54 protein-coding genes are annotated in these 56,992 nt (G+C 38.9%); 38 read left to right on the forward strand and 16 right to left on the reverse strand.

The window, feature by feature from the left end; all coding sequences use genetic code 11:
- Nucleotides 1-1,546: 1,546 nt before the first annotated feature.
- On the forward strand, nucleotides 1,547-1,687 hold the full coding sequence (locus N782_RS21510) for a hypothetical protein (protein WP_161783095.1): 141 nt from the start codon (nucleotides 1,547-1,549) through the stop codon (nucleotides 1,685-1,687).
- Nucleotides 1,688-1,767: 80 nt separating this feature from the next.
- On the opposite strand, the gene N782_RS09805 is transcribed toward N782_RS21510, so the two are convergent.
- Entirely contained in the window at nucleotides 1,768-2,286 is a 519-nt protein-coding gene (locus tag N782_RS09805) for a ribonuclease H-like YkuK family protein (RefSeq protein WP_036819051.1), read from the reverse strand.
- Between the two features lie 222 nt (nucleotides 2,287-2,508).
- On the opposite strand from N782_RS09805, the gene N782_RS09810 reads away from it, so the two are divergent.
- The 13 genes from N782_RS09810 (at nucleotide 2,509) to N782_RS09875 (ending at nucleotide 16,109) form a co-directional block, all read left to right on the forward strand.
- On the forward strand, nucleotides 2,509-3,198 hold the full coding sequence (locus N782_RS09810; RefSeq protein ID WP_036819053.1) for a DsbA family protein: 690 nt from the start codon (nucleotides 2,509-2,511) through the stop codon (nucleotides 3,196-3,198).
- Nucleotides 3,199-3,467: 269 nt separating this feature from the next.
- Nucleotides 3,468-4,001, forward strand: coding sequence for a GNAT family N-acetyltransferase (locus N782_RS20705; protein WP_161783096.1), 534 nt, complete (start codon nucleotides 3,468-3,470; stop codon nucleotides 3,999-4,001).
- A gap of 14 nt (nucleotides 4,002-4,015) precedes the next feature.
- A complete protein-coding gene (locus N782_RS09820; RefSeq protein WP_036819055.1) occupies nucleotides 4,016-4,693 on the forward strand; it encodes a response regulator transcription factor in 678 nt (225 codons plus the stop codon).
- The gene (locus N782_RS09825; RefSeq protein ID WP_036819057.1) at nucleotides 4,690-6,048 is read left to right on the forward strand and encodes a sensor histidine kinase; all 1,359 of its coding nucleotides are present in this window, start codon (nucleotides 4,690-4,692) and stop codon (nucleotides 6,046-6,048) included. The genes N782_RS09820 and N782_RS09825 overlap by 4 nt, the downstream gene beginning before the upstream one ends.
- A 320-nt stretch (nucleotides 6,049-6,368) precedes the next feature.
- Nucleotides 6,369-9,527, forward strand: coding sequence for an efflux RND transporter permease subunit (locus N782_RS09830; RefSeq protein WP_036819061.1), 3,159 nt, complete (start codon nucleotides 6,369-6,371; stop codon nucleotides 9,525-9,527).
- A gap of 828 nt (nucleotides 9,528-10,355) precedes the next feature.
- Nucleotides 10,356-11,249, forward strand: a complete 894-nt coding sequence (locus N782_RS09840; RefSeq protein ID WP_036819064.1) for a cupin domain-containing protein — start codon at nucleotides 10,356-10,358, stop codon at nucleotides 11,247-11,249.
- A gap of 149 nt (nucleotides 11,250-11,398) precedes the next feature.
- Nucleotides 11,399-12,748, forward strand: a complete 1,350-nt coding sequence (locus N782_RS09845; RefSeq protein ID WP_036819067.1) for a hypothetical protein — start codon at nucleotides 11,399-11,401, stop codon at nucleotides 12,746-12,748.
- 77 nt (nucleotides 12,749-12,825) lie between these two features.
- Nucleotides 12,826-13,803, forward strand: a complete 978-nt coding sequence (locus N782_RS09850; RefSeq protein WP_052111276.1) for a class F sortase — start codon at nucleotides 12,826-12,828, stop codon at nucleotides 13,801-13,803.
- A 239-nt stretch (nucleotides 13,804-14,042) separates the two neighbouring features.
- Complete coding sequence (locus tag N782_RS09855) at nucleotides 14,043-14,582, forward strand: hypothetical protein (RefSeq protein ID WP_052111277.1); 540 nt, start codon at nucleotides 14,043-14,045, stop codon at nucleotides 14,580-14,582.
- 71 nt (nucleotides 14,583-14,653) lie between these two features.
- Entirely contained in the window at nucleotides 14,654-15,082 is a 429-nt protein-coding gene (locus N782_RS09860; RefSeq protein WP_036819069.1) for a VOC family protein, read from the forward strand.
- Between the two features lie 17 nt (nucleotides 15,083-15,099).
- The gene (locus N782_RS09865) at nucleotides 15,100-15,573 is read left to right on the forward strand and encodes a tetratricopeptide repeat protein (protein ID WP_036819071.1); all 474 of its coding nucleotides are present in this window, start codon (nucleotides 15,100-15,102) and stop codon (nucleotides 15,571-15,573) included.
- 15 nt (nucleotides 15,574-15,588) lie between these two features.
- Entirely contained in the window at nucleotides 15,589-15,768 is a 180-nt protein-coding gene (locus N782_RS09870; protein WP_237582638.1) for a hypothetical protein, read from the forward strand.
- Between the two features lie 77 nt (nucleotides 15,769-15,845).
- Nucleotides 15,846-16,109: a DUF1292 domain-containing protein gene (locus tag N782_RS09875; RefSeq protein ID WP_036819075.1), complete on the forward strand. Its 264-nt coding sequence runs from the start codon at nucleotides 15,846-15,848 to the stop codon at nucleotides 16,107-16,109.
- 286 nt (nucleotides 16,110-16,395) lie between these two features.
- Here N782_RS09875 and ilvA read toward each other — a convergent pair whose 3' ends face one another.
- The 9 genes from ilvA to ilvE all read right to left on the reverse strand — a co-directional run bounded on the left by ilvA (nucleotide 16,396) and on the right by ilvE (nucleotide 26,857).
- Nucleotides 16,396-17,349 carry a threonine ammonia-lyase gene (ilvA, locus tag N782_RS09880; RefSeq protein ID WP_036819076.1) on the reverse strand — a complete coding sequence of 318 codons (954 nt, stop codon included), beginning with the start codon at nucleotides 17,347-17,349 and terminating at the stop codon, nucleotides 16,396-16,398.
- Nucleotides 17,350-17,392: 43 nt separating this feature from the next.
- The gene (leuD, locus tag N782_RS09885) at nucleotides 17,393-17,983 is read right to left on the reverse strand and encodes a 3-isopropylmalate dehydratase small subunit (protein WP_036819078.1); all 591 of its coding nucleotides are present in this window, start codon (nucleotides 17,981-17,983) and stop codon (nucleotides 17,393-17,395) included.
- A gap of 23 nt (nucleotides 17,984-18,006) precedes the next feature.
- Complete coding sequence (gene leuC / locus N782_RS09890; RefSeq protein WP_036819081.1) at nucleotides 18,007-19,422, reverse strand: 3-isopropylmalate dehydratase large subunit; 1,416 nt, start codon at nucleotides 19,420-19,422, stop codon at nucleotides 18,007-18,009.
- 28 nt (nucleotides 19,423-19,450) lie between these two features.
- Nucleotides 19,451-20,557: a 3-isopropylmalate dehydrogenase gene (gene leuB / locus N782_RS09895; protein ID WP_036819084.1), complete on the reverse strand. Its 1,107-nt coding sequence runs from the start codon at nucleotides 20,555-20,557 to the stop codon at nucleotides 19,451-19,453.
- 16 nt (nucleotides 20,558-20,573) lie between these two features.
- Nucleotides 20,574-22,118, reverse strand: coding sequence for a 2-isopropylmalate synthase (locus tag N782_RS09900; protein ID WP_036819086.1), 1,545 nt, complete (start codon nucleotides 22,116-22,118; stop codon nucleotides 20,574-20,576).
- Entirely contained in the window at nucleotides 22,105-23,142 is a 1,038-nt protein-coding gene (gene ilvC / locus N782_RS09905; protein ID WP_036819087.1) for a ketol-acid reductoisomerase, read from the reverse strand. The genes N782_RS09900 and ilvC overlap by 14 nt, the downstream gene beginning before the upstream one ends.
- Nucleotides 23,143-23,212: 70 nt before the next feature.
- Nucleotides 23,213-23,737, reverse strand: a complete 525-nt coding sequence (ilvN, locus tag N782_RS09910) for an acetolactate synthase small subunit (protein WP_036819089.1) — start codon at nucleotides 23,735-23,737, stop codon at nucleotides 23,213-23,215.
- Nucleotides 23,734-25,446: an acetolactate synthase large subunit gene (gene ilvB / locus N782_RS09915; protein ID WP_052111284.1), complete on the reverse strand. Its 1,713-nt coding sequence runs from the start codon at nucleotides 25,444-25,446 to the stop codon at nucleotides 23,734-23,736. The genes ilvN and ilvB overlap by 4 nt, the downstream gene beginning before the upstream one ends.
- 502 nt (nucleotides 25,447-25,948) lie before the next feature.
- Nucleotides 25,949-26,857 (reverse strand): branched-chain-amino-acid transaminase, encoded by a 909-nt coding sequence (gene ilvE, locus N782_RS09920; RefSeq protein WP_036819094.1) that lies wholly within the window; start codon nucleotides 26,855-26,857, stop codon nucleotides 25,949-25,951.
- Nucleotides 26,858-27,401: 544 nt separating this feature from the next.
- Between ilvE and N782_RS09925 the strand changes: the two genes are divergently transcribed.
- Together N782_RS09925 and N782_RS09930 are read left to right on the forward strand one after the other, a co-directional pair.
- On the forward strand, nucleotides 27,402-27,833 hold the full coding sequence (locus tag N782_RS09925; RefSeq protein ID WP_036819098.1) for an Hsp20/alpha crystallin family protein: 432 nt from the start codon (nucleotides 27,402-27,404) through the stop codon (nucleotides 27,831-27,833).
- A 762-nt stretch (nucleotides 27,834-28,595) separates the two neighbouring features.
- The gene (locus N782_RS09930; RefSeq protein WP_036819101.1) at nucleotides 28,596-28,919 is read left to right on the forward strand and encodes a hypothetical protein; all 324 of its coding nucleotides are present in this window, start codon (nucleotides 28,596-28,598) and stop codon (nucleotides 28,917-28,919) included.
- Between the two features lie 57 nt (nucleotides 28,920-28,976).
- Here the strand turns inward: N782_RS09930 and N782_RS09935 are convergent, their stop codons facing one another.
- Nucleotides 28,977-31,178 carry an FUSC family protein gene (locus N782_RS09935; RefSeq protein WP_036819103.1) on the reverse strand — a complete coding sequence of 734 codons (2,202 nt, stop codon included), beginning with the start codon at nucleotides 31,176-31,178 and terminating at the stop codon, nucleotides 28,977-28,979.
- A 333-nt stretch (nucleotides 31,179-31,511) separates the two neighbouring features.
- Between N782_RS09935 and N782_RS09940 the strand changes: the two genes are divergently transcribed.
- The 11 genes from N782_RS09940 (at nucleotide 31,512) to N782_RS09990 (ending at nucleotide 42,791) form a co-directional block, all read left to right on the forward strand.
- Nucleotides 31,512-32,084, forward strand: a complete 573-nt coding sequence (locus tag N782_RS09940; protein ID WP_036819105.1) for a biotin transporter BioY — start codon at nucleotides 31,512-31,514, stop codon at nucleotides 32,082-32,084.
- A 96-nt stretch (nucleotides 32,085-32,180) separates the two neighbouring features.
- Nucleotides 32,181-33,656 carry an AMP-binding protein gene (locus N782_RS09945; RefSeq protein WP_036819107.1) on the forward strand — a complete coding sequence of 492 codons (1,476 nt, stop codon included), beginning with the start codon at nucleotides 32,181-32,183 and terminating at the stop codon, nucleotides 33,654-33,656.
- Between the two features lie 4 nt (nucleotides 33,657-33,660).
- A complete protein-coding gene (locus N782_RS09950) occupies nucleotides 33,661-34,812 on the forward strand; it encodes a thiolase family protein (protein WP_036819109.1) in 1,152 nt (383 codons plus the stop codon).
- A 2-nt stretch (nucleotides 34,813-34,814) separates the two neighbouring features.
- Nucleotides 34,815-35,243, forward strand: a complete 429-nt coding sequence (locus N782_RS20710) for an FAS1-like dehydratase domain-containing protein (RefSeq protein ID WP_052111279.1) — start codon at nucleotides 34,815-34,817, stop codon at nucleotides 35,241-35,243.
- Nucleotide 35,244: 1 nt separating this feature from the next.
- A complete protein-coding gene (locus tag N782_RS20715) occupies nucleotides 35,245-35,637 on the forward strand; it encodes a MaoC family dehydratase (RefSeq protein ID WP_052111280.1) in 393 nt (130 codons plus the stop codon).
- A complete protein-coding gene (locus tag N782_RS09965; RefSeq protein ID WP_052111281.1) occupies nucleotides 35,638-36,414 on the forward strand; it encodes an SDR family NAD(P)-dependent oxidoreductase in 777 nt (258 codons plus the stop codon).
- Nucleotides 36,415-36,998: 584 nt separating this feature from the next.
- Nucleotides 36,999-38,723, forward strand: coding sequence for a peptide ABC transporter substrate-binding protein (locus N782_RS09970; protein ID WP_036819111.1), 1,725 nt, complete (start codon nucleotides 36,999-37,001; stop codon nucleotides 38,721-38,723).
- 177 nt (nucleotides 38,724-38,900) lie between these two features.
- Nucleotides 38,901-39,830 (forward strand): ABC transporter permease, encoded by a 930-nt coding sequence (locus N782_RS09975; protein WP_036819113.1) that lies wholly within the window; start codon nucleotides 38,901-38,903, stop codon nucleotides 39,828-39,830.
- The gene (locus tag N782_RS09980) at nucleotides 39,830-40,759 is read left to right on the forward strand and encodes an ABC transporter permease (protein WP_152600754.1); all 930 of its coding nucleotides are present in this window, start codon (nucleotides 39,830-39,832) and stop codon (nucleotides 40,757-40,759) included. Before N782_RS09975 ends, N782_RS09980 begins: the two co-directional genes overlap by 1 nt.
- A gap of 22 nt (nucleotides 40,760-40,781) precedes the next feature.
- Nucleotides 40,782-41,771: an ABC transporter ATP-binding protein gene (locus N782_RS09985; protein ID WP_036819117.1), complete on the forward strand. Its 990-nt coding sequence runs from the start codon at nucleotides 40,782-40,784 to the stop codon at nucleotides 41,769-41,771.
- A gap of 24 nt (nucleotides 41,772-41,795) precedes the next feature.
- Complete coding sequence (locus N782_RS09990) at nucleotides 41,796-42,791, forward strand: ABC transporter ATP-binding protein (protein ID WP_052111282.1); 996 nt, start codon at nucleotides 41,796-41,798, stop codon at nucleotides 42,789-42,791.
- A gap of 154 nt (nucleotides 42,792-42,945) precedes the next feature.
- Here N782_RS09990 and N782_RS09995 read toward each other — a convergent pair whose 3' ends face one another.
- From N782_RS09995 to ytzI, 3 genes are all read right to left on the reverse strand, one after another.
- Entirely contained in the window at nucleotides 42,946-43,500 is a 555-nt protein-coding gene (locus N782_RS09995) for a CBO0543 family protein (RefSeq protein ID WP_036819118.1), read from the reverse strand.
- Nucleotides 43,501-43,658: 158 nt separating this feature from the next.
- Entirely contained in the window at nucleotides 43,659-44,354 is a 696-nt protein-coding gene (rpiA, locus tag N782_RS10000) for a ribose 5-phosphate isomerase A (protein ID WP_084103045.1), read from the reverse strand.
- Nucleotides 44,355-44,577: 223 nt separating this feature from the next.
- Nucleotides 44,578-44,739: a YtzI protein gene (gene ytzI, locus N782_RS21030; RefSeq protein ID WP_152600753.1), complete on the reverse strand. Its 162-nt coding sequence runs from the start codon at nucleotides 44,737-44,739 to the stop codon at nucleotides 44,578-44,580.
- A gap of 218 nt (nucleotides 44,740-44,957) precedes the next feature.
- Between ytzI and N782_RS10005 the strand changes: the two genes are divergently transcribed.
- Nucleotides 44,958-46,457, forward strand: coding sequence for a plasmid pRiA4b ORF-3 family protein (locus N782_RS10005; protein ID WP_036819122.1), 1,500 nt, complete (start codon nucleotides 44,958-44,960; stop codon nucleotides 46,455-46,457).
- Between the two features lie 157 nt (nucleotides 46,458-46,614).
- Here N782_RS10005 and N782_RS10010 read toward each other — a convergent pair whose 3' ends face one another.
- Entirely contained in the window at nucleotides 46,615-47,388 is a 774-nt protein-coding gene (locus N782_RS10010) for a TerC family protein (protein WP_036819124.1), read from the reverse strand.
- A 363-nt stretch (nucleotides 47,389-47,751) separates the two neighbouring features.
- Between N782_RS10010 and N782_RS10015 the strand changes: the two genes are divergently transcribed.
- The 7 genes from N782_RS10015 to N782_RS10050 all read left to right on the forward strand — a co-directional run bounded on the left by N782_RS10015 (nucleotide 47,752) and on the right by N782_RS10050 (nucleotide 54,000).
- Nucleotides 47,752-48,045 (forward strand): Dabb family protein, encoded by a 294-nt coding sequence (locus N782_RS10015; RefSeq protein WP_036819126.1) that lies wholly within the window; start codon nucleotides 47,752-47,754, stop codon nucleotides 48,043-48,045.
- A gap of 242 nt (nucleotides 48,046-48,287) precedes the next feature.
- Nucleotides 48,288-49,259: an oxygen-dependent tRNA uridine(34) hydroxylase TrhO gene (gene trhO, locus N782_RS10020; RefSeq protein WP_036819127.1), complete on the forward strand. Its 972-nt coding sequence runs from the start codon at nucleotides 48,288-48,290 to the stop codon at nucleotides 49,257-49,259.
- Nucleotides 49,260-49,423: 164 nt separating this feature from the next.
- Nucleotides 49,424-50,404, forward strand: a complete 981-nt coding sequence (gene dapF / locus N782_RS10025) for a diaminopimelate epimerase (protein WP_036819130.1) — start codon at nucleotides 49,424-49,426, stop codon at nucleotides 50,402-50,404.
- Nucleotides 50,405-51,015: 611 nt separating this feature from the next.
- Nucleotides 51,016-51,570 carry a hypothetical protein gene (locus N782_RS10035; protein ID WP_036819134.1) on the forward strand — a complete coding sequence of 185 codons (555 nt, stop codon included), beginning with the start codon at nucleotides 51,016-51,018 and terminating at the stop codon, nucleotides 51,568-51,570.
- 275 nt (nucleotides 51,571-51,845) lie between these two features.
- Nucleotides 51,846-52,439 (forward strand): CBO0543 family protein, encoded by a 594-nt coding sequence (locus tag N782_RS10040; RefSeq protein ID WP_036819137.1) that lies wholly within the window; start codon nucleotides 51,846-51,848, stop codon nucleotides 52,437-52,439.
- A gap of 468 nt (nucleotides 52,440-52,907) precedes the next feature.
- Nucleotides 52,908-53,510: a hypothetical protein gene (locus N782_RS10045; RefSeq protein ID WP_036819139.1), complete on the forward strand. Its 603-nt coding sequence runs from the start codon at nucleotides 52,908-52,910 to the stop codon at nucleotides 53,508-53,510.
- Between the two features lie 61 nt (nucleotides 53,511-53,571).
- Nucleotides 53,572-54,000 (forward strand): hypothetical protein, encoded by a 429-nt coding sequence (locus N782_RS10050; RefSeq protein WP_036819142.1) that lies wholly within the window; start codon nucleotides 53,572-53,574, stop codon nucleotides 53,998-54,000.
- Nucleotides 54,001-54,045: 45 nt separating this feature from the next.
- On the opposite strand, the gene N782_RS10055 is transcribed toward N782_RS10050, so the two are convergent.
- Nucleotides 54,046-54,330 carry a hypothetical protein gene (locus N782_RS10055; protein WP_036819145.1) on the reverse strand — a complete coding sequence of 95 codons (285 nt, stop codon included), beginning with the start codon at nucleotides 54,328-54,330 and terminating at the stop codon, nucleotides 54,046-54,048.
- Nucleotides 54,331-54,461: 131 nt separating this feature from the next.
- Between N782_RS10055 and N782_RS10060 the strand changes: the two genes are divergently transcribed.
- From N782_RS10060 to N782_RS21820, 3 genes are all read left to right on the forward strand, one after another.
- A complete protein-coding gene (locus N782_RS10060; protein ID WP_036819148.1) occupies nucleotides 54,462-55,445 on the forward strand; it encodes a Gfo/Idh/MocA family protein in 984 nt (327 codons plus the stop codon).
- A gap of 66 nt (nucleotides 55,446-55,511) precedes the next feature.
- Nucleotides 55,512-55,952 (forward strand): ferritin-like domain-containing protein, encoded by a 441-nt coding sequence (locus N782_RS10065; RefSeq protein WP_036819151.1) that lies wholly within the window; start codon nucleotides 55,512-55,514, stop codon nucleotides 55,950-55,952.
- A gap of 65 nt (nucleotides 55,953-56,017) precedes the next feature.
- Nucleotides 56,018-56,182, forward strand: a complete 165-nt coding sequence (locus N782_RS21820; protein WP_202595686.1) for a hypothetical protein — start codon at nucleotides 56,018-56,020, stop codon at nucleotides 56,180-56,182.
- The last annotated feature ends 810 nt before the right edge of the window (nucleotides 56,183-56,992 follow it).

A 56,992-nucleotide genomic window follows, 5' to 3' on the forward strand; every position in this document is an offset into this window, starting at 1 on the left:
TGTGGGCCGCAGCATATACGTCGCTAGCAGGGCGCTTGCGCTTTTGTTCCTAAAGCTTATAAAAAAGCCCTCTTTCCTGAGGAGAAAGAGGGGAGTGGCAAACAACTTAGGTAGCCCAACCATTTAGAATCATCCTGAACAGCGATTCTAAAAGTGACATCTAACGGACGACTCTTTGGGGAATTCGTTCCCTAATTACTGATCGTTCATTGGTTAAGTCATATTTTGGGTCCTTGTTATGGGCGAAACAACATGGGACAATTCGCTTTGTAATAGGTTCCTAACCACCTTCGTGAATGTTATAAACCATTTTCTAATTAGCAAAGACATAAGATGTGTTTATAGAGATGTCTAGCTTCCAGCTACAAATGTGCTTTTCTAAACTCTGGACGATAAGGTGATATCGAATGAAACATGGTTTTCCTGTTTCCTTTATCTCGCCATTTCTGGTGGAGTTTAAAGATGATTAAGGTTCGATTACATCCTTCTCGCGTCGGTAGCAACATCGTACTGGAGACCATTTTTACCAACGTCTATAAACATGAACTTTAGCTAATCGTTACAACAGAGCATGTTAGTCAGGTTAAAGCTTCTTGGTTGATAGTACGTTAACAACTCTTTCTCAATCCAGAAAGCGTAGTACTGATGTTACATGGTTGTTGAAGCTGTCTTAGAATGTGTCCATCTTGATTCTTAATCTTGAGCCTACGAGTATCGTGTCATATACCCTTTCACTATTTCTAGTGTAGGTGTGGTGGGTACTGACTTTTCATCATGAATCTTTGTACAGGGAGCAATGAACTTGATTTATTCCTAATCCGAAGTAAGTCGCATTCTCGAATTGGAGGGGAGATCGAATGCTTGAGCATATTCATTTCTTGCCCCTGCTTGTTGAATGGAAGCTTAACATTCAACAGACTAGATGTTTTAGTGTTCGTTTGGGTCTGTTTTGGTAATCTTCAACCTTTTCCTCTACGGTCGCTGATATGGGCTACAAGTAAATCTTCCTCTACACAGGAGGTGTTCCCTATCCTTGACCATCATCGGGGTTCGTTTTTTTAGGAACGAACTCGAATGGTTGAGCCACCTAAGTTGTTTGGTGCTTTTTTCTTTTTTTGTTATCTTCTTTACATCTTTAGTATAGCACGTTTTTGGCGGAATCAACGGTAAAATTGTGACGCTTTTGTGAACGCTTTCACAATTGTTGTTTTGCTATCCATAGGGTTGTTCCAATCTACAAGATGCACCATAATATGGATATACATTTTTCGTTTAGGAATTTATAAATTTTAACGCTTGTGTATAACTAATAAAAGTGATGCGGCCACGTCCAGCTCCAGCGCCCAGCGACTAGCAAACTTCCTGCACCTCCTTACGATAAGTCAACATCGAATCGCTTGCGCTCTTCGTGTTTCCTTTCGGCCCACACGACGTGGGTTGGTTCGATGTTGCTGCGTGAGGCAGCGGTCTTAATCGAACTTCCTTACGACAGTTTGTACGTCGCTAAACGGGCGCTTGCGCTTTTGTTCTTAAAGGAGACTTGGTTTTGACAGGAATTTTAACAGGAATCATTTTGTTTTTAGTATTTCTTGGTTTTGGTGCTTTTTTGGAGGTGCGTGCAAAATTATCTAGATTGGAAGAGAGGATAGAAAAGTTGGAAGGTAACGAGACAACGACCTCTGAATAGAGTTAAGATAGGAAATTTTGCTGAGCGAACTAAAAAATGGAGTTCTACTGGAGAAGCCCATTTTTTATAGCACAAACCACTTACTTTGTATATCGATTCGCATAACTGGACGCAGCATATGCATCTGGCTTTATTTTTACGTCAATTCCCATTTGATCAATGCGCTGGGTCATATCGGAAATGAGATGTCTTGTTAACCCTTTGTGTCCTATGTCGAGATGGATTTCAAACGAGAAGGAAGCGCCTTTTTGTTCATAGGGTAGAAGAATTTCGGCTATTTCCTCTAAGTATTCGGGGGTGAAGTAAAAGGCAATGTCTTGACTAAGCCAGGTTTCGGTGGAGATTTTTTCTTTAAGGCTAGTAATTGGTCTGCGTACAGTATGATTCCGTAAGCAGCCCCACGCACCTTTTCCTATTCTGTGGATATGAATGGCTGTAATAAATCGAGTATAATCGCGATGTACATGTGAATCGGAGCCTAGTGATAGGCGATAAGAGGCAGACGGGTCATGTTCCACAAACTTTTTTATCCGTTCTTGTACATCCTCAATAGACATGTTTTGATTCGTTTGATTATAAAAATACGGGTTTTCAAACATGTTTTCACCTCAATATACAATATGCGATGCTATTTCTATTTTATTCATAGAGTCGAAAACTGTGTGTTAAGTTCGTGTAAAAATTCTATCTAAAGGAAGATTTCTTACAAGCGCACTCTTCTTGACTGAAGGAAAGAACTATATCTATAATAGGTACATCTTAAGGCTAGGCAAAACATACATAGTGTAATGAACTAGCACTTTATTATAAAGGGTGGTTTCATGGCGGCAACGAAGCAAAAAGGGAGCAACGCATGGATTTATTGGATGATAGGCATCATATTAGCAGGAGCAGTGTTAATTGTTGTACTAGATCGTCAATTAGGTGGAGATGAAGGTGGTTCAAGTAGTGGTGAAACAGACTTGAGCTATGAAAATCAACCGTACATGGGAGAAGAATCAGCTCCTGTTGAGATTATTGAATTTGGTGATTATTTATGTCCTCATTGTAAGACATTTGAACAAAGTTTAGTTCCAAAAATAAAAGAAGCTTTCGTTGATACAGGAAAAGCGAAGTTCTACTTTATGAATTATCCTGTTATTGGACAAGGATCTGAGCGAGCAGCTCAATTTGCTGAAGCTGTGTATCAGGAACTTGGTAAAGATACATTCTGGGACTTTCATAAGCATTTATTTGAAATTCAGCCAGAGGATGCTTCATTAGTAGATTACAACAAAGACTTCTTTAAGCAGGCATTACAAGATGTAGTTGACGATGAAGCAAGTATTGATAAAGTTGTAACTGCTTATGATGACGGAATGAAAGACGCAGTGCAAACAGACAAAAACATGGCACAAAGCCTAGGTGTGCAATCAACACCTACAACAATTGTGAATGGAAAAGTGTTTGAAGGAGAGTCATTTGCTGACCTTGAACAACGTGTTGAAGAAGCTATGAATGAAAGTGAATGATAGAGAAGGGGTGGTATCAGTATGAAACTGGTACCACTTTTTTGTTTTATTGTCCTAAGATACAACGCTTGTGTATAACTAAAAAGGAGGTTTTATTTACTTTCTAAAAAAAATGATTGCTAATTCTAATTCTTTTAAAGTCCAGTCGTAATAAATTACAATTTTTAGGTGGAGTGCTCGTTTCATATCATTAGTGTCCTTTGTGTTAAGATAAAACAGGTTAGAATTTAAAGGAAGAGGGACTGTTTAACGTGTTCAATATTCGAAACTTGAATCGAAATGATATAACCTCAACCATGCTTGATAATTTTAATCGAAAACAAGAAACACATCGTGTACTTGTTCAATGTGATGGAATGTTACGTGAAAGAGATGATGATTTTGAAGATGAATGGACACTAGACCAGAAGCGGAGTATTGTAGATCACTTTGTTCGAACAATAAACTATAGTGGATCAGTTATTGTTGCCTTTGATTATAATCGGGTTGTAGGATTTGCTGTACTGGAACCCTATATCTTTGGAGCAACCAGTCGATATTGTGAGCTTTCTTATTTGCATGTAACACGAGAAGCAAGAGGACATGGGATTGGAGAGGCACTATTTCATGAAGTTAGGGAAGTTGCTAAACGAAAAGGTGCTCAAAAATTATACATAGGAGCTCATCCATCTATTGAAACGCAGTCGTTTTACCATAGAATGAATTGTATATTAACTAAAGAGGTTTATCTTCCGATATATGAGCGGGAGAAGAGAGACATACAATTAGAGTGTCCTATAGGAGATGAATCGAAATTTAAGTAAAGGAGAACATGTGCATGATTCGAATTTTGATAGCTGACGATGATCCAAATATTGTGCGGCTTGTCGCATTGTACATAAAAAATGAAGGATATGAAGTGGTTCAAGCTTCCGATGGAGAGAAAGCTATGCAAGCGCTTGAGCAAGAACAGGTTGATTTAGCTATTATAGATATTATGATGCCTAAGGTAGATGGGTACGAATTGTGCCGAGAGATAAGGCAATATTATGAAATTCCTGTTCTTATGTTAACAGCGAAGGGGGAAACCCACGATAAGATAAAAGGCTTTGAATTAGGGACAGATGATTATGTTGTAAAACCTTTTGAACCAATGGAATTGATGATGAGAGTGAAGGCACTTCTTAGGCGCTACAAGGTCCAATCTTCAAATGAAGTTGCATTGGGGAATATAACCATGTTCTCCCTGAATAAAGAAGCTCTAGTAAATGGCCAGAAAATGAATTTAGCATTAAAGGAATTTGAACTTCTATTCACGTTTGCCAGCTACCCCGAGCAAATTTTCACAAGAAATCAATTGATTGAAAAAATATGGGGATTGGATTATGAAGGTGATGATCGTACAGTAGATGTTCATGTAAAACGTGTTCGTGAAAAATTAAAAAGGGCACATGCAACAGTTGAGGTGAAGACGATTAGAGGCCTAGGTTATCGGCTTGAGGTAGGAAATTTATGAAAAGTTTATACGTGCAAATTGTTGTTACCTTTTTAGGAGCAGTCCTTATTAGTCTATTTATATCCTTTTTAATCTCTGGGAAGATTTATGAATATCAAGTGTCAGAACGGATACAAAACCGAATGGAACAGGTTGGGAAGGATTTCATACAACTTTATAAAAGTAGTCCTAATATGGAAGTTGATACATATCTAGATGCGATGTCCTCATTCAGTTTTGATGTGCTTGTTTATCGAGAAAATAATAAATCGCTTATATATGAAAATAAACCGTCAAGTTGGAATCTTTCACAAGAAACCATTAATAAAGTTATAAATGGCGGAGTGTATAAACATAAGAGCATTCCACCAAGAAGCGTTGTTGGTTTGCCATTTGAAATGCAAGGAAGTTCCTATGCTATGTTTATTCGCCCTGATTTCACGTTTTTCTTTAAGGATTTTCGAAAAGTAATGCTCATATTGTTCTCTACTATACTAGTGCTTGGGAGCATTATTTTTATTATTACAACAAGGTGGACCATTCGACCAATTAAGAAGCTTACTTATTCAACCAAACAAGTCGCCAAGGGAAATTTTGATGTTGCCATTGAAACGAAGAGGAAAGATGAACTAGGAGATTTAACAAGGAGTTTTAATCATATGGTTCATGGGTTGGATGAGCTAGATGATATGAGACAGCAATTTGTTTCAAACGTATCCCATGAAATTCAGTCTCCATTGACGTCGATTCAAGGGTTTGCAAAGGCTTTAAAGGATGATGTCATTCAAGACGAACAAGAAAGAAAAGAGTATTTGTCTATTATCGAGCATGAGAGTAAAAGGCTGTCCTCATTGAGTCAAAATTTATTAAAGCTTGCAACCCTAGATACAGATCACCCTCCATTTCATCCAATTGATTATGCGCTAGATGAACAACTTAGACGAGTGGTTGCTTCTCTAGAACCTCAATGGTCAGCTAAGGAGCAAGATGTTCATATCGATATTGAAGACACAACGTTTAAGGGCGATCAGGATCAACTTGAACAAGTTTGGATAAACTTATTAACCAATGCTATTCGATACACTCCATTTAAAGGAGAGATTTACATTTCTACAAAATCTTTTGATGAAAAGATTGTCGTATCTATAACGGATAGTGGGATTGGTATTTCAGAGGAAGAGCAATTCCGTGTATTTGAACGCTTTTATAAAGTAGATAAGTCAAGGTCTAGAAATAAAGGTGGTAATGGGTTGGGATTGTCAATTGCTCAGAAGATTGTGCTTCTTCATCACGGTTGGATTTCCATTGAAAGCGAACCTGGAGAAGGTGCCACATTCCATGTGCATCTTCCAAAGACCATTGAGTGGAAAGATTGAGTATTGAGTCAAAGCTAAGTCTTTTTCTGCTTTCAGTCGTAGTGTTGAATATACTTTCATGGTTCCTTCGCCTCCTAAGATAAGTAAAGATCCCATCGTACTTCGTGCTGCCTTTATCTTCTAAGGGGGGCAGGGGAGTTCTGGGTAGAAGGAGGTTCGATTAAACTCGCTGCATCATGCAGCAACATCGAACCAACCCACATCGTGTGGGCCGCAGCATATACGTCGCTAGTAGGGCGCTTGCGCTTTTGTTCATATTCAGTTCATAAAACATAGATATAGTTATGCTAGATACATTTTGAAGGGAGTCAATTTACACAATGAATTGGATTACTAAATTCAGCTTAAAGAATACCATTGCAATTATCATTTTAACTTTATTAGTCGTAGTTAGTGGTGTGATTGCTACGAATAAAATTAAAGTGGAAACATTTCCGGATGTAACGTTCCCTGTTATGACGGTTCAAACCGTTTATCCGAATGCTTCAACAGAGGATGTGGAGGAAAATGTGACTACACCAATGGAGGAGGCGCTTCTCAATTTAGAGGGGTATGATTCCATTTCGAGTACATCAAAAGAAAATGTTTCTATTATTACCATTACCTATCCATTCGGTGAGGATATTGAAGAAGCGCAGTCTGATGTAGAGTCTGCTGTAAACAAAGTTACTTTACCTGATGATGTAGACCCAAACGTACAGGCTTTATCCATAAATTCAACCCCTATTTATCAGGCAGCGTTATCTGCAGAAGATTTGTCGAAACTTCAAGATGATATGGAGACGAACATTGTCCCTAAGCTGGAGAGCATCGAAGGGGTGTCAAGTGTAGAATTAACTGGTAAACAGGACACGAATATTACTATCGAAGTTAATGAAGACGAAGCTTCCTCATATGGGCTTTCCCTTTCTACTATTAAAGATGCTATTCAGCAATCTGAATATAAGTTACCAACAGGTACACTTAGTCAAGAAGGAACCTCTATTCCTGTTGAGATAAAAGGTAACATAGATGATTTAGATGCTATAAGACAAATTGAAATCCCAATTACACAAGGAGCAGCTGGGGCAAGTCAAAGTGGTCCATCTCAACAAGCCCAGAGTCAAGGTCCTCCTCAACAAGGTGGAGCACAACAACAGGCTCCATCAGGTGAAAGCCAATCTCCTGGGGCTCAAGCAGGGCCACAAGCTATTGTGTTATCTGACATTGCAGAAGTGAAAAAAGATACTACTCGTACGGAAATCTCCAGATTTAATGGAGAAGATAGTATTCTGTTGGAAGTGATTAAATCACAAGAAGCTAACACAGCTGCGGTGGCAGATGAAGTAAAAACATATCTAAACGAAACTGTAGAAGAAAACGAGTATGAGCTTTATACCGTATTAGACCAAGGTAAAGAAGTAAATAAATCGATATCTGCCTTACTTAAAGAAGGTGGATTTGGAGCGTTATTCACTGTCGTTGTAATTTTGTTATTCTTACGTAACATTCGTGCAACGTTCATCGCAATTCTTTCCTTGCCGATTTCCATTTTTGGAACGATTGCATTACTGGAGCAATTCGGTTACACCTTAAACATTATGACTTTAGGTGGGTTAGCAGTAGCGGTAGGTCGAATAGTCGATGACAGTATCGTTGTTATTGAAAACATTTATAGGTGGAAGCAACAATACCCAGAAATGAAGCAACGAGAACTTGTTTTCAAGGCGACAAAAGAAGTAATGGGTGCCATCGCTTCATCTACCATTGCAACCATCATTGTATTCTTACCACTCATGTTTGTCAGTGGTATCCTAGGCGAGTTCTTTAGACCATTTAGTTTAGCTGTAGTATTTTCTGTTTCGATTTCCCTTATTGTAGCTGTTATGCTCATTCCTGTATTAGGTAAATTCTTCTTTACAAACGTGACGCATAAATCAGGTAAAGTGAGAGGGAATTCTTGGTATGAGCGCTTCTTGAGAGGGTCCTTAAAGCGTAAATGGATCGTATTCGTATCATCCATTGTGTTGTTATTTGGTTCCTTCTCCCTTGTTCCCGCATTAGGAGTATCCTTTTTACCTACAGAAGGAAGTGAGACGTTTGAAGTTGAAATGACGCTTCCTAAAGATGTGACCTTACAAGACACGAGTGAAGTAGCGGAGAAAATAGAAGAAGAACTCTCAGATGAAGAGGACATTAACTACAATCAAGTCTCGATTGGTTTCGCTAGCCAACAACAAATGCCTGGTACTGTAGCGAATACGAATGAGAATGTAGCGCGCTTCTTTATTGAACTAAAAGAAGATATATCCATTGATGATGCCATGCCAACGTATGAACAACAAATAGAAGAGATGGCACAAGACGAATATGACGAAGCAACAGTCAAAGCGACAGAGATTCAACAAGATGGGCCTCCATCTGGGAATAGTATTGATATCAATCTGTACAGTGATAATTTAGATAATCTCGATCAAGCTTCTACCCAAATTGAGAACCTTTTACAAGAAGACAATCGAGTTAAAAACATTACAAATGATATGGAAGATACAAAAACGAAATATCAAATTGTTATGAACGATGAGGGCGAAGAATTAAATGTAAGCCCATTCCAGTTAATGCAACCGATTCAAGAACGTCTGCACAGTGTGGATGGTGGAACCGTTACGCTTGAAGATAAAGAATGGGAAATGGAATTAACGTTTGATGAGCAATTTAATTCCAAAGAAGACCTGCAAGACTTCACAGTAAAAACTGTTGAAGGGGAAAAACGTCTAGAGGAAATTGCTACGATTAATGAAGTGCAAGTTCCTGCAGCTATCAAACACCAAGACGGGGAAACAGCGAGCACGGTATCTGCAACTATAAAAGGGGAAGATACGGCGAAAATTTCTAGCGAGATCCAAGAGGACTTAGATGCATTATCTCTACCAAATGATGTAGAAGTAGATCTATCTGGTGGTCTTGAAATGATTACAGAAGGTTTCTCTGATCTAGGCTTAGCAATGGGAGCGGCAGTAGGTCTAGTATTCTTAGTATTAAGTATTACGTTCGGTGGTATTATTACACCAATCGTCATTCTCTCCTCGCTCATCTTCGTGCCAATTGGCTCCTTAGCTGGATTGCTTATCGGAGGACAAACGTTATCAATGAGTGCGATGATCGGGATGCTTATGTTGATTGGAATAGTTGTAACAAACGCCGTTGTTTTATTAGACCGAGTGGAGGCAAATCGTAAGGAAGGTATCGAATTAACCGAAGCGATTGTGGAAGCATCAACAACACGCTTACGTCCTATTCTGATGACAGCACTTGCAACAATATTTGCTTTAACACCACTAGCATTATCGAACTCTGCATCTGGCCTTATTTCCAAAGGTCTTGCAATCACCGTAATTGGTGGACTAACAACATCAACACTGTTAACACTTATTTTCGTGCCAGTATTTTATAAAGCACTTGGTAAGTATCGCAAAATTGATACAGATCATAGTATTTAAATGATAAAACGGAACCGAATGGGGGATGAAAGCCTTCATTCGGTTTTTTATATATAACCCTCTGTTAAAATTTAGTGGAGATTTTGGAATCAAATAATCAAATAGTTTTATTCAAGATAAGAAGCATAATCTGGAAGACTTAGATTCGAGATAATTTGGGATGGAGGGATTTTTCCGTTGCTTTAGATGGAATAAAGCTGGCCTGGGAACAACTCGCGTCCTGCCGGCGAGCTGGCAAGCTACCTTCGGGAAGAAAGCCCTCAGGGGATCTTGCCTACCTCTTTCTCCGGCGGGAGTCTCGTCGTTCCCAGGCCACCTTTGCTATTGTTGGGAAGAACGGAAATATGGATTCATTAACGAGCAGGAATACATAATGCATTATGACATAGCTTTGCTTGGATTTATGACCTATCTTTTCAAGCCTGGTAACGAGCTTCTAGCTGTTTGGCTTTCAACATATGGCGATGTTTCCGTTATACCACACGAACGCAAAGATGGGCCGGGAAATGGCGAGACTCCCGTGGAAAAACGGATGTGTCAAGACCCCGCAGGGCGATTTTTGCCCGAGGAGGCTTGACCGTTCGTCCACAGGAAAGCGAGCTATTTCCCGGCCCATCTTTTCTCTAAATAAACACAACGGAAACATTTCTCTAATCCATAATATCTCGAATTTAAGTCTTCAACATAATGGTGCTTATATGGAAGAACATAAAACTATTTCATTATTATATAAACAACAAGCTTAAACAAAGCCATATATAAAAAAGTTCCGATTATCGCCCATCATGCATAAGATGGTTTTATCTATGTATGAAGGGAATGAAGTGAATGTATTATGTTCCAACTTTTCATCCTTACCCATTAAATGCTCCATTGTACAATGCTGAAATGATGTCACGGAGTAATCAGGAAAATGGAGACCAATTAGTAGAAGTATTACTAGCAGGAATTAAAGGTAAAGCTACTACGATGGATTTTTACAATCGTTTAGCAGGGTTGGCACCAAATCAAGAAGCGTACAACGAAATAATTGCTACTCAAAATGAGGAAAGAGTGTTTTTAAGACAATTTACTGACATGTACACCGCGCTTACTGGAATGCAGCCTGTTTACCAAATCGATCAAGCTCGTTTTGCCTCTTATGAAGAAGGTCTGCAAAAGGTGTATGAGCAACAAGTTAGAAATTATGAAGAATGCCATAAAGGTTACTTACTTACTCAACATTTACCACTACGTGATTTATTTTTAGGTGCATGTAATAAAGAGGCAGAGCATGCGGAACGATTTTTTTCTTTTGATGGAAGAATTGAATTAAAAGATTATGGTTCAGAACCATTTGTTCTGGACATTGAAGAAGCAACTACAGAAAATGATACGTTTCGTACTGCCTTGTGGACGGGGGAACATTTCCAGGTTACCTTAATGAGTATTGATGTTGGGGATGATATTGGTTTAGAAATTCATCCGAATGTAGATCAATTTTTACGTATTGAACAGGGGCAGGGGTTAGTGCAAATGGGCGATACAAAGAATCAAGTGAATTTTGAAGAAGAAGTTTTTGATGATTATGCCATTATGGTTCCAGCTGGAAAATGGCACAATGTTATGAATACTGGTAATCTACCACTTAAGCTTTATGCAATTTATGCACCACCTGAACATCCATTTGGTACTGTTCATAAAACGAAAGCAGATGCACTGGAAGCAGAAGGGAACTCATAACTAATAATTTGATAAAAAATAGATTGGTATGCAAGTATGACGTAGTCCACAATTCGTGGATTGCGTTTTTTTATTTAATAGTGATCCATATGAAGCTACTATTCGATTACTTAATAAGAGAATAAAAAATAAAGGAGATGGCAATGAGGATGAAACAACTGAAACGTATTTGTGTAACGATAATTGCAGTGACACTATTGTTACCTTCATTAGCTTTTGCAGATGGAAAGACAGCTGATATGGATTCTGCTGCCAACACATCAGCTGCAGACTTCAGATCTCAGTTAGATCAATTACTGTCAGAGCATTTTGTACTGGCTGTTACGTATATGATGAAAGCTTATGAAGACGCACCTGATGCTGACGAAGTTTATGAAAAACTTGACCAAAACGCTCAAGATATGACACCTGCTATTGCTTCGGTATATGGGGAGGAAGCAGCATCGACATTTGAAGAAATTTTCCGAGGACATAACGATTACTCAGATAACTTCGTCAAAGCTGCGAAGAATGGTGACCAAGAAGCACGGAAGATGGCAGAACAAGAAGTGAAAGAATTTGTTAATGAGTTTGGTGGCTTTCTTGCTAAAGCAACAGATGGAAACCTTTCTGAGAAGACAGCAAAAAACGTGTTACAGGCTCATGAACAAGATGTTGTGAACACATTTGATCATTATGTGAATGAGGAATACCAAAAAGCATATGAATCATTCCGTACAGGATTTCACCGAATGTTTGATATTAGCAAAGCCTTGTCTACAGCCATTACAAAGCAAATGCCACAAGAATTCAATCAGACAATGGCCAACGCTCCATCAGCTGATTTGCGTTCCTCTTTAAATGCATTAGCTTCCGAGCATTTTGCTTTAGCTACTCTCGAGATGCAAAAAGGCTATAACCAAGCTCAAGATTATGATTTTGTAACATGGGCGGAGAATCAACACACAGATGAATTTAAATCAGCAATCAAAAATTTATATGGAGAAGAAGCGGCTTCCATGTTCGAAAAGGTGTGGCAACAAGACCACATTAATGCTCAAACGAACATCGTGACCGCGACACTTGAAGAGGATCAGGAAGCCCGAAAGAAAGCGGAAGAAAGCTTGAAGATGTTCGCTAATAACTTTGGTGCCTTTCTAGCAAAAGCAACGGATGGCAATATGCCTGAAAATGCTGCTACCGAAGCAATATGGATGCACGAGGAAGATATACTAGAAACATATGATCATTATGTATCAGGAGATTATGAAAAAACGTATAATTCCTTTAGAGAAGGATATGGATTTATGTTTGGAATTGGTGAAAATCTAGGAAGTGCTATTGTTACCCAAATGCCAGACAAATTTGAAGCAGAAGCAATGCCAAACAAAATGCCTGACACAGGTATGGGAGGAGCAAGTGCACAGCCCCATTCTATGTCAACATTACTATGGATTACATTTTGGTTGTTAGCTCTTGGTTCTGCAAGTTTCCTGTATCGAAGAAAATCACTGCAATAAATAGAATGACAGGGTAGTAGAGTTTACACTACTACCCTGTCATTCTAGACCTTTTTCATAGAAGAGGTGATGATAGAGTGGATAGAGACTGGAAAATATACTTTACAGTAGTAGGTTTAGTTCTCGTTGTGATGATTGGATTTGAAACGAACGTATGGGCGAAAATCACAAATTCTACCACCGAACAAGCAGGAATTGAATTAAACTCTAATCAGTATTTAAGTGATTCAGAGGATACATCAACTGCTTCCTCCAATAATGTAAAAGAGTTCACCGTTTTAAATAAGAAGAAGTCTATGGATGAAGTAGATTTTGAGATTGAGAAAGAAAAAGAAGACAATGGTATTGTCCCAAAGCATATCAAGATTCCAGCTATCGACGTTGATACAGAGATTTTAAATGTTGGAATTTTGGATAATGGTCAAATGGGTGTTCCAGACGATACAGTAAATGTCGGGTGGTTTGAGCCAGGAACGAAACCAGGCAATACAGGTAATGCTGTTATGGCTGGTCACGTTGATAGCTATCAGGGAGCTGCTGTGTTTTTCTATTTGAAAGATTTGAAGAAAGGCGATGAAGTCACCGTTACGAATAAAGATGGAGAAAAGCGCACGTTTGTGGTACAAAAACTTGAAAGCTATCCAACTGAAGAAGCTCCTATTGAACAAATTTTCGGTAAAACAGACGATCAAAACTTGAATTTAATCACCTGTACCGGAACCTATAACCATGATACACAAGACCATGAGAAACGACTTGTCGTGTACACAGAGTTGAAGAAAGATAAAGAGGACACTCATGTTCCAAAACCAACAAATGTGGAAGTAAACGGTACATTTGTTACATGGCACGCTGTAAGGAAGGAAGAAGTTGTTGGGTACCGCGTGTATGAGAGTACAGATGGTGAATCGTTTAACAAAGTAGCCAGTATTGATGCTCATGAACGAAAAGCCTATTCCGAGCCTAACGCATCAGAATACTCCTATTATGTAACCAGTGTAGACGAAAATGGAAATGAGTCAGATCCATCGGAAAAAGTAAATGGAAGTGATTAGACCCAGGTGGAGAGCCTGGGTTTATTTTTTTAGGGAGATAGTGAGGGGTGTTGGTTGGAAGAATCGAATGTGAAGGAGATGAGCGAGCATGTTCAGATTCGAAGAGAGCAAAAGAGGGGGAGAAACAGCAAAAGCACTAAACATAACAAACCATACAATACAGAAAAACTGTAACCATTCGTACTGTTTTATCGTCATTAATAGTAAACAATGTTCCAAATCTTTAAGGAGGTTGGTTCATGAAAAAGCTCAGTATAATTATGTTAATGGTTGTGCTTATGAGTTCTTTTATCTTTTCGTTGACTCCAACAACGGTTAAAGCATGTTCTTGTGTGATGCCTCCGTCAGTTGATGAAGAGGTAGAGGTATCAGCTGCGGTTTTCACAGGAGAGGTCATCGATATTGAAAAGAAAAGCCGTTCTAGAAAAGTGACTTTCGAGGTTTCGAATACTTGGAAGGGTGTTACTAAATCTGAGATCGTTATTACTACAGGACTGAATAGTGCTGATTGTGGGTTTCCATTTGAGGTTGGTGAAAGCTATCTCCTCTACGCTAACGAATCCTCCATGTATGAAGGGGTAGCCGAATTAAGTACGACTATCTGCGATAGGACAGCTGCTATTGAAGAAGCTCAACAAGATTTAGAAACACTTGGTGAAGGCAAAGCTCCTGTTGAAAATGTAAAGGAAAATGATACTTCTAATAACGGACTAATCTATGGGGCTAGTGTAATGATTGTGGTACTTTTTACTTTTGTGTTGTGGAGGAAAATGCGCTAGTCATTTAAAGGATTTTTATAGAAAGTCTCGAAGTGTGAAGAGAGGAGAAATCATGTATTGGAGGGTTCCTAATGGTGCCACAACGAATAAGTTTAATCACACTAGGTTGCAAGAATCTCCCTGTTCTTCGAGACTTTTATACATATTTAGGTTGGAAAGAAACAGGGCATGGATATCAGAATTATGCAGTTTTTAAAACTGCAGGAGTGATGTTATCCCTATATCCTCTACAATCATTAGCAGATGATACTGGTTTAGAAGCACCCAAAAATACTAGTGGATTCAAAGGTGTTAGTTTCTCCATTAATGTAGATACTCCAGAACAAGTAGACGATATAATAAATGTGGTTGCCGAGGCAGGAGGAAACATATTAAAAGATCCTAGTAATGAAGGAGACTTTCGTTCTGCTTGCTTTGCCGACCCAGAATATAATGTTTGGGAAGTAGCGTATAATCCTGGTTCAACATTTGATGAACGAGGAGCTATGCTTACAATATAGGTAGGAGTGAAAAGAAAATGCTAGATAAAGCAAAACACCTTTTACAAGAAAATCAATTCGAAAAAGCACTAACTATACTCGTCAAGTTGGTAGAAGCCTCACCTAGTCATGCTGAGACCAATTTTTATTGTGCTGTCTCCCACGACGCGATTGGTATGGAACGAGAGGCGATTCCTTATTATGAGAATGCTTTATCAAATGATATAAATGGGGAACTTCGTGAGAAAACATTTGTGCAATTAGGTAGTAGTTACCGGTGTATAGGTCACTATGAAAATGCTAAAACAACACTCGAAAAAGGGGCAGAGGAGTTCCCGGAAAATAGTGCTATCAAAGCGTTCTTAGCACTTACATTACATAACCTTAATCAAGATGAAAATGCATTAACTATGTTGTTAAACCTTCTATTCACATCTTCTTCAGATCCTTGGATTTCCAAGTATAAACCAGCTCTGGAATTTTATTCAGCCAATTTAGAAAAAACGTGGTAAAGGCAGGTGAATATGGTGATAAACAATAATAACAACAACTTTAACGATGTTACAGATCATCAAAAAAAGATTGAAGGACTTTCATTCAATAAAAGTGGACGTCTTCCGTTGCCAATTCGTATAATAGGTTATTTTCTTACGGGTGGTATTATACTGATGACAGTAATAGCATTTGTAGCGAACTTAGTCTTGTAATAGGGCTAACAAGTATTATTTTATTACATGTTTTCCTTCACCTTCTCACATACTACATGTGAAAAAGAGGTGATCATATGACTCAGAATACAAGCGAAACACCAGAGTATATTGTTTTCAAGGATGAACAAGGCGAAGAGCAACAATATAAAGTGGACGCACTTATTGAGATGAATGGCCATCAGTATGTATTGTACACGCATGATAGGGAGACAAAGATGAATCGGATAGAGCATGAAAATGATAAGGCTACGCTTTGTACGGTTAGTGATGAAGAAGCGGAAGCATTGATGGACGCATATCGGAAAGGGTTAGAGGAAGATTTAGAGGAAGAGAAATAGGAGTTAGTAATAAGAAATATAATTGTAGGCAATACAATCAAAAAAGGAGCCCTGTTTAGGCTCCTTTTTCATCGTCTAGCGTACTATAAAATTCAACGCTTGTGTAAAATTGAAAAAAGTGAAGTGGCCACGTCCAGCTCCAGCGCCCAGCGACTAGCAAACTTCCTGCACCTCCTTACGATAAGTCAACATCGAATCGCTATCGCTCTTCGTGTTTCCTTTATCTCATACGGAGCCGTCCAGTTTGTACGTCGCTAACCGGGCGCTTGCGCTTTTGTTCTTACTTTCAAGCTAGATGTCTGACTTTGTGGTTGCTTGCCAGGTGTTGAATGGTTGGCATTTTGGAGACGTCCATATTGCCGCCACTGACTACAATCCCTACATTTTGTGCGTTAAGATGAGTTCCATGTGCTAAGAGGCCTGCGAATGCTGATGCTCCTGCTCCCTCGACTAGGCTTTTGTTGCGCTCGAGCATGTAAAGCATTGCGGATGCGATATCAGGCTCAGTAACGGTAATAATTTCATCTACATATTGGTTGATGATTGGGAACGTCGCCATGCCTGGTTGTTTCACGGCTATGCCGTCCGCAATTGTCTTGACTTGGGTAAGGGAAGAGGACCCCTGTTTATAAAAACGATTGTACGTTGCACTTGCTTCTTTGGCTTGAACACCTATGACGTTAATATCGGGTTTAATCGATTTAGCAGCGACAGCCACTCCGCTGATTAGGCCACCTCCACCAATAGGGACGAGCAGTGTATCCAAATCTGGATTTTGCTCAAGCATTTCTACGGCGATGGTACCTTGGCCGGCCATTACATCGATGTCATCAAATGGATGAACGAAAACGCTGTTGTTCTGCTCTTGATCCTCTAGTGCGGCCTGATAAGCTTCCTGAAAAGATTCACCTGTTAGCATGATAGTAGCTCCATATGCTTTCGTAGCCCGAATTTTTGCCTCTGGTGTATGCTCAGGCATATAAATTTTTGCTTCGATGCCTCGTTTGGAAGCGGCTAGTGCAACGCCCTGCGCATGATTACCTGCGGATGCGGCAATAACCCCTCGACTTGCTTCTTGCTGCGTTAATTGCGAGATCTTATAGCTGGCACCTCTTACTTTAAAGGCACCGGTTTTTTGTTGGTTTTCCATTTTAAAGAAAATATTTTTTCCTGTCATTTCGTTAATGGATGTTGAGGTTTGTAAAGGGGTTCGATGAACGATATCTTTTAGATGATTCATCGCCTCCGTGACTTTTGTTCCTGTTAAGCAATTCCCAATGTCTTCACACTCCTAATGTTTGTTTTTCGTACTCATCAATCTTATCCTGCTTGGTTAAGGTAACGGCGATTTCATCCCAGCCGTTAATAAGCATTTCTTTAGAGTAATTATCAATGTCAAAATGCGCATGAAAATCATACTCATCCGAGACAGTTTGTTCCTCAAGATTTACCGTTAGAGGATAATCCTCAGCTTCTGCACGGTTCATTAATTCCTGAGTTTGCTCTTCTGATAGTGTAACAGGTAGAATACCATTTTTCACACAGTTATTATAAAAAATGTCAGCGAAACTTGGAGCAATAATGACTCTGAAACCAAAGTCTTCTAATGCCCATGGGGCGTGCTCCCGAGAGGAGCCGCACCCAAAGTTTTCACCAGCTACTAGGATGGTAGCGTCTTGATATTTTTCCTCGTTTAAAGAGAAATCTTCTTTCGCTGTACCATCCTCGTAATAGCGCCAATTATAAAAAAGGAATTGGCCAAAGCCTTGGCGCTCGATGCGCTTAAGGAATTGCTTGGGAATGATTTGGTCAGTATCTACGTTGGCACGGTTTAACGGATAAACCTTGCCTGTGTGTTGTTGGATCGGTTCCATGATATCCCTCCTTGAGTAAAAAGTTAAACCGGCTGCTCGGTGTATTGTCTTACATCTACAAAACGACCTTCAATTGCTGCAATGGCTGCCATCTCAGGGCTAACAAGGTGCGTTCTTGCATCTGTACCTTGTCGTCCTTCGAAATTACGATTGGAAGTTGATGCGCATCGTTCTCCCGGTGGGATGATGTCATCGTTCATTGCTAGACACATACTACAACCTGCATCACGCCACTGGAATCCAGCTGATTTGAAGACGTTGTCCAATCCTTCTGCTTCAGCTGCCTCTTTGACTGATTTAGAACCAGGTACAACTAGTGCGTTAATAGAAGGGTGAACCTGCTTACCACGAACAATATCAGCTGCTTTTCTCAAGTCACTTAGGCGAGAGTTCGTGCATGATCCAATAAACACATGCTCTAGTTGAATGGAGGAGATAGATTGACCAGCTTCCAAATCCATATATTCTAGTGCACGTTGAATTTCAGCTTTTTCATTTACCGTTTCTCCACTTTCAGGTGTTGGGACTGTCGCGCTTACTGGAACACACATACCTGGATTCGTTCCCCATGTTACTTGAGGTTCCACTTCGTCAGCATCAATTTCGACTGTTGCATCATATTCAGCACCTTCATCTGTTGCAAGAGCTCTCCACTCTTCGACTGCTTTATCGAAGTCTTCTCCTTTTGGAGCATGGCGCTTTCCACGGATATACTCAAATGTTGTTTCGTCAGGGCTAATCAACCCAGCACGTGCTCCTGCTTCAATGGACATATTGCAAACGGTCATGCGTTCTTCCATAGATAAAGAACGAATGGCTTGACCTGTGTACTCAATAATGTATCCAGTACCGAAACGCACACCATATTTTGCAATGATAGCCAAAATTAAGTCTTTCGCTGTGACGCCTTTCCCTAGTTCACCATTGACCTTTACATTCAACGTTTTAGGGCTAGCTTGCCATAGTGTTTGAGTAGCTAGGACATGCTCAACTTCGCTTGTTCCGATACCAAATGCTATAGCGCCAAACGCTCCATGTGTGGAGGTGTGGCTATCACCACAAACAATTGTTTTCCCAGGGTGGGTTAAACCAAGTTCAGGTCCGATTACGTGAACGATACCTTGATCAGGGTGATCGATATCTGCAAGTTCTACACCAAACTCATTACAATTTTGCTTAAGTGTTTCCATTTGTTTTTTTGATACTTCATCTTTAATGACATTACGGTGGATTGTTGGTACGTTGTGGTCCATCGTAGCGTACGTCAACTCTGGGCGGCGAACTTTACGGTTATTTAGACGAAGCCCCTCAAATGCCTGAGGGGAGGTTACTTCATGTACTAGATGAAGGTCAACATATAAAAGATCCGGTTTCCCTTCTTCTTGATGGACCAAGTGTTTGTTCCATATTTTATCGATGATTGTTTTGGGCTGTGTCATTGATTTCACTCCTTCTTGCTTAGGCTTTCTATGCGTAACAGGTCATGATGCTATTGGTAGCGTCTTGAGACGTGACATGTTCAAGTACGCGACGTGTCATTTCTTTTGTACCTACAAGCTGGCCATTTTTAACATCTAAATCTCCAGTGTGATACCCATCTTGAAGTACTTGTTGTACAGCTTCTTCAACGATGTTCGCTTCTTTTTCAAGATGGAAAGAATGGCGAAGCATCATTGCGGTTGAAAGAATCATAGCTAATGGATTAGCGACACCCTTTCCTGCAATATCTGGCGCTGAACCATGAACAGGTTCATATAAACCAACACCATCATCGCGTAAACTTGCAGAAGGAAGCATACCTAGTGATCCTGTTAATACAGATGCTTCATCACTTAAAATATCTCCAAACATATTTTCCGTTACGATGACATCAAAATCAGTAGGAGCTGTAATGAGTTTCATAGCAGCTGCATCGACTAATTGATGTTCAACTGTGACATCAGGATAGTCTGCCTTTTTCTCTTCAACAACTTCACGCCAAAGTTTACTAGATTCAAGCACGTTTGCTTTATCAACAGAAGTTAAGTGCTTGCGGCGAAGCTGAGCGGATTTAAAAGCATTATCAACAATGCGTTCGATTTCGCTTCGTTCATAAGCCAATGTATCTACAACAGAGTTTCCATCGTGGCTTCGTTCGCTTGGCTTTCCAAAATAAAGACCACCAGTTAGTTCACGGACAATTAAAAGGTCGCTACCATCTACCACCTCATGCTTAAGAGGGGAGGAGTGTAGTAGTTGAGGAAAGCCTTTAATAGGTCGTAAGTTTGCGAAAAGCCCTAATGATTTACGAATACCAAGTAACCCTTTCTCTGGTCGAAGGTGAGAGGGGTTTTGATCCCATTTCGGACCTCCAACAGCTCCAAGGAGGACTGCATCGGCTTGCTCGCAAGCTCGAACGGTATCTTGGGGTAGGGGAGTGCCATGTTGATCAATGGCAACTCCACCAATATCATGTGTGTGGTACGTAAACGTATGATTGAAACGTTCCGTAATGGCATCTAACACTTGCTTTGCAGATTGGATGACTTCGCTACCGATGCCATCCCCCGGAAGCAAGACGATTTGTTTTTCCATCAAAAACATCCTCCTTTTATAAATTTGCTGTTTGTTTTGGTTGAGCATTAGGGTTAAGCAGTACGCGATTGACAGCGTTTAGAAAAGCGTGTGCTGACGCTTCTAATACGTCTTGAGCAGCACCACGACCGTTAATTGGTACGTCATTTACAGTAAGTCGTACATGGACTTCTGCTAGAGCGTCACGTCCTTCGCCGATGGAACTCAAACGATAATCCTCTAGGTGTACCTCTTCTTGAATCAATGAATCTAGTGTGTTGTATATAGCTTCAACACTTCCCCGACCAGTACCAGCTGTTTCTTCTTTAGAACCATCAGGTGTTGTTAGGACAACTGTGGCGGTTGGGATGTTATTCGATCCATACTGTACTTGGAATGCATCCAATTTATACTTAGGAGCATCTTGTGTATCGGTTTGTACATTTGTAAGAATGGTGAAAAGATCTTCATCGGTTACTTCTTTTTTACGGTCCGTTAGACTTTTGAAAGATTTAAAGGCTTCCATTAAGTTCTCTTCGGAAAGGGAATAGCCAAGACTTTCTACTTTTTCTACGAATGCGTGTTTACCAGAATGCTTGCCTAATACCATGTTGCTCTTATGAATGCCAACCATTTCTGGTGTGATGATTTCATAAGTGGAAGCATTCTTTAGCATGCCATCTTGGTGAATACCGGATTCATGAGCGAAGGCATTGCGACCAACGACTGCTTTGTTTCCGGGTACCTCCATACCAGTAAATTTACTAACTAGATCGCTTGTTCTCTTGATTTCACTAAGAACTAAATTTGTTTGATGATCATAATAATTATTTCGGATGGTTAGAGCGACCGCGATTTCTTCAAGACTGGCATTTCCGGCACGCTCTCCGATGCCATTGATTGTGCCTTCCACTTGAGTAGCGCCATTTTCAATAGCTGCTAGGGAATTTGCGACTGCCATGCCAAGGTCATCATGACAATGTGCAGATAGGGATACTTGATCAATGTTTGGTACATTTTCACGAAGGTAACGGAAAAGCTCCCCGTATTCTGCTGGTGTTGTATAGCCTACTGTGTCTGGTACGTTAATGACCGTAGCACCAGCATCAATTACTTTTTCAATGATTCGTACTAGAAATTCGCGATCAGAACGACATGCATCCTCTGCTGACCATTCCACCTGTGGAAATTTTTCTCTAGCATAAGACACCATATCTACGGCAATATCAATCACTTCATCTGGTGATTTCTGTAGCTTGTGTGTCATGTGAATAGGGGAGGTTGCTAGGAAAATATGCAAGCGAGGCTCTGCAGCATCTTTTAACGCTTCCCACGCTGTATCAATATCTGACTTCTTTGCTCTGGCTAAGCCAGTTACGGAAGAATTCTCGATTGTACGGGCGATTGTCTGCACAGAGTGAAATTCACTTTGGGAGGAAGCGGGGAAGCCCGCTTCCATAATATCTACACCAAAACGTTCCAATTGCTTGGCGATTTCAAGTTTCTCTAATTGATTCAAGTTTACGCCAGGGGACTGTTCGCCATCTCGTAGGGTGGTGTCAAAGACCTTAACGTGAGCCATTATTGACCACTTCCTTTTCAGATTTGACTTTTTCAGATTCCTTAACGAAAGGCATTAGCTCTCGTAATTCACGACCAACTTGCTCGATCTGATGTTGGTTCTCACGAACGTTGATTGCGTTAAATTCAGGACGATTTGCCTGGTTCTCAAGAATCCATCCTTTTGCGAAAGCACCTGTTTGGATGTCGTTTAGGACACCTTTCATGCGTTCTTTCGTGTCTTCATCAACTACTCGCTTACCGGAAACGAAATCTCCCCACTGAGCTGTATCGGATACAGAATAGCGCATGTTCTCTAGTCCACCTTCATACATAAGGTCAACAATTAGTTTCAGTTCGTGCATACATTCAAAATAAGCAACCTCTGGTTGATAACCAGCTTCAGTAAGAGTTTCAAAGCCAGCTTTTACTAGGCTTGAAAGTCCGCCACATAGTACTGCTTGCTCGCCGAATAGATCTGTTTCAGTCTCTTCTTGGAAAGATGTTTCTAGTACGCCTGCTCGACCAGAACCAATACCTTTAGCATAGGCTTTCGCAACTTCACTTGCCTGCCCAGTGTAATCCTGGAAAACCCCATATAGGGAAGGAACTCCTGCGCCTTCCTCAAATGTACGTCGTACTAGATGTCCTGGTCCTTTTGGAGCTACTAGGAATACATCCACATCAGCAGGTGGTACCACTTGATTGAAGTGAACGTTGAAGCCGTGAGCAAATGCCAATGCATTTCCTGGCTGTAGATTTGGTTTAATATCATGTTCAAATACGGAAGGTTGATGCTCATCTGGTAGAAGCACCATAACCACGTCTGCTTCTGCAACTGCGTCAGCTACACGCTTAACTACTTGGCCGTCGTTTTCTGCTTTCGTCCATGACTTTCCTGGGCGAAGTCCTACTACTACGTTATAGCCACTTTCTTTAAGGTTTTGCGCGTGAGCGTGACCTTGAGAGCCATATCCTACTACTGCAACCTTTTTCGCTTTTAATACCTCGTCTTGAATATCGTTGTGATAAAGTACCTCTGCCATGTTTGATCATCCTTTCGAATTTTTAAAAGTTTTGGATTATATTAATCTTGCTAGTTCGTATTGATAGGTCCTATTGCAATAAAGAATAGGAGGAGGGGAGGTCAGCAACCTGAGGTTGCTGTCCCCTTTGAAATGCTGTTAGTCCTGTTCGAGCTAATTCTTTAATTCCGTATGGTCGAAGCAATTCAATGAGTGCTTCGACTTTCTCGGATTTGCCTGTGGCTTGGACGGTAAGGCTCTCCTTACTAACGTCAATGACATCTGCTCGAAATGGTTCAATGATACCCTGAATTTCGCTTCGCTGCTGAGCGTTGCTACCCACCTTAATGAGGGCAAGCTCTCTAGCTACTATGGCTTTCTCTGTAATATCGGAAACTTTCAAAACATCAACTTGTTTGTTTAATTGTTTTGTAAGTTGCTCAAGTTTTTGAAAATCTTCTACATCTACGACAAATGTCATTTTGGAAATGCCTTCTGTTTCTGTGCGCCCAACCGATATACTTTCAATGTTAAATTGCCTTTTTTGGAGTAGACCTGTAATTCGGTTTAGTACGCCGCTTCTGTTTTGAACGGTTGCGGTTATAATTCGCTTCATGTTGGTTTCACTCCAATCATCTCATGCAATCCTTTTCCAGGAGCGATCATAGGGTAGACGTTTTCTTGCTGAAGAACTCGGCAATCTAATACGACTGGTTCGTCGTTTTGCATTAGTTCTGGTAGCACTTCTTCTAAATGCTGCTGGCTTTCAATTTTAAGTGCGTTCACATTGTAACTTTCACTTAGTTTTACGAAATCCGGCTGGGTATGAAGGAGTGATTCAGAATAGCGCTCTTCATAGAATTTTTCTTGCCATTGTCGAACCATTCCAAGTGCTTCGTTGTTTACAATTACCACTTTGACTGGATACCGTTTTTCTTGAAGGATGGAAAGCTCTTGCATTGTCATTTGGAAGCCACCATCTCCAACTACTGCAACAGAAGCCTTTTCTGGATTTGCAAGATAAGCACCGATGGCTGCAGGGAAACCAAAGCCCATTGTTCCAAGTCCTCCTGATGTTACCCAGCGATTTGGCTCATTAAAGGTGTAGTACTGAGCTGCCCACATTTGATGCTGTCCGACATCCGTTGTTACAACGGCATCCCCGTTGGTTGCTTCATGAACTTTTTCCATCAACCATTGAGGTACCATTTTTTCATCAGGATTGTTGTACCAAAGTGGGTACTCTTGTTTATATTCTTGAAGATGGCGTAGCCAGTCTCCGTGATTCGTAGATTCTACATCATGTTTTTGAAGAACTTTCAAAGCTTCTTTGGAGTCAGCCACGATAGGAATGTGCGTTGTGATGTTTTTCCCAATCTCAGCTGGATCGATGTCTACGTGAGCGACTGTTGCATTTGGAGCGAAATGTTCCAGCTTTCCAGTTAAGCGATCATCGAACCTTGAGCCAATATTGATAAGCAAGTCGCATTCATATAACGCCATGTTGGCGGCGTAAGTTCCGTGCATACCGGCCATTCCTAGGAAAAGTTCATCGTTTCCAGGGTAGCCTCCCAAACCTAGTAACGTGTTCGTAACTGGTATTCCATGATGGTGAGCAAATTCTTTTAATTCTTCTGAAGCATTCCCGTGGATAATACCAGCTCCTGTAAGCAATACAGGCTTTTTCGCTTTTGCCAATGCATCCTCAAGCTTTTTAACTTGCAGTGGATTTGGCTTAAGGTTTGGTTGATAGCCTGGAAGATAGAAGGTTGATTCGTATTCTTCTTCCGCTGGACCGGATGAAATGTTTTTCGGTATATCCACCACTACAGGACCAGGTCTGCCAGTAGAAGCGATATGGAAAGCTTCTCTAACAATACGAGGTAGGTCACTGATGGATTGAACTTGGTAATTGTGTTTTGTAATCGGTGTCGTGATTCCCATTACGTCTGCTTCCTGAAAGGCATCTGTGCCAATGACGTTTGAGGCCACCTGACCTGTAAAAATAACTAAAGGTAACGAGTCCATCATAGCGTCAGCTATACCTGTAATAAGGTTTGTAGCTCCTGGTCCAGAAGTAGCAATGACAACTCCAGGCTTTCCTGAAACTCGTGCGTAACCTTCAGCTGCATGAATTGCGCCTTGTTCATGGCGAGTTAAAATGTGCTCAAATCCATCTCCAGCTCTGTAGATTGCGTCATAAATAGGTAAGACAGCACCTCCGGGATAACCGAATAGTGTATCAACTTTTTCCTGTATCAAAGCTTTGACGAGTAGATCAGCACCTGTATTTGGCTTAGAGTGAGAGTCTGTGTTCATGGCCATTTTTGCTTCTACCTTCACCTGTAATCCCTCCATTTCAATGAATAGTTTTTTATTAACCGTTCCTCTGTTGGTGGGAACGTTCCCATTGAGTTATTTTTAGTGAAAATTTGAAATTACCTAACTATTTTGGTCGAAAAAAATACCAAGATCTAAATCACCCCAAATACGACCGCCACCTATATGGCGGATGTGTAGGGGCGAAAGATCTTGGCTTTCGCGGTACCACCCTAATTTATAGTATCCTTTCGAACACTACCTTATGAGACTACCCGCAAGATGAAAAAGAGATAAGGGGGGTCTCTTTTGATAACAGGTGCATGGTCAACACCTGGCTGAGCCTACTAAACGAATCGTTCAGCCCAGCACTCAGGGATGATGTCGGATTAAGGTGTATTTCCGGGCTTCCAGCAACCCCGGCTCTCTGTGAATACAGCATCTTAAACCTTTATTCCCGTCGTCGTGTTTCACGACTATGCTTTTATCAAAATACAATGAATGTTTCTCAGCTTACAACAGCGTCTTGTTGACTATCTGGGTAGCATTGTACCCCATCTCTTGTTACAAGTTCTCTAAATAGGGCAAGAAGTTCGTTTGTCATCTCACCTGGTTTACCTTCGCCTATTTTACGTTGGTCAACCTCTACAACAGCGATGACTTCAGCTGCTGTACCAGTAAGGAATACTTCATCTGCTACATATACGTCATGGCGAGTAAATGGTTCTTCTTTCAAGTCGTAGCCATGTTCTTTAGCTAAATCAATAATGGCGTTCCTAGTAACACCTTCAAGTGCTCCTAAATAAACAGGAGGCGTGTATATCGTGCCATTTTTCACAATGAAGATATTATCTGCAGAACCTTCTGTTACATATCCTTGATCATTAAGCATTAAAGCTTCATCTACACCAGCTTGGTTTGCCTCTAATTTAACCAAAATATTATTTAAATAGTTAAGTGACTTAACTTGTGGGCTTAATACGTCCGGGCGATTCCGTCTAGTAGAAACGGATCCCAATCGTAGTCCTCGTTCATATAATTCCTTAGGGAAAAGAGCGAGTGCTTCTGCAATCACCACTACTCGTGGTGCTGAACAGCTTGATGGATCTAGGCCAAGGTTTCCTGCGCCACGAGATACAACGACGCGGATATATGCATTATCTAATTCATTGTGTCTGATCGTATTGACAATAATCTGCTTTAATTCCTCCTTTGTGTATGGAACATCCAGCAAGATAGATTGTGCGGATTCATATAGGCGTTTAATATGTTCTTCTAAACGGAAGACGTTCCCGCTATAGGCGCGAATTCCTTCGAACACCCCGTCTCCATATAAAAATCCATGATCATAAACAGATACTACGGCTTCTTCCTTATTCACGAATTGGCCGTTCAGGAAAATCCATTGACTGCTCATACTAACACTCCTTTCCTTTAAAGTTTTTGTTATGAGATGTGTTAAAGCATTTAAGTTTTAAGATAGCCCCTGCGAAGTCAACTTTATTTGTAGTTGTGCGCTTAGGGCTTTTGTCAACCCCCTGAGTAGAAACAGGAGAGCGTTGGAATTCGATAGGTAATGAACAGCTATCGGTTTGTTGTGATTGATGACAATCATAAGCCCGTTTTGAGCTGTGGTCAACAGGTATATTCTAATTTTTCAGATAGTTTTGACTAATCAGAATATAAGAAACCGCTTACATCGTTGTCTTTATAACAAACCGTGTGGTCGAAAAAAATTATAAAAAAATTAAATTTGTTTTCTTTAAATAGACTGTTGTCTTTCTAGAAAGAACAAAAATGAGCTGTGTAATGGACAACTATTCATATTAAAATACTGTCATGATGGACTTTTTCTCATATTTCTCAAAAGAAAAAGAAAAACCGTGATAAATGTCCAGACATTAAGTAGGCGAACCACATACATTGATTATAGGTCAGTATTAAGAAAGGAGCGTAGCATCATGTCTTCTAAAGAGAATAGAGAGGTTCGCCGTCGAAGTATGTTTGATCAACTTTTCGATATTCATCCTAATCGGTCATTACTCGATACAATGGATCAATTTTTTACAGATGCTTTTGGAGCTGGAGGAGGTCTCCCTGTATCCCGTCACGATAGTAAAAACCATTACACAATTGAGGCGACTTTGCCAGGGGTTTCCAAGGAAGAGATTGATTTGGAATTAATGGATAACACGTTACGAATCACAGTAGATCGACAAGAATCAGTTATCGATGACAATGCTAAAGCAATGAGTGAAAGGAAATCGTATCTTGAAAGAACGATTCGTTTACCAGAGAATCTAGTGTTAAGAGAGATGAGAGCAAAATATGATAATGGGGTATTGAAGGTTCGATTCCCTAAACGTAGAGGGAAGAAGATTGATATTGAGTAGAGGAAAGGACGTGTTAAACGTCCTTTTTTAATTTGTATTAGTAGAGTATAGGGGGGGAGGAGTTATTCAAGATAAGAGGCATTATCTTGAAGACTTGGAATCGAGATAAATTAGTAATCGTAAAAATAAGTGGAATGTTTACGTTGCTTTAGATGGAAAAAAGGTGGCCGTGGAACAACTCGCGTCCTGCCGGCGAGCTGGCAAGCCTCCTCAAGCCCAAGGTCGGGGCTTTCCGGGGTCTTGCCTACCTCTTTCTCCGGCGGGAGTCTCCTTGTTCCACGGCCACCTTTGCTGTTATTCGGATGAACGTAAACATGGCCAGTCTAGAGTGGGGATGGTAATATGGCCTATATTCTTAATGAGAGTAAAGGCCATTCGTTCGCTATTTGATAACTCCATTAGAAGATGAACTGCTTATAGCCTTAGGTCCGATCACAATATATTGGAAGGGTTGGGTGGGAAACGACGAGACTCCCGCGGGAGAAAGAGGTAGGCAAGATCCCCTGAGGGTGCTTTCCCCGAAGGTAGCTTGCCAGCTCGCCCGCAGGACGCGAGTTGTTTCCCACCCAACCCTAATGATTTTAAAGTATCGGACCTATTCCAATATATCTCGAATCCAAGTCTTCAACATAATGGGGCTTTTACGTAACATTCATGAATATTAGTTTAAAAATAAACTACGATCCAAACATTAAATGTTAGAAAATTGAAACATCATACCTTCTCTTTCGTAAATAGTAGGTGGAGAAAGGGGAGTTTACTATGCGTACGGTCATTATTGCTGTGGTGACCATAATTATTGAAACAATTCTATTATGGCTTTTATCTCTATGGATAGGTGTGAATATCATGGAGATCTTACTGCTTGGTGGAATATCGATTTTTGGAGTAGTTTGGTTTTTCCAACATGGTTCAACCTATGCCAGTAATCAAGTGAATTCCATGACTAGAGGTTGGACTGGGCTAGATGCTGGTGGGGTTAGAGTTTTTCGGTTTAAATTTGGTCCAATTGTATTTGGGTTGCTTATATTTATACTAATCAGTCTAGTCATTACTGTTGTTTATTATGGTGGAGATTTAGCTTAATGACACACTCATATGCTTTCTTTCATCTGTATGTAAAAAATGATAAGTAGGTCGTTCCTACTTATCATTTTCTTCTAGTGTGCTAGGAGCAGATTGGACAGTGGCTCCCATATCTGTTGCAAGAGTTACAATGGATTGGTTAATACGCCAAATGTAATATAGCTTATACACAAATAATTGTTGGGAAAGGGATGATCCTAAGTTTGAGTATCGTTCAACAATTTTCCTGTCCTCTTCTAGTTCCCAGACTGTTATATTTCCTTGCCCTTTTATAAGCTGAGTTAGATTTTTTATATTAACGATTAGATAGTTTTTGGTATGTGTTAATGTTTCTTGAATAATAGCATCCATGTCTGGGATGGGGTGGCGTGTTGAATGTAAATGTTTTGCAAAATAATTAATGGCAATTAGTACGGTTAACCATCGCTCAATACCAGAACGAGCTAATCTTCCTGGGCGATTTCTTAGGGAGATGGAATCGATGCGTAATTGGTCAAGTTGCTGATCTAGTTCAAAGCTTTTCTCTGCGAAATTATTATGTGAGTCCTTACCTAATAAGTGATCAAGATAGGCTTCAATATAGGAGGAGAGTTCTTCTAAAAACAAAGTCATGGTTTCAGCTACTTTGTCCTTTGTTTTTGTTGGGAATACTAGGGTAGCAGCAAGTAAACCGATATAAGCTCCGATAAATGTGTCTACTACTCGAACTCCCATGACTTCTTGGGTGATTCCTCCAAGTAGTAAATCGTATAACATAGCAATAATCATGGTAATCCAAAAAATCATGATGGAATAAGAAACAGGGAATAAGTAAAAAGCCATGAAAATACAAAAGAAAATAAACGCTATTTCTACAGTAGTATTTGAGATAATTTGTGCAACTCCGAAGCCAACTACAGCTCCAAGGACTGTTCCTAATGTACGTTGATTTGCTTTAACAAACGTACTTCCTACAGATTCAGTTCCCATAAAGATAATAAAGGAAGAAAGAAGAATCCAATATGGATGTGTTGGAGTGAGTGTGTATCCCAAGTAAACGGATATACTACCGGCAATCACAGCCTGGATAGCTTTCTTTGTAGCTGGATACAATCCTCTATTTTCTTCAGTTGAATCATCTTCTTCTACTATTTCTTCTTCGTGATAATTTCCTGAATGATCTACACGTTCCTGGTGAAGCTCCGAAGCCCCTTCAATGACATGATTCGCAATTGATTCTATACGCCTTACTAAGTATAACCACTCTTCTTGATCTTCGCTTGTTGTGTACCTGATTTGTGTTCGTAATGCTTGAATTGCTTTTTCGGCTCGATTGAGTTGATCCATTACATTATCATCACGCAAAACTCTCACATTTCGAATCGACTCCAGTACATCAAGAAGTGCATCTTGGAATGGTGTCGCTTGGAAAGCTTGCAATTCTCTAAGTCTTTGAATGGTTGGAGACAAGGTCTGCATGAGCATCTCAGCATCATACACATATAGACGAAGTTCATTCGCTCGAATCCCTTTCCATACGTTTCCCGGATTGGTTGTCCCTAATTGACCGGAAATATTTCGTGCGTACTCATTTAATTTTGTTAGATTACGGTCCAATTTTTTTATCTGTCTTGAAGTTAATGAAGGGGAAACCACCATTTCTTTGACGAGATTAAGGATAAGATTCGTTTGAATATGAAAGGAATGCATACTCTTTTTAAGAACTTGATTTGGTTTGTTTTTTAATAGGATAAAATTAAAGAAATAACTATAGAGAATTCCAATTGCTATGCTGAGATAATACCAAGCTACATAATCGAACTGTACATTTAGTATTGTAGTAAAGTAAATAGAAAGAAAGGCAATCATACATATTGAAAAATACCGAATGGAGAATCTAGCTAGATAAAATGCTAAAAAAACGACAAATAAGATTAATACATCAGAAAGGTGGTAGAACCCTAACAGGAAGCTCCCCAATGTGATTGATATAGCACTAGATAGGCCCATGAGCCAAACAGTTACCTTTTTCTGTGCCTCTGTTTCATCAAATAGTACAAAGGAACTGACTAATCCTACAACACCTGCAAATATTGGCATTGTTACATTGGTGCTACTATTATCTAGAAAAAACAAAATATAATTGGTAGTAACGACACTTAAAATAACGCTTAATGTGATTTTGATAGCGGTCATTAATCTCATTCGACCGGGGTCGGATGCGGACAGACGTGCGCTTAAATGACGGATAAATTGGATAAAGGATGTTTGTGAATTCATATCTTTATCATACTTGATAACGACTCTACAGTCCAAGGTATGTGTATTATAGAAAATATTCAAAAATTATTCAGTATGTCTATTCAATAAGGTAGCTTTCCATCTATTAGGTAGGAAAGCTATCTTATTGCTCTCGGTTAAATATTTAACATGTTTGCTTTAACACCATATTATTTACACATAAAGAAGTAATCTTATGCCTGCTAAGAAGTCAATATAAATAAGTATAAAAAGTTTCTACATCACAATTGTTAACCGTTAAATAATTAGGTTGACAATGTTGGTGAATTGCTATATTCTACATACAAATAAGGGACAAAGTAGGTGGTTTAGATGGAATTAAGGACGATGATTTATGCTTCATTATTTGCCGCAATCGTAGGAGCACTAGGGTTATTACCTCCCTTGGTAACTCCATTCACACCAGTACCTATTACAGCACAGACACTAGGCGTCATGCTTGCAGGCTCTCTTTTAGGTGCTAAAAGAGGTGGTTTAAGCTTATTAGTCTTTGTCTTGTTAGTAATGGTAGGCGCGCCACTTCTTTCTGGAGGACGTGGAGGCTTAGGAGTTTTATTTGGTGTATCAGGAGGTTACATATTAAGCTGGCCAATTGCAGCGTTCGTGATTGGATATCTAGTGGAACGTTTTTGGAATCGGATGAATATCGGACTATTCATCTTAGCCAATGTGATTGGAGGAGTTATAGTAGTTTATGCAATGGGGGTTACCTACTTATCTTTTATTACAGAAACTACTTGGGGGCAGGCAGCATGGTCCGCTCTCATTTATCTTCCTGGTGATCTAGTAAAAGTAGTAGTAGCTTCTGTTCTTGCTACACAAATGATGCGTGTTTACCCTCTGATTGAGAAGAATCGCTCCAGCCAAGTTTCAAGAGCTGCATAAAGAGTATATAGGTTTGCCGAATGAGGCAAGCCTTTTTAATTACTGTAACTCTTCCTGTATAATATAGGAAACGTGTGAAAAATGGAGGACTGCACAATGTCTATTATTGGCGACCGCGTTGCACATTACGCATCAAGTCAAGCTAGTAAACTAGCAATCTGTACATTGGATGAACAAGTTACCTATAAAGAATTGCAACTACATATCGACCAAATGCAGCAAATTTTACTATCCCTTATTCCTGATATAAAAGGAAAGAAAATAGCGTTTTTACTTAATCACAGTGTTAGTTGGGTGGAAGTCTTCCTTGCAATTAGTGGAATTGGGGGGATTGCCGTTCCACTCGATTCAAAGTGGAAAGGCAATCAAATGAAACATGTACTAGCTGATTGCAATCCAGATATGGTGATATCTACGGATACATTTTTAGGAAAATTCCCTATACTTGAATCCTATTCCTATCAACCAGTAAGCCGGTTCTATCAACTACCAAAACGGTTCTCTACAATATCAGATGTTAAAGAAGATGATTTATTCTATATAGGTTACACTTCTGGAACTACAGGTACGCCTAAAGGATTTATGAGGACGCATCGTTCATGGGCGGATTGTTTTTCTGAGGGAAAGAAACGGTTTGGGTTAACGGAAGAAGATAAGGTTTTTTGTCCTGGACCTCTAGTACATAGTCATTTCCTATATGCCTCTTTACAAGCTTTACACATTGGGGCGACGCTTTATGTGAACAATCATTTTGATGCGGAAGATGTTTTAGAACGTATAGATCGTGAAGGAATTACTGTTTTGTACGTGGTTCCCACTATGTTTGAAGCTATGCAAAAGGTGAGTCATCACTATACATTATCGAGATTAAAAACATTAATTTCCTCGGGAGCCAAGTGGGGGAAAGAATCTAAGCAAAAAGCAATTGAGTTATTACCTCATGCACAAATCTATGAGTTTTATGGTGCTTCAGAATTAAGTTTTGTAAGTGTGAAAGATATACGGGATGAACTACATGCTGAAGGTAGTATAGGTGTTCCCTTCCAGCTTGTAGAACTATCTATACGTACAGAAAATGGGGAAGAAGCACAAGCTGGAGAAGTAGGTGAACTTTATGTCAAAAGTCCCTGGATATTCTCAGGATATTTGAATAAACCTGAAAGAACGGATGAAGTTTTTGCAGGAGAATGGGCTACAGTGGGAGACCTTGGATATAGGGATGAATCAGGCAACATCCTTCTTGTCGGACGTAAGCATAATATGATCATTAGTGGTGGGTTGAATATTTATCCAGAAGAAGTAGAGCTTGTTATTCGGAACCATCCACTAATAGAAGATGTTCTCGTGTTAGGTATTGAGGATGTCTATTGGGGTGAAAAAGTCGTTGCCATTTATATACCATCTCAAAGTGACCAACTAGATGTGGAAGAACTAAAGATGCATTGTAAAACAGAGCTTCCAAGCTACAAGTGTCCAAAAGATTGGATAGAGTCATCACATTTCTATTATACCTCTAGTGGAAAAGTATCACGTGACAAAATGAAGCAATGGATTCAATCAGCAGTGAGGTGAAAAGATGAACAATGCGGTTATCGTATCAGTTAAACGAACAGCAATTGGTAGAATAGGAGGGGCTTTGGCACATTTAAGACCAGAGCAATTAGCAAGTCCTCTTATTCAATCCATCATCAGTGAGTCGAGTCTAGATCCAATGATGATAGACGATGTAATCTTAGGAAATGTAGTCGGTCCTGGTGGTAATATGGCCCGACTATCCTTATTACAAGCAGGGCTCCCAACTTCCGTTCCTGGAGTAACTGTAGATAGGCAGTGTGGCTCAGGCCTGGAAGCAATAAATATGGCATCACGTCTTGTCCAGGCAGGGGCAGGAGATATGTATATAGCTGGTGGCGTCGAGAGTACAAGCAGAGCACCATGGAAAGTAGAAAAGCCTGAATCTTTATTTAATCCAAGTGGTCCAACTTTTTATGGTAGAGCTCGTTTTTCTCCAGAAGAGATAGGCGATCCTGAAATGGGGGAAGCGGCAGAGAATGTAGCTTCCGCTTATCATGTTTCAAGAGAGGATCAAGATGTCTATGCCTATTCTAGTCATCAAAAAGCGATAAACGCGCAACAAGAAAATGTATTCCAAAGTGAAATTGTACCAGTTGATGGTATTGATGTGGATGAATGTCCACGTCCAAATACTTCGTTAAGCAAATTAGCACGTTTACACTCTGTGTTTCGAGATTATGGTACAGTGACAGCAGGAAACGCATGTCCATTAAATGATGGTGCAGCTGTGGTTCTTATTATGTCAGAAGAGAAGTGTAAACAGCTAGGTCTAACCCCTCTTGCACAATTCATTGATGCTACTAGTGCTGGAGTAGACCCTAATTATCTCGGTATAGGTCCAGTTCCAGCAGTAAGAAAACTATTAGAACGCCAACATTGTAGTATTGAAACAATCGATGTTGTAGAGTTTAATGAAGCTTTTGCTTCTCAAACGTTAGCATCCTTACGAGAATTACGCATTCCGCTCGATAAAGTCAATCTCTCCGGTGGAGCTTTGGCTTTAGGACATCCATATGGAGCATCAGGCGCAATTCTAGTTACTCGTTTAATTACCGAAATGAAGCGTCATCATCTTCATACAGGGCTTGCAACACTTGGTATTGGTGGTGGACTAGGACTAGCTACTATGCTTCAGAATGTACAGGAGGGTTAAAAATGGATGCCAGCTTTATCGGCTCTACTACTGAAGTACATTTGATTTGTATTTCTCCCCAAGAAATTAAAGAGTACGCAGAAGCGATATTCCTTCAAAATCCTATTTATGTTGATCGTAGTAAAGCTGTAGAAGCAGGATTTGAAGATATCCCAGTTCCTCCAACGATGCCCATTGTGTTTTGGCAATCTATTCACATACCTTGGATTTCTGACTTTGATGGGTTCGTTCATACGAACCAGAGTTTCCAGTATGATCAGTGTCTTTTTGCTAATAAAACCTACGAATGTGTAGTAGAACTTACTAATGTTGTTGAGAAGATCCGTCACAATAAAAGTATGACATTTATGGAGCATAAGTTACTCATTTATCATCAAGGCGAGTTATGCGGAACAGCTTTTACAACCTTTATGACTGTTGAGGAGGAGTGACATGAATAAGAAAAGACAACAGCCACTCGTCGAAGAGTTTCCTCGTGTAACGTATGAGCATGTTGCTCGGTATATTCGAGCTTCAGGTGATGATAACCCGATTCACTACGATGAAGAAGTAGCCAAAAAGGCAGGTTTCAACCGACCTATAGTACATGGTATGTGGACACTTGGAGTCATGACCTCTCTTGTTTGGAAATGGTATGGAGCTCACGTGCAACTAACTAAAGTTGATTCTTCTTTTAAGTATCCTCTTTTTCTAGGAGATTCCTTGCTGGTTAAGGGGGAGGTTGTTGAAAATCGAGAAAGTGAAATAGAAATGAAACTCATTGCTGTGAACCAAGATAATCGAACGCTTGTAAGTACTCAAATTGTGATAAGAGGAGCGAGGTAAATGAATGATATGCAAAAAGAAGTAATTATCATTACAGGATCTACTCGTGGTATAGGCAGAAGTACAGCGATTGCTCTAGCCGAATCTGGCGCAGCTGTTGTAGTGAATGGTAGAAATGAAGAAGAAGTTCAAGAGCTTGTCTCCATCATTCGAGCAAATGGTGGATGTGCTGCTGGTTGGAGTGGATGTGTGAAAGAGGAACGAGCTGGAGAGCAACTCGTCCATGTGGCACGAACCAATTTTGGAACTGTTACAGGTCTGATTAATAATGCAGGGATTATACGCGACCAAAAATCGTATCGGATGGAATATCAAGATTTCTCAGACGTGATTGATGTCCATGTAAAAGGTGCTTTTATTTGTAGTAAAGCTGCTATCCAAGATATGCGTTCAACGAATACAAACGGATTTATTTTAAATATTACCTCGTTAGCTGGCCTGATTGGTACGATAGGCCAGGTAAACTATAGTGCAGCTAAAGCGGCGTTAATAGGGATGACTCATACGCTAGCTAAGGAATTAGTAAAGGATTCCATCCAAGTTAATGCCATCGCTCCTGCGGCAGAAACCGATATGACCCGTCCTTTTATAGAAAAAGTGAAACAACAAGCAACACCTGAAGAACAAGCATACTGGAGTATTGGTAGCCCTGAGGATGTTGCAACCTTTATTGTTACTTTTATAAAAGACCGTAAATTAAGAGAGACAGGGGAAATATACGCTATTAACGGGAACGAATCAGGTAGGTGGCTTCCACCTTCATATGAACTACTATAGAACATATAAAAAAAGAGCAAAATCATGTGTGATTTTGCCTCTTTTTTTTGCGTTTTCAAATCGTTCATAAAATATAAAAGGCGCACATGTTGTAATATCTTGCTTTTTAATCTAATTCATTATATTATTAAAACATTTTCATTTTCTTCCACTGAAGACCACCTTATAAAGAGGGAGGTCTTTTTTTTATCCAAAATTCAACGCTTGTGTATAACTAAAAAAAGTGATGCAGCCACGTCCAGCTCCAGCACCCAGCGACTTGCAAACTTCCTGCACCTCTTTACGATAAGTTAACATCGAATCACTGTTCTCCGTGTTTTCTTTATCTCATGCGGATTCATAGGAAGTTCGATTAAGGTCGCTGCACCGTGCAGCAACATCGAACCAACCCACGTCGTGTGGGCCGCAGTTTGTACGTTGCTAAAAGTGCGCTTGCGCTTTTGCTCTCGATTACTTTCACTACCTCTAGTACTAGTACGAAAAAATTATATAAATCTATGGAATAAAGCATATCCCCTCTAAATATATTGAGAAGCAGAGAGGAAAATTTAGTCCACTCAAGATGAAAAAGGGGGATAAACGTAATGAGTAAGAAGCTTTTAGCGGTCTTTAGTTTATTGTTGGTTCTTATGTTTGGACTAGCTGGCTGTTTTAGTGGAGATTCAGAGGATGTAACAAAAGATGATTCAACCGATACCGCAGATACATCTACAGATACCGATACTAGTGAAGACACAGAAAGTACGAATGATGGTGGAGAAGAAAAGATTCTACATTTAAATAACTCATCAGAACCAGGAGCGCTACACCCTGGCTTAGCGGAAGGCACGCACGATTCTTGGCCGCTAAATCACTTGTTCGAAGGATTAACGAAGAAAAGTCCAGATGGGGAAGTCGAACCTGGGATGGCTGAAAAGTGGGAAACGAGTGAAGATGGTTTAGAGTGGACATTCTTCTTGAAGCAGGATGTAAATTGGTCAAACGGTGATCCTGTGACAGCGGAAGATTTCAAATATGCATGGTTGCACGCTCTTGATCCAAATGTAGGTTCATCTTACGCATATCAACTGTACTACCTAAAAGGTGCAACAGAATATAACTCTGCAGACATAGAAGCAGTAAGTGACGAAGACCTAACAAAGCTTCGTGAAGAAGTAGGAATTGAGGCTGTAGATGAAAAGACATTAAAAGTAACGTTAGCACAACCAACACCATATTTCTTGGATTTAACTTCATTCTACACGTACTTTCCAATTAACAAGAATGTACAAGAAGAAAATCCAGAGTGGTATCAGGAAGCTGATGGTTATGTATCAAATGGTGCATTCACATTGGAGGAGTGGAAGCATAAAGAAAGTATTACACTAAAAAAGAATGAGAATTACTACGATAAAGATCAAATCAACCTTGATGGTATTAACTTCTTAATGATTGAGGAAGCCTCTACTACATGGCAAATGTACCGTAACGGTGAGTTGGATTTCCTATATCCACTACCACAGGATGTAGTAGGTCAAATGAGTGAGAATGATGATCCAGAATTTAATATTGCTCCTGACCTAGCTATCTATTACTACAACTTCAATACGGAGAAAAAACCATTTAACAATGCCAAAGTCCGTAAAGCACTTTCTATGGCGATTAATCGTGAAGATTTAGTAGAGTTCGTAGCACAAGGTGGACAACAGCCAGCATATGGTGTTGTGCCAGAAGGTATTAATGATGTTGATGGTGATTTCCGTCAAAATGGTGGTGCTTTATTCGAATCTGATTTAGAAAAAGCAAAAGCACTTCTTGCCGAAGGCCTAAAGGAAGAAGGCATGGATTCTATGGATGAATTCGTGATTCTATATAATACTTCAGAAGGCCACCAGGCGATTGCTTCAGCTATTCAAGAAATGTGGCGTAAAAACCTAGATGTCTCAACGAAATTAGAAAATGTAGAATTCCAGGTTAAATTAGATCGTGAAAAAGCTGGAGATTTCATGGTATCTCGTGCAGGTTGGATTGGGGATTATGTTGACCCGATGACCTTCATGGATCTTTGGGTTACAGATGGTCCTTACAATGATGCAAACTGGAGTAATACGGAATATGATAGCTTGATTGAAAAAGCCAAAACAACGATGGATGCAGCAGAACGTATGGATGCGATGCATCAAGCAGAACAAATTCTTATGGATGAAATGCCTGTTATGCCAATCTATTTCTATACTAAGCCTTTTACAGTGAAACCGTATGTTAAAGATATCTACACACCAATTAACAAATACACCCAGTTCCATTATGCCGATATTGAAAAAGAGTAATAGCCTCTCATCTAAACATGAGTAACGTTTTATTGTCCTGCTACCAATTGAGGTAGCAGGATTAATCCTATATTTAAAGCAAAAAAAAAGAGTATTTTTTGCGCTTGCGCTATTCTTTATGAGTTGGACTGGCTGTGTTGTGTATCTATGTCTATATGAATTGGGGTGAAGGATAGTATGTTTCGTTATACATTGAAGCGATTAGGATGGGCTATCGTAACGCTTTGGGCAGTAATAACAATAACCTTCTTATTAATGCACAGTATTCCTGGGAATCCATTTGCAAAAGAAGGAACAATGCCAGAAGCTGTCTATAATAATCTTCAGCATTATTATAATTTGGATAAACCACTTGTTGTTCAATATGGTTTGTATTTAAAACAGTTAGCGCAATTTGATTTTGGACCTTCGTTAAAGTCTAAAACAATTACGGTGAACGATTATATTGTAAACGGTTTCCCTGTGTCGTTGCATCTTGGCATGCAAGCTTTAGTCATTGCCATTGCATTTGGTCTTATTTTCGGCGTCATTGCTTCCTTAAACCGTAACCGATGGCCTGATTACGTGTCCATGGTGTTATCGATTATAGGTATCTCGGTACCTAGTTTTATATTAGCGACATTCTTAATTAATTTCGTTGCAGTGGAATGGGGGCTCCTGCCGGTAGCGACTTGGTCATCTTGGTCACATACAGTTTTGCCATCTGTGTCTCTTGCGATGATGCCGATGGCGTATATTGCACGATTGATGCGTTCGAGTATGCTTGAAGTGCTAGGTCAGGATTATATTAATACAGCTCGTGCTAAAGGGATTGCCAAGCACATGATTATTTTTAAGCATGCGATTCGAAATGCAATTCTTCCAGTTGTGACAGTACTAGGCATCATTACTGCTAACCTCGTAACAGGCAGTTTTATCATTGAACAAATCTTTGGCATTCCTGGTATGGGAGAAATGTTTGTAAAAGGAATTTTTAATCGTGATTATCCTGTTATTTTAGGCTCGACAATCTTTTATGCAGCTATATTAATCTTCCTTGTGTTTATTGTAGACATTGCTTATACATTTATCGATCCAAGAATTAAGATAACGGGGGAGAGTAAATGATGAAGAACAATGAACAGTTAACCAAGGAAATGTTTCAGAAGGTTCATGATAACTTTGAACATGCAGAAAAAATCAATCGACCAAGTGTGTCGTATTGGGCTGATGTATGGCGTCGTATTAAGGAAAATAAACTTGCTATGTTAGGATTGATACTCATTATCTCCCTTTCTATACTTGCAATAATAGGTCCCTATATAAATGGCTATTCCTACTACGAACAAAACTTCATGGAAAAAAATCTTAAACCTAACGCTGAACACTGGTTTGGGACGGATCAACTAGGACGGGATATATTCACAAGGGTATGGTACGGTGCGCGAATATCTTTGTTTATTGGAGTGATGGCTGCTCTTATCGATTTTCTAGTAGGCATCATTTACGGTGGTATTTCCGGTATGGCAAGTGGACGCACAGACAATATAATGATGCGGATTGCCGAAATTCTATATGCAATTCCTTATCTGTTAATGGTTATTCTTCTAATGGTCGTCATGGAACAAGGCTTATGGACCATTATTTTAGCTATGACCCTTACTGGTTGGATTCCAATGGCCAGACTAGTTAGGGGACAGGTGCTTCAAATGAAAGAACAGGAATTTGTTCAAGCATCAGAAGCACTTGGCGCGAAAACGGGATGGGTATTAAGAAAACATATGATTCCAAACACAATGGGACCTATATTAGTTAACGTAACGCTAACGGTACCTACAGCTATATTTGCTGAAGCTACGTTGAGTTTTCTTGGATTAGGTATTCCTGCACCACAGGCAAGTTGGGGAACAATGGCTAATGATGCATTGGATAGTATCTTAGTCGGAAACTTTTATCAGTTGTTTTTTCCTGCCATTTTGATTTCCTTAACGATGTTCGCATTTAACGTCTTTGGCGATGGGCTTCGTGATGCATTAGATCCTAAGCTGCGAAAATAGAATAAAAGGAAGGAGGGTTTTTGTGAGTAATATATTAGAAGTGAAAGATTTGGTTGTTTCCTTTCATACCTTTGGAGGAGAGGTTCAGGCTGTACGTGGTGTGAATTTTTCAGTGCCAAAGGGAAAGACGGTGGCTATTGTAGGGGAATCCGGTTGTGGTAAGAGTGTAACAGCCAAATCCATTATGCAGTTACTGCCTAAACCTCCAGCTGAGTATAAACAGGGAGAAATATTGTTTAATGGAGACAATATATTGGCAAAATCAGAACGGGACATGCAGAGGATAAGAGGAAATGAAATTGGCATGATTTTTCAGGATCCTATGACCTCCTTAAACCCTACTACAAAAGTGGGAGCTCAGATTACAGAAGGGATTTTAAAACATAAAGATGTCTCAAGAAAAGAGGCAAGGTCACAGGCAATCGAATTGCTAAATCTTGTAGGCATTCCACAACCTGAAAAGCGTGTTGATCAATATCCACACGAATTTTCCGGGGGGATGCGGCAACGAGCCATGATAGCAATTTCTCTGGCTTGTGAACCTGATCTCTTAATAGCAGATGAACCCACGACAGCACTTGACGTGACTATCCAGGCGCAAATATTGAAGCTAATGAAAGATTTACAAAATAAAACAGGAACATCCATAATCTTGATTACTCATGACCTGGGTGTTGTCGCAGAAACATGTGACCATGTAGTAGTAATGTATGCTGGACAAGTTATCGAAACAGGTACAGTAGAAGAAGTGTTTGAAACACCACAACATCCATACACAAAAGGGCTGATGAAGTCCGTTCCTAGACTGGATCAAGATAAAAAGCAACCTCTTATTCCTATCATAGGATCTCCTCCTGACTTAATGGATCCTACAGAAGGTTGTCCGTTTTTCGCTCGTTGTGAATATGCAATGGAAGTGTGTCGTGACCATAATCCGTCATTTGAATATATGGGGGGAAATCAACATGCTTCATGTTGGTTGCACCACCCATTAGCAAAGGCATCAGAATAAAATGATGTAGGGAGGAGAATCTTGATGGGTTCCAAGGAGAATACGTATGAAGCGGTTGTGACAAAGGAGGGAAGAGAACCTCTATTACAAGTGAAAGGTTTAACGAAATATTTTAAAGTGAATAAGCAACATTTAAAAGCTGTGGAGAATGTATCATTAGATATATATGAAGGAGAAACAGTCGGACTAGTTGGTGAATCAGGATGTGGTAAATCTACGGCTGGACGAACCATTATTAGACTTCACAAACCAACAGCTGGAGATGTGTACTTTAATGGAGAAGATATCAATCAGTACTCTGGTAAAAAGTTAAAACAGCTTCGAAGAGAAATACAGATGATTTTCCAGGATCCTTATGCTTCCTTGAATCCAAGAATGACTGTTGAGGATATAATCGGAGAAGCTCTTGATATCCACGGATTAGCACGCGGTAAGAAACGTAAGGAACGGATTTTAGAACTACTTGATTTAGTGGGGCTTGATGCAGAGCATATTAGTCGATTTCCTCATGAATTTAGTGGAGGTCAACGACAACGCATTGGGATTGCACGTGCGTTAGCAGTGGAGCCGAAATTTATTGTCTGCGATGAGCCTATATCAGCTTTAGACGTATCAATCCAAGCTCAAGTGGTGAATTTACTTCAAAAGCTACAAAAACAAATGGGGTTAACCTATTTATTTATAGCACATGATTTATCGATGGTGAAATACATCTCAGATCGCATTTTAGTTATGTATTTGGGGAATATGATGGAACTGGCATCAAGTGATGAACTTCATGAAAACCCGCTACATCCTTACACACAAGCATTGCTCTCAGCAGTGCCCGTGCCAGATCCAAAATTAAAGGATAGAGAACGAATCGTCGTTAGTGGTGATGTCCCTAGTCCATTAAATCCTCCAAGTGGATGTGTTTTCCGTACAAGATGTCCTCATGCAATGGATATTTGTGCAAAGCAAGTGCCAGAGTGGAAAGAAGTGAGAGAGAATCATTTTACTGCATGCCATTTATATGAGTAATGTAAGAACCATAAGAATGTTCTTATGGTTCTTTTCTTATCGTCTAGCTTAAAATAAACATGGTAACATCATCGGATGCAGTTTGTACGTGGAAAACCGCACATCCTGAGCTTTTGTTCATTGATGCTATTTAGTAAGGTGCTACATTCTCCTGTTACAGAGGAGCATAACTTTTTCGTGTTGCAATGAAATCAGCTAGTAAGTAAATGATAATGTAAATAAAGAAGGAATAGTATAGCTTCCACTCCTCACGATCGTACATATCAAGCCATTCGAATATAGTTTCAGCTACATATGAACTTAAAAATGCAAAAATGATAGCTTTGATGACAGGATTTACGTTTGGTTTAATTTGGATTAAAGCCATTGTAATAACAGGTAGTAATGTGAAATCCCAAGGAAAGAAAGCTGGTATTGTAGGCACTACTTCCGAATGATAATGCCATAACCCCAAACTAATACCGATTAAATCAAACCACGATGATACAAAAAGTACAAAAAGACCTGCTGTTAACAAACGCCAGGTACTATCTTTTTTTCTTAAAAAAATCCATAGAACCCAAGGAACAACAGCTAAAATGAAACCAATCCACCATTGTAATGAAAAGAGTACACTCTCAAAGAAAATGCTAGTAATCATATCATTAGCTTTTTCTATTAAATTGTAGGCATCTGTCATTTTGTTGGTAACACTTTGGTCCATTTCCATTTAATCACCACACTGGTATTAGAGAATTTCTTCTATTTTTCTCTTGTAATCTGTCTATTATACAGTGTGGTCTTTTATTGACCTACAGACTAGTGGGAACCATTGCTTTAATACAGGTTGAAAAGATACTCACAACCCCTATAGGTAAGCATACTATTCTATACGGATATTACATTAATATTATATTCTATAAATAAACCTGTCTCGATAACACCTGGAATTGCAGCAAGTCTCATCTCATCATTTTTATCAATTGATGAAAAATAAGCATCGAGTATGAGGTTACCAGCTTCTGTTATAACAGGGCCATCTTTAGCTGTAGCTTGACGTAAGTGGACTTTTTCAACAGGAAAAGTGGATAATTTCGTTTCCACAAGGTGAAGTGCGCGTTGATCAACTTCAATTGGCACAGGGAATTTTTCTCCCAAACGGTTTACGAATTTTGATTGGTCTACGAGGATGTAATTTTCTGGTGAGCTGGCTATAACGAGCTTTTCGTGAAACATGGCACCACCTCGTCCTTTAATTAAATGATGGTTAGGGTCCACTTCATCTGCTCCGTCAAATGCCCAGTCTGGTTTAGCTGTGGCCAAAGTAGTTGTGGGAATGCCCAGTGTTGCACAGGTAATCATTACCTCCTGTGAAGTGGGAATGGCAGTGACCTTATATCCTTTTTCTTTTACATAATCGGCTATAGTTTGAAGCGCTAGAAAAGAAGTCGATCCTGACCCGACCCCTATTACGTCTCCATCTTTTGCCCTTTGTGCTATTTGATCAGCAACGTGTTGTTTAGCTTGTTTATTAGAAATGTTACTCGACCACTGTGTATGAGTAGCTAATGGATTGTTCCACATAATTAATATACACCTCTCTACAGGTTACTCTATTCCTATAGTACCCGATTTTCTTTGTATGACACAAAATATGATTTCTTCTGTTAACTTATATCTGCTCCATCCTATGTTTGAGTTTGCATATGATTAGGGAACGATAAGGAATGATTACGAAATTATTCTTCGTTGGTATAAAAAATCTCCTTACCTGTAAAGGAAGGAGTATTTATATAATGCTTGGTTATTATGCTTTTTTATTGGAGTGGTTTTCATTATGATCGGCTGGAATTTCATCCGGTAAAGGATCGACAGTATGATTGTACTGGTACCCTTTTGAAATAGCAGCCATCGTCAGAAGAAGCACTGCCACCATGATAATCATGCATACAATTAATATGGCAAACACGTGATGTTCCCTCCTTAACTAAACGAAGCAATCAGACTATATACCCCAGTTTATCACAGCTCTAGAGGGGGAGGAACAATAACTTTCCACTATACAGTGTTTAAATCATACTCCAGCGCCAGCAATCTTCTTGATTACGTTACATCCTGAAGACTGTGCTCGGTGGAAGCTTATGCTTATCTTCAGTTCCTACATCAAGAGTGTCAGAGGAGGAAATTATGATTTATCAGCTAAAGATAAAACTAGAAGGAGAAGAGGTACCAGTATGGAGAAGGGTGGAAATTCCTTCTAATTTCACATTTCAGAATCTCCATAATGTAATCCAATCTTGCTACAATTGGCAAGACAGCCATGTTCATATGTTTACATTACTCAAGAATGGTGAAGTGCCAGTGAAAATAGGTATGAACCTAGGTGAAGATCTATTTCCTGTTGATTATTTTGAAGATAATGAAAGGATAGATGCTTGGTTGACATCTCCTGGGGATACACTTACGTATCAATATGATTTCGGAGATGACTGGTTACACACGGTAGAATTAGAGGAGACATTTGAACAGCTACCTGAGATGATTTATCCGCGTTGCACAAGAGTAAGAGGGACAGCACCTAAAGAAGACGGAAGGATAACATGGGAAGGCTCTGAAGAAATTAAGGATGAAAAAGTATATATAGATGCTATCAATAAAAAATTACTGAAAAAGTTTCATGAAAAAGAAAAATCACAAGGAGATATTAATCAAGAATTATTTGATAATATCGTAGCGTTCAAACAGCGCAAGCCTTGGAAGAAAATAAGCGATCATCAAGTAATTGCTATTGAAAATCCTATAGAATGGCAAGAAGATTTTGGACAGTTTAGCTTTTGTTCTATTTTAGGAAGTAATGGCCAAGAATTTGGTGTTGCAATATACTTTGGATCACAAGGCTTACGAGAGATGGACAAAATTTTAAGAAATCAATTTGAAGAAGAAGATACGTATGAGATGCAAAACCTATTAGTGACATTTGTAGATCGAGAGGAACTAACTAAAACCGATTACCAGGAAATTAAAGCCCAGCAGTTAACGTTTAGAGGTAAAAATCAATGGCCACAACTAAGAAGCTTTTTACCAACTTACCATCCATGGTATGTGAATCATAAGGAAAAGAAACATGTTAGTTATATTTTATCTGTGATACTTGAGTTATTAGATTCAACTATCGATGAAAAAGAGATTAAAACAAAGCCACCAGAATACTTTGCCATTTTAGAAGCTGAAGATGGATTTGAAATATCTACCCTAATGGCACATGTTGAAGATGTTAAGTATGACCACGAACTGTATTTAGCTCAAGAAGAAATGGAACCATTAAAATTTCAAAAACGTCTAAATGAGCCTATGCGATTGGATCAATTTTTCTTACCAGACCCAGTTCAGGAGGAGGAAGGTGTCCGTCCATATTATGTGGAAGTAACGGTCTTTTTTGCACCCGAGCAGCAGCAAATGCTTGACGCTCAAGTACACCCTGCATTACCTCCTTCTCATTTACAACGATTTATTAAGGATCAATTCATGAATCTAGGGATTCCAAATGAAGTACAAGTTGCCAATAAAGCTTTATATGAAACAATAAAACCGTTACTCGAAGCTTTAGGTATATCTCATTCTTATTTGAATCAAGACGAGACGATGGATGTCATCAAATCTGAAATGAAAAATCAAAACTATTCCTAGAATAAAATGGCACGGTTAACCTTTGTTGGTTAACCGTGCTTATTTTATAAGAATAGCGTAGTAGCCAACATCGTGGCGACTTATTTGGGAATTGGATAGAAAAATAGGGAAGCAATGGGGCTATTAATTTAAGTCATGTATTTGAAAGTAAACATCCTTAGCTCTCATTCTTTTTAAGCAATTTACCTTCTGGTGCAAACCACCCCAACAAACCAATTGCTACCAGAACTCCGTAGAATGTTACTGTCCAACTTGTGCTATGTGGAAAGTGGTGAGGCAATACACCAATTTCCTTATGAGCAAGTGTGATAACCGCTAATTTAACCCCGACCCATGCTACAATAGCATAAGCGGTGGTTTCTAATGCTGGCCGTTTTTCAAGTAATTTTACAAACCAAGTAGCAGCATATTTGATTAATATAAGCCCGGCAATGCCTCCTAGTACAACTATAATAAATTTTCCGCCATCCATACCCCCAAAATCACCTATAGGAGAATTTGGAAGACCTAGCGCTAGGGCTACTGCAGCAAGAATAGAATCAATTGCAAACGCAAGGTCTGCGAGAGCAATCTTACCTACTGTTGGCCAAAAGCCTTTACCAGTAGTTTCTTCTTTCAAATCCTCTTCAATGTTTTCGTTTTCTTTTCCAAACTGAGCTTTAATAACATGTTTTAAGCCTAAATAAAGAAGATAAGCAGCACCTATTGCTTGTATTTGCCACACATTAGCAATAAACGAAATAGCAAAAAGAGCAATAAACCTGAATGCAAAGGCCATAAAAATACCGTATTTAATGGCCCTCTCTTTTTCTTCTTTTGGTAAATGCTTAGCAATGATCGCAAGTACTAGTGCGTTATCAGCTGATAATAACCCCTCTAGCCCTATTAGTATTAATAACGTCCATGTATATTCTAACCATATTGATTCCAAAAAGATTCTCCCTTCTTAGCAAGGTATTAACATGGTTCATGATAGTAGCGTATATTTCCACATAATTGCGTGAGATAAAGGTAAAGACACAAAATAATCAAGCATTCATGTATAATATTTGTAATAAAGTTCTTAATCAATAGCCACTTAATATTAACCTTCCAACTTCCGATTAAATAATTCTATATAATAAGAAATCTCAATAGGGATTTCTTACTCCAATTAAAGATAAAAGGCATGTATTAATGCTTTTGTTACATTAAAGCTTTCTTGTGTTTTGAAATGTTATAATGAATCCTCAATATCAAGTGTTTCAATGCAAAAAGCTTGGGAACATTTTTTTAAAGAAAGGATGAAAAAACAATGATCGAACATATAGTTATATTCAAATTTAACGACCAAACAACAGAGGATCAAAAAAAGGAAGCAATCACTCAATTGAAGTCTCTTAAACAAGAGATACCTGGGATTATTGATATCCAGGCAGGGGTGAATTTTTCAGATAGAAGCCAAGGGTTTGAATTGGGGTTAACAGTACGTTTTGAAGACAAGCAATCTCTAGAAAATTATGGACCACATGAGAAGCACCAAGAAGTAGTGTCTTACTTAAAAGAAATAGGACTATCAGATATAGTTGTTGTAGATTTTGAAATTTAAGGATAGAAAAATGCTTTTAAGTGATTATAGTCACTTTTACAATAGGAATTTAATTATCAAAATTAACTATTGCAAAACAACCACCTTTAGCCTTATAATATTACGTTGTAGTATGGATAAAGGTGGTTTTAAGAGGTGTTCGTTTTTTATCGGAAAAACGGCCTGGTGATCAATATTACCATCAACAGCTCAGTTGCCTAATTTTATATCCTGCAAATATAAATAGATAGGTGGAATCAACAATGGAAGAGAAAAACAATTATCAAGTATTGCTTTATTATAAATATGTAACGATTGAAGATCCTGAGCAATTTGCACAAAATCATCTTGAGTTCTGCAATAGCTTGGGTTTAAAGGGAAGAATCCTTGTCGCATCTGAAGGGATTAACGGTACAGTATCAGGGCCTAAAGAGCAAACGGAGAAGTATATGGAAGCGATGAACAATGATTCTCTTTTTGCCGATATGCCATTTAAAATTGATGAAGCAAGTGGTCATGCATTTAAGAAAATGCATGTTCGTCCACGTCCTGAATTGGTAACGTTGCGTCTTGAGGATGATATTAATCCGCATGATTTAACAGGGGAGTACCTGGAACCGAAAGAATTTTATCAAAAAATGCACGATGAAAATACAATTATTCTTGATGCCCGTAATGATTATGAGTATGATCTCGGTCATTTCCGTGGCGCTATTCGTCCAGATATTAATTCATTCCGTGAGCTACCGGATTGGGTTCGTGAAAATAAAGAAATGTTAGAAGGCAAACAAATTCTAACCTATTGTACAGGCGGAATCCGTTGTGAAAAGTTCTCTGGCTGGTTGAAGAAAGAAGGCTTCGAGAACGTTGGACAGCTTCACGGAGGAATTGCCACATATGGCAAGGACCCAGAAGTACAAGGTCAGCTATGGGATGGGCAAATGTATGTGTTTGATGAACGCATTAGTGTGCCAGTTAACCAGACAGAACATGTTGTCGTAGGGGTGGACCATTTTGATGGGAAACCATGTGAACGATATGTAAATTGTTCTAATCCTGACTGTAATAAGCAAATTCTATGCTCCGAAGAAAATGAGTACAAGTATATGAGAGGCTGTACACCTGAATGTAGAGTCCATGAACGTAACCGTTATGTAGAAGAGCATAATATGAGTCAAGATGAAATTAATGAACGTCTTCATGCACTAGGAGAAGGCGAAAGTCAAGCTTCATAAAAAGTGAGTAGATTTTTTAAGTCTCTAAGGAGTACCATTCCTTAGAGACTTTTTTTACAACTTATATTGAACGAGAGCGAAACTAATGGTTTGGGCTTGAAAAAACGACTAAAAAAAAGGACAATAACATAGAGTACGTTACTGTAAGAAAGGGAGTGGCTTTCTTGAACATAGAGATTATAAAGTGTCACGGATCGAATAATGACTTTGTACTTATAGATGAACTGTTTCAAACCTATCATTTTAGTGAATCTGATCGCGTATCAATTGCAACTACGCTATGCGATAGAGATGGATTAATTGGAGCTGATGGTATATTGTTCACGATGCCTAGTAACCATGCAGATGCTAGGATGAGAATGTTTAACCCAGATGGTTCCGAGGCTGAAATGTGTGGGAATGGACTTCGTTGTGTCGGGCGTTATGTGTGTGAGAAATTAGATAGAAACGAAATAATGGTGGAAACGAACGAAGCAGATTTATCCGTTGTCAAAAAAGGGGAAATCTATGATGATGTCCCTGCTTATGAAGTATCTATCGAGCCAGTCCGTTTAGACCCACAATTGTTTATGAAAACAGAGAAGAAGCTTCATGTGGAGTTGCCGATTGAAACATTATCTGAAGACCTCACATTTACGGCTGTATCTGTCCCAAATCCCCATTTAATTACAATGGTACCTGAAATTCATGATGAGAATCTATCGTCCATTGGCAAACAAGCTAATGAAGATAAGAACTTATTACCATCAGGAGTAAATGTTAGTTTCATTCAACCATTGGGAGATCAAAAGATATTTGTGCGGACCTATGAACGAGGTGTAGGCTTGACCAATGCATGCGGAACGGCTATGTCTGCCTCTTCATTAACGACTGTGTTGTTAGAAATCAATCAACTAAGTAAAGAAATCTATGTCTATAATCGTGGCGGCTATGTCATTTGTGTTGTGGAAAAACAAGGGGACGAATACGTTATCAAATTAAGAGGTAACGCTACCTATGAGTATAAAACAACACTTGATATTGACCTTGAAAATAAAACATGTAAAGAACAATCGGATCGAGTATGGTTTGAGCAAGAAAAAGAAGCTTACGCAAAATTACAAGAACATGCGAAAGAAGAAATTAACCTAGCTGCTCATGAGTAGGTTTGGCAAAAAATGTATGAAGAATAAGCTCTTATAATAATTAGCAATGTAAAACGACCAGTTGTTCATACTCTGGTCGTTTTGTTTTATATACGTTGTGCCGAAATCGCCCTCGGGGATCTTGCCTGCCTACCTCATTCTCCGCCGGGAGCCTCCTTGTTCCACTACTACCGTGGCTATTATTGGGATGAACGGAAACATAGCCAGGAAGTAAAATTGGGGTGGTCGCTCCTGATTTGGAAAAGTTGCTTTGAATTTGGCAAGAGTCGCTCCTATATCCGGAAAGTTGCTCCAAATTTCGAATACTCGCTCGCAAAGGCTCCCAGCACACATTTCATCGCACATCCGATTCCGGCTAGGGAGCTGTATCTCTCCAAAATAGCGGACGCTCCTGTTTTGAACAAGCTGCTCAGAATATTGTCATGGTCGCCACAATATCTCTACTTAAAGTCTTCAAATTATGCCTCGTATCTTGAATAACTCTTACCCTTTTTATTTAGTGTAAATACAAATCCTAATAGCCATAGTACACTACATAATATAGAAGAATATGGTAAAATGTAGAAGGTGCATAAAAGGTCATGAATCATAAGTATAAGAGGAGGATTTTAGTGAATCTTGCCTGGTTGATTGTTGCCTGTGAAATTGGCTTTTGGTTGTTCATTGTATTTGGATTAGTTACTCGATATATATGGAATAAGAAAAAACTTGGCTTATTCCTTTTAGCCTTAACTCCTGTTATCGATATTGTACTTCTAGTAGTTACTGGTATTGATCTTTATTATGGATCTAAAGCTACAGTTATACATGGACTGGCAGCAGTATATATAGGTATTTCTATTGGTTTTGGAAAGCGGATGATCGAATGGGCTGATGAACAGTTTTCTTATTATGTAATAAAACAAGGACCAAAACCAAAAAAACTGTTTGGTATGCAAAAAGCTGTCCACTATTTTAAAGGGTGGTTACGCCACCTCATATCTTACCTAATTGGAATTGGATTACTAGCAGGAATGGTATTGTTTTTACGAGATACTAATCAAACAGAGCCTCTGGTGCAATTAGGAAGAACATGGACAGTCATTTTGGGGATTGACCTAATGATTACTATTAGTTATTTCCTCTTTCCGAAAAAGGAAAAGGTAAGAAAAACCAGTATTGGATAAAACAATTTTAATGAAATCCATACAAGAAGTATGAATAGTTGCAAACTAAGTTGGAAAACTATTCACGAGGTGATTCCTATGAAGAATCTTCTTATACTGATTGTATTGCTTGTTGTTTTGTTGTAATGTTTAGGATTTTAATAAAGCTTTTATCCTCCAAAGGAAAACCACCATTTATATGGAAGGGTTTTCCTTTTTTTGTATAAAAGAAAGGGAACTTGTGAAAAATAAGAAAATATTTCTTTATATTATTTTTTAAGATTGAGGAGAAAAATATGTCTGATTTTTTACAATATCCTTTAGAGCATTTCATCATGTTATCTGTCGTTATAGGTAGTTTATTGGGTGCTTATTTTATATTAAGAATTAATTGGAAACGTTATGGTCTTTTGTTTTTTTTAAGTGGGTTAATTGGAAATATACTTTGTATGATCTTCCTATTACTTAACTTTTATAAATTTCCAGTCGTTCCGTTTCATCTTGGTATAAAAATGCCGGTTTCTGCTATTTTGACTGCTTTTCCATATTATGTTTTATTGGGGGTTCGCTATAGTCCTAAAAGATGGGCATGGAAGATTCCTTTTTATATGGGGATGGTGAATCTTGGAATATTAGTTGAAAAGTTATTGGAAGAGTACACAGAAATTATTGAATACACAACTTATTGGGATACATTCGACTCATATGCAGTATGGTGGGTATATCTTTTGGTATTTGAATACATAGGAGGACGACTTATACCTCAGGAGGATCGTAAACCAATACATGTTAAATCATTATGGTATGGTCGATGGGCATGGTTTGTTCTGCATTTTATTTTTTTGGTGACCATTTTTTTAGCAGGCGTTTATGTAGGATGGCTGTTGTAAAATAAGGGAAAAAATAGTGTTCCTATTTAGCGATGCGAAGAGGGGATGATCTTATTTTCCTATTTAAGATTCCCTTAAATTTTAACAAATGGTCTTTGAAAAAACTATAGATAAGTAAACCTAGTGAGAGGGGAAATAAGCCAATTAACAATACATTTTTTCTTTTACATTTTATAAAGTGTGCCTTACACGCGAAAAAGAGAGTGCCCATAACTAGAGATGTATAAACTCATCTAGTTTATTTTCTGTACCTAATCTAGGAAAGGATATAATGAGTGGGATAAGGACGTGAATCCCACAATTTGGGCTGAGTATTTCATTGTTAATATATTGTCTTTAGATAAAGTCATTTTATCATTCCTAGTGGAAGCTCTATGATATGGGGTGCAAAAAATGTAAGTTTCCTTCTAGTACAGAGGGATATACTTTATATAATCGTTAATAAGTAAATCTGAATAGGGGTTAATAATGAATCGAACGTTCATGTATCTAATTTTAGTAGTAATGGTATTGTGTATAAGTGCATGGTTTAGCAGTAACGTCTTTTCTCTTAATGAAACTAATTCATCAAAAAGCAATTCAAATGCTCTAAAAGAAGCAGAGCAAAAGATTCAATCTTTACAAAAACAAATAAACAATTTAAAAAAAGAAAACCATTCTATTAAACTAGAGATTCCAGAAGAAAAAGCTTTCTTTCAAAACAACGTTATTTCTAGAAATAACCTGTCTATAGAACAGTTAAAAGATATTCTAGGTGAACCAAAGTCTATTGAGGAGTATGATTCTATTAAAGGAACTCAATATGATTTTCACTATCGAGAAGCATCGTTCACGTTTGAGAAATCAAAAAACCAAACTTGGTTAAAGTCGTTTTCATTTACTCAACCTATTATTATGACGCAACATGGAATTACAGTAGGTGATACTACCCAGAATGTTGTGAAAGCATATGGTAATCAATACCGTATTGAAAAAGATGCAATGATATATGGAGGCAAGTCCAATACTATACTATTTATCATAAGAGATGACCAAGTTAAAAGAATTCAAATTCGGTATGATTATGAATAATATCTTATATTAAATGTTTATATTTTTTAAATTCGCAAATAAGTAGGAAGGAAGCATGTATATGAGTCATGCATTTAAGATTGCGATGTCCATACTTCTTATAAGTATCGTATTTCTAGGAGGCTACATTGTTGGGGAAAAGCAAACAAGTACCGTCACAAGAAAGGTAATGGTTGGATATGAGGGGGAGGGACCTCAGCAAAGAATTAACTATGATAAAGTAATTACAAATGCACAAAGTCAGAAAACCGTGGACCGGCTTTTGCAATTAATGTTGTATAGTAAACAACTGGAGAACGTAACGATGGATGAGGAACCTGATATATATATAATGGTGAATAGTACTGAGAGAGGTATAAGCTTAGTTCGTTCAGAAATTTGGTTAGCTAAACGAGAGGCTATTATCAAAATGGAAGAAGGAGATTATCGAAAACTCAACCTTAGTGAGACTGAAAAACTAAAAGAATTAATCGATTATAAAGGAAGCTAGTTGATTTTGATGGATGACAATGGGACCCTCATAAACTGAGGGAGCTTAGGATGTTTTGGTAGGTAATGAGGAAGAAAGGATATAGCCCACTAAAAAAAATATTCCCATTCCAATGGAGATGTTGAACAGCATTTCATGACCAGATCCAACCATAGGATCATAGTTTTTATAGGGACTTAATAGGAGTGCGCCAAAAATATCTAAAATCAATAACGTGAAAAAGGTTTTATTGTAGATAGCTTTAACTCTCTCATTTTTATTCTTAACGGTTGTATGTACCATATAGGATGCGAGTATAAACAAAAACAGTAGTGTGAAATACGTGCTCACTGAATTTTCCCCCAATTTCTAAGAACATGTTACTCAATGCTAATGATACAATATTAACATATAAAAGGTGAAAAATTCTCATAATGGAATATTTGTCAAATAGGTTACTAATTGAAAGGGGAAATATATGAATGGTAAAGTTCGGGGTAATAGGTACAAATTGGATTACAGATCGTTTTCTAGAGTCTGTTAAGGACTTAAAAGAGTTTGAATTAACAGCAGTACACTCGCGTACAGAGGAAAAAGCAGAGGAATTTGCACGAAAGTATAATATTTCAAAAACGTTTACAGACTATAAAGATATGGCAAAGAGTGACACTATAGATGCTGTATATATTGCGAGTCCAAATTATGTACATAGTAAGCAAGCAATAGTGTTCTTGAATCATAAGAAGCATGTGCTATGTGAAAAGCCCCTTGCTTCAAATATTAAGGAAACCCAGGCAATGATTGATGCAGCTACGAAGAATGAGGTTGTGTTAATGGAAGCTATGAGAACAACACTTGTCCCGAATTTTAAACGAATACAAGACAATTTGTATAAACTAGGTAAAGTGCGTCGATATGTTGCTAGCTATAGTAAGTACTCATCACGTTATGATGCTTATAAAGAAGGGACTGTATTGAATGCATTTAATCCTACCTATTCAAATGGCTCCTTAATGGATTTAGGTGTGTATTGTATTTATCCATTGGTTGTTTTGTTTGGGGAACCTGAAAGTATCAAGGCTTCAGGGGTATTACTCGACTCAGGAGCTGATGGATCAGGTAGTATCCTAGCTCAATACAACGATATGGATGCGGTGATAATGCATTCAAAAATGAATGATTCTCATTTACCTTCTGAAATTCAAGGAGAAGAAGCAAGTATGATCATTCACGAAAATATATCGACTCCAGAATATGTAGAAATCAAATATAAAGATGGATCAGTGGAAACGATAAGCGAACCTCATGAGCAAGAGGAAATGTACTATGAAGGTGAAGAGTTTATCCGCTTAATACAACAAGGGAAGAAAATGTCCACTATTAATACTTTACAAAATTCCCTTACCACAGCAGTCATTATGGAAACTGCTAGAAAACAAATAGGCTTGATTTACCCTGCTGACTAATCATTGACTGTCTTCGCATAATCCTTCCGTTATTCGAAATACTAGTAACGACTAGGAGGGATAGGCATGTCGAATGAGGATGTAGTAAAAACGTTAAATAAATTTCTACAAGGTCAATACATGGGTATCCATGCTTATGAACATTACATAGGCAAGCTGAAGGATCGGTATGTAAAAAAAGAATTCCAAGGAATTCAACAAGACCATAAAGAGCATGCTCAAAGGGTTGCTGAACGAATTCAAAATTTAGGTGGTAAACCAGTAGATGATGAAGGAATTGTAGGATCATTACAAGGTTTTATTGGGAAGTTTAGTATTCCAGAAGATACAGATGGGATTATAGAAAGTGCAAGGAAAGGTGAGAGCTACTATGGTATTGAAATTTCCGAGGAAATAGTAAAAGGCGATTTAGACAAAGAAACTCACCGAATAGTAAAGGGAATACTAGACAAAGATCGAAAGCATGTTGATTTGTTGGATCGAATGAGTCATGATCGAAGACCATAGTATAGATTAGCATTCCTTTCCTCATACTACACGTACATTAACATAGAAAAGGATGTGAAGTACGAATGGATCCTAAAAAACATGACTTAAATTTGCTAAAAGATGAAAAAGTAGCTCCCACTATGAATGAAGAAGATTCATATGGAGAAGATGCAACACAAGAGGAAATAGAGCATGGCGAGTCAACCAAGGTAACTCGAATCATAAATGATGAGATTGATCCTAGTTAAAAACATTCATTAAAATCATAGAAGTCCTTTTGGGGGCTTCTTTTTTTTGTGAGAGTATAATATGGTAATATTTTAGGAAGTGTACAATTGGAGAAAGGAACTTATAAAATAGATATGATAAGTTACATTTGGAGTGTGATGCTTCCAACACCTCCTCCATACGCCTAGCAGAAAAATTAGGTTTTCATACCCCTGTTGAGTACTCTGTATTTATATGAGTGGCTCTGTTAAAGTTTGGTTTTGATTTTGGAATCAACTAATCAAAATAGCCTTATTCAAGATAAGAAGCATAATTTTGAAGACTTTGATTTGAGATAATTTATATAATTACCATTACTAACTGGTCTAAAAAGATGGATGTTTCCGTTGCTTTCGTGAGAATAAAGGTGGCCGTGGAACAACTCGCGTCCTGCCGGCGAGCTGGCAAGCCTCCTCGAGCCCAAGAGCGGGGCTCTGCGGGGTCTCGCCTACCTCTTTCTCCGGCGGGAGTCTCCTTGTTCCACGGCCACCTTTGCTGTTTTGGGAGGGACGGAAACATGGGCAGAAAAGGGAGTTTTAGGTTTTCGCTCCTATTTTAGAAAAGTTGATCTATATGTGGCGAGAGTCGCTCCTGTTTTTAGAAACTCGCTCCTAATTTCGAAAACTCGCTCACAAAGGTCTTCATACACCCTGACGCAAATCCGACCTTGGTTGGTACGGCGCAAGTCACCAAAACTGTAGTTGCTCCTGATATTCAAAAGTCACTCCAGAGCCCATAATTGTGGCAAAAGGTCGCTACTACGCATAGCAAACTCGATCAATTTTATGGCA

Source organism: Pontibacillus yanchengensis Y32 (assembly GCF_000770635.1).
Classification (GTDB): Bacteria; Bacillota; Bacilli; order Bacillales; family BH030062; genus Pontibacillus; species Pontibacillus yanchengensis.

Bases quoted from the DNA above. Each gene is read 5' to 3' on its own strand.
- N782_RS09840 (WP_036819064.1), top strand. From the start codon at position 10,356: ATGTATTATGTTCCAACTTTTCATCCTTACCCATTAAATGCTCCATTG.
- N782_RS09825 (WP_036819057.1), top strand. From the start codon at position 4,690: ATGAAAAGTTTATACGTGCAAATTGTTGTTACCTTTTTAGGAGCAGTC.
- ilvE (WP_036819094.1), bottom strand. From the start codon at position 26,857: ATGAGCAGTCAATGGATTTTCCTGAACGGCCAATTCGTGAATAAGGAA.
- ilvC (WP_036819087.1), bottom strand. From the start codon at position 23,142: ATGGCAGAGGTACTTTATCACAACGATATTCAAGACGAGGTATTAAAA.
- trhO (WP_036819127.1), top strand. From the start codon at position 48,288: ATGGAAGAGAAAAACAATTATCAAGTATTGCTTTATTATAAATATGTA.
- N782_RS20715 (WP_052111280.1), top strand. From the start codon at position 35,245: ATGAATAAGAAAAGACAACAGCCACTCGTCGAAGAGTTTCCTCGTGTA.
- N782_RS09845 (WP_036819067.1), top strand. From the start codon at position 11,399: ATGAAACAACTGAAACGTATTTGTGTAACGATAATTGCAGTGACACTA.
- N782_RS09900 (WP_036819086.1), bottom strand. From the start codon at position 22,118: ATGGCTCACGTTAAGGTCTTTGACACCACCCTACGAGATGGCGAACAG.
- N782_RS10045 (WP_036819139.1), top strand. From the start codon at position 52,908: ATGAATCGAACGTTCATGTATCTAATTTTAGTAGTAATGGTATTGTGT.
- ilvN (WP_036819089.1), bottom strand. From the start codon at position 23,737: ATGAAGCGAATTATAACCGCAACCGTTCAAAACAGAAGCGGCGTACTA.
- N782_RS09950 (WP_036819109.1), top strand. From the start codon at position 33,661: ATGAACAATGCGGTTATCGTATCAGTTAAACGAACAGCAATTGGTAGA.
- N782_RS20710 (WP_052111279.1), top strand. From the start codon at position 34,815: ATGGATGCCAGCTTTATCGGCTCTACTACTGAAGTACATTTGATTTGT.
- N782_RS09990 (WP_052111282.1), top strand. From the start codon at position 41,796: ATGGGTTCCAAGGAGAATACGTATGAAGCGGTTGTGACAAAGGAGGGA.
- N782_RS10005 (WP_036819122.1), top strand. From the start codon at position 44,958: ATGATTTATCAGCTAAAGATAAAACTAGAAGGAGAAGAGGTACCAGTA.
- N782_RS09810 (WP_036819053.1), top strand. From the start codon at position 2,509: ATGGCGGCAACGAAGCAAAAAGGGAGCAACGCATGGATTTATTGGATG.
- N782_RS09930 (WP_036819101.1), top strand. From the start codon at position 28,596: ATGCGTACGGTCATTATTGCTGTGGTGACCATAATTATTGAAACAATT.
- N782_RS09925 (WP_036819098.1), top strand. From the start codon at position 27,402: ATGTCTTCTAAAGAGAATAGAGAGGTTCGCCGTCGAAGTATGTTTGAT.
- ilvA (WP_036819076.1), bottom strand. From the start codon at position 17,349: ATGAATCATCTAAAAGATATCGTTCATCGAACCCCTTTACAAACCTCA.
- N782_RS09935 (WP_036819103.1), bottom strand. From the start codon at position 31,178: ATGAATTCACAAACATCCTTTATCCAATTTATCCGTCATTTAAGCGCA.
- N782_RS09805 (WP_036819051.1), bottom strand. From the start codon at position 2,286: ATGTTTGAAAACCCGTATTTTTATAATCAAACGAATCAAAACATGTCT.
- N782_RS09830 (WP_036819061.1), top strand. From the start codon at position 6,369: ATGAATTGGATTACTAAATTCAGCTTAAAGAATACCATTGCAATTATC.
- N782_RS10060 (WP_036819148.1), top strand. From the start codon at position 54,462: ATGGTAAAGTTCGGGGTAATAGGTACAAATTGGATTACAGATCGTTTT.
- rpiA (WP_084103045.1), bottom strand. From the start codon at position 44,354: ATGTGGAACAATCCATTAGCTACTCATACACAGTGGTCGAGTAACATT.
- N782_RS09865 (WP_036819071.1), top strand. From the start codon at position 15,100: ATGCTAGATAAAGCAAAACACCTTTTACAAGAAAATCAATTCGAAAAA.
- N782_RS09980 (WP_152600754.1), top strand. From the start codon at position 39,830: ATGAAGAACAATGAACAGTTAACCAAGGAAATGTTTCAGAAGGTTCAT.
- N782_RS09995 (WP_036819118.1), bottom strand. From the start codon at position 43,500: ATGGAAATGGACCAAAGTGTTACCAACAAAATGACAGATGCCTACAAT.
- leuC (WP_036819081.1), bottom strand. From the start codon at position 19,422: ATGACACAGCCCAAAACAATCATCGATAAAATATGGAACAAACACTTG.
- N782_RS09945 (WP_036819107.1), top strand. From the start codon at position 32,181: ATGTCTATTATTGGCGACCGCGTTGCACATTACGCATCAAGTCAAGCT.
- N782_RS09875 (WP_036819075.1), top strand. From the start codon at position 15,846: ATGACTCAGAATACAAGCGAAACACCAGAGTATATTGTTTTCAAGGAT.
- ilvB (WP_052111284.1), bottom strand. From the start codon at position 25,446: ATGGCCATGAACACAGACTCTCACTCTAAGCCAAATACAGGTGCTGAT.
- N782_RS09855 (WP_052111277.1), top strand. From the start codon at position 14,043: ATGAAAAAGCTCAGTATAATTATGTTAATGGTTGTGCTTATGAGTTCT.
- N782_RS09820 (WP_036819055.1), top strand. From the start codon at position 4,016: ATGATTCGAATTTTGATAGCTGACGATGATCCAAATATTGTGCGGCTT.
- N782_RS09970 (WP_036819111.1), top strand. From the start codon at position 36,999: ATGAGTAAGAAGCTTTTAGCGGTCTTTAGTTTATTGTTGGTTCTTATG.
- N782_RS09975 (WP_036819113.1), top strand. From the start codon at position 38,901: ATGTTTCGTTATACATTGAAGCGATTAGGATGGGCTATCGTAACGCTT.
- N782_RS10015 (WP_036819126.1), top strand. From the start codon at position 47,752: ATGATCGAACATATAGTTATATTCAAATTTAACGACCAAACAACAGAG.
- leuD (WP_036819078.1), bottom strand. From the start codon at position 17,983: ATGGAACCGATCCAACAACACACAGGCAAGGTTTATCCGTTAAACCGT.
- N782_RS09965 (WP_052111281.1), top strand. From the start codon at position 35,638: ATGAATGATATGCAAAAAGAAGTAATTATCATTACAGGATCTACTCGT.
- N782_RS10065 (WP_036819151.1), top strand. From the start codon at position 55,512: ATGTCGAATGAGGATGTAGTAAAAACGTTAAATAAATTTCTACAAGGT.
- N782_RS09940 (WP_036819105.1), top strand. From the start codon at position 31,512: ATGGAATTAAGGACGATGATTTATGCTTCATTATTTGCCGCAATCGTA.
- N782_RS10040 (WP_036819137.1), top strand. From the start codon at position 51,846: ATGTCTGATTTTTTACAATATCCTTTAGAGCATTTCATCATGTTATCT.
- leuB (WP_036819084.1), bottom strand. From the start codon at position 20,557: ATGGAAAAACAAATCGTCTTGCTTCCGGGGGATGGCATCGGTAGCGAA.
- N782_RS10050 (WP_036819142.1), top strand. From the start codon at position 53,572: ATGAGTCATGCATTTAAGATTGCGATGTCCATACTTCTTATAAGTATC.
- N782_RS21820 (WP_202595686.1), top strand. From the start codon at position 56,018: ATGGATCCTAAAAAACATGACTTAAATTTGCTAAAAGATGAAAAAGTA.
- N782_RS09860 (WP_036819069.1), top strand. From the start codon at position 14,654: ATGGTGCCACAACGAATAAGTTTAATCACACTAGGTTGCAAGAATCTC.